The organism is Mongoliitalea sp. (assembly GCF_054166905.1).
The window spans coordinates 1-56,549 of the sequence record NZ_JBSZCK010000033.1 but is presented as its reverse complement, the minus strand read 5'-3'; the positions used below and the strand labels follow the sequence as shown (position 1 = coordinate 56,549).

Here is a 56,549-nt window from a genome sequence, read left to right as displayed (position 1 = left end):
ACACGCAGGTTGGTGCCTTTCTTTGTACGCCTGCCAGAACGGCCTCCTCCAAAGAAAGATTCGAATCCTCCTCCACCAAAAATATCTCCAAATTGTGAGAAGATATCCTCCATGTTCATGCCGCCGCCGCCATAACCACCATTACCACCAAGGCCTTGGTGTCCGAATTGGTCATAACGTGCCTTTTTATCCGGATTGCTCAATACCTCATAGGCTTCAGCTGCTTCTTTAAATTTATCTTCAGCTTCTGGATTGTCCGGATTTTTGTCGGGATGATATTGGATCGCAAGCTTTCTATAAGCTTTCTTGATTTCATCAGCACTAGCGCTTTTGCTTACGCCCAATACTTCATAATAATCTCTTTTTGCCATGATTTCTTAAGCTCCTATTACAACTTTGGCATATCTTACTACCTTGTCTCCAAGGGTATATCCTTTTTCTACAACATCAATTACCTTGCCTTTCAGGTCCTCGGTAGGAGCAGGTATTTGAGTGATTGCCTCTTGAGTATCAGCATCGAACGGTTTTCCGATGATATCAGTCATAGCCTGTAAACCTTTACCTTCCAGTACCTTCACCAGCTTATTGAAAACCAATAAATTTCCCTCTCTTACGTTTGAAGCATTATCTTCTGACTCACTTGCCTTGAATGCTCTCTCAAAATCATCTACTACAGGGATAATTTCTTTTAAAACATCTTCTGAGGCAGTTTTGATTAAGTCAAGTTTTTCCTTGGCTGTTCTTCTTCGGAAGTTTTCAAACTCAGAATAAAGACGGATGTATTTGTCTTTAGCGTCGGCAACTTCTACTTGAAGTTTTTCTATTTCTGAAACGTTTGTGTTTTCTTCTGCTGTATTGGAAGAATCACTGGAAGAAACGTTTTCAGTTGTAACATTCTCTTGTTCGTTCATTTCTTTGGTAGCTGAATTTACGTGCTCTTCGTTCATGATATCTTTTTCCATCGTATTGCTATTTTTACTCAATTTCCTTTCTCAATTCATTTGCCATCCCTTACAATCTGACAAAGTGGCATTCAATCATTAGTAATTGCCTGCCATAGAAGATCTTTTAGTTTGTCTAAGTTGAACTGACTGACAGAAGAAATGAATATGGATGGGATATCTTTTGGGATATCTTTTTTCATTTCATTCATCAACTCTTCATCTAACATATCAGCTTTGGTGATGGCAAGAATCCGCTTTTTATCCAATAATTCAGGATTGTACTGCTCTAATTCACTCAATAAAATTTCGTATTGATGCTGAATATTGTCAGCATCAGCTGGAATCATGAATAATAGAATAGAGTTGCGCTCAATATGTCTTAAGAAGCGTAAACCCAATCCTCTACCTTCAGCAGCCCCTTCGATAATCCCTGGGATATCTGCCATAACAAAGGACTTATCATCCCGGTACGATATCACCCCTAAATTGGGGACTAGTGTAGTAAAAGGATAGTCTCCTATTTCAGGTTTTGCAGCTGAAATAGAAGCTAAAAGTGTTGATTTTCCCGCATTAGGAAATCCTACTAATCCAACATCTGCTAAGAGCTTTAATTCTAGGACTATCCACTCTTCTATGCCAGGTTCTCCGGGTTGGGCGTAGTGAGGGGCTTGATTGGTGGCAGTTTTAAAGTGATCATTACCTAGACCACCTCTTCCGCCAGGGGTTAAAATTACTTCTTGACCATCTTCTGTGATTTCGAAGAGGACCTCCATAGTTTCTGCATCCTTTGCCACAGTTCCCAATGGTACATCTAAAATTATATCTTTTCCATCTCTTCCTTTTCTTCGGCCACCTTCTCCATTTTTCCCTTCTTCGGCAATGACGTGCTTTTTATATTTTAGGTGTAAAAGTGTCCAATGTTGAGCATTTCCGCGAAGAATGATATGACCACCTCTTCCCCCGTCACCCCCATCAGGCCCACCTTTGGGCACATGTTTTTCTCTTCTAAAATGGACAGAGCCTGCCCCTCCTGCTCCCGAACGGGAACAGAATTTTACATAATCTATAAAGTTTGAATCTGCCACGGTTATAGGTTTAAATGAAAATGGCTAAGCGTATGAGCTTAGCCAATTTTCTCTGCAAAGATACAAATTATTTAAAGATTAATAACTTTCAAGAACTTTACTGATGTTTTGAAAGATTTCATCGATTTCTCCTACACCATTAATTTTGGTGAGTTTCCCTTGTTTCTCATAGTAAGAGGCCACTGGTAGTGTTTCATCCAAATATACATTAATCCTTGTCTGAATTTTCTCCTCATCCTGGTCGTCGGCTCTTCCAGAGGTTTTTCCACGTTCTCTTATTCTATTTTTTAGAATCTCTTCATCAACTTCCAGAGCTATCATTCCTGAAATCTGAGAACCAATTTTCTCCATCAATTGATCAAGGGCATCAGCTTGTGCAACCGTGCGAGGGAAACCATCAAAGATAAATCCATTAGTTTCTTTCGTAGTGGTCAATTTATCTTCCACCATGCTAATCACCACCTCATCTGGAACCAGATGGCCCTTATCCATATAGGTACGTGCCAACTTTCCAAGGTCTGTGCCTTCGCCAAGATGTTTTCTGAACAAATCACCTGTAGATAAGTGAGTTAAATGAAACTTTTCAATGATTTTTTCACTTTGGGTCCCTTTGCCAGCTCCTGGAGGGCCAAATAATACAAGATTGATCATGCCTATTTATTTTTCTGCTGCTACTTATTTTAATTGATATATTTCAGGAAGATTTCTCCCTAAGCCATCATAATCTAAGCCATACCCAACTACAAATTTGTTGGGGATTTCAAATCCTACATACTTACAGTCTATTGGATATTTTAATGCTTCTGGTTTTAGCAAAAGGGTAACCACTGAAATAGACTCAGGATGCATGGACTCCAATTCTTCCAAAATTTTCTTCATACTTAAGCCTGTATCCACAATGTCTTCCACGATGATCACGTGCCTTCCCTTTATATCAGTGTTCAAACCCATTATTGATTTCACTTCCCCCGTAGATGCTGTACCATGATAGGATGCTACCCTAATGAATGAAACCTCGATCGGGCAGGAAATGTATTTCACAAGATCGGATAAAAACATAAATGAACCATTCAATATACCTATTAATAAAGGTGTCTTGTCTAGGTAATCTTTGGTGATATCAGTGCCAAGTGTGAACAAGCGCTCTTGAATGTTATCAGCGTTTATAAATGGTTGGAATTCTTTATCTTTAATTGTGATCATACATTAAATAAAAAAGCCCTTAACCAAAGGGCTTTACAAATATAAAAAAAAATGAAGCCCTTCGTTACTTTTATCTGCTAATAACTTATAGATGTTTTACAAGGTATTGATACATTGCTATCATCGATTTCAAATCTTTTAAGGAAACTTTTTCATGAGGACTATGTACATGGTCCTCTGGAGCTCCAATAAAGCACCAATCAACAGCAAAGGGAGAGAATTGAATTTCCTTACCATCAGAACTTCCGTTTGCTTCCACTTCTAATTGAAAGGGTATGCCGCTTTTTTTGGCGAGGGCAATAATTTTATCCATGAATTTCTTCCTTGGGATATATCTATCACGAATCGAAATCACCACTCCTTCATGATGCTGAATTCCATCCGTCACCCAAGTGATATCTGAAATCAATGCTTGCTTGATGGGTGCTGTCTTTTGAATAAACTGAAGCAAAAATGGGACGCTGCCACCGCTATGTTCTTCGTACGTAGAAAATACAATCCAGCCATCTTCCATTGTTTCACATAGTTTCAATGCATTATATATACCCAACTTATTGTCTAAATAAGGTCCAGAAATAAATTCTTCATCAATTGTCCATGGATTTGAGAATGACAATCTGGTTCCTCTAGCGATAGCTCTGGGGAAGTCATGAAACAATGCTCCATCATATTCAATAAGTTTGCATTGGATAGGTCCCATCTCATCTTCACCTTCCAAGATATAGCCAGATTCTGCCTCTGGTCCACCCACAGGGATTAATTGGTTTTCATATCGAACCATGAAACCAATAGTATCTATGTGTGCAAAAACAGCAGTTCGTGGATTCCCAAATTTTAAAAGGAGACAATCATGAAAATTTTCACCAAAATATACAGTTGGCAAAACTTTAAAGCTTGACATGCGTTTATGGATATAGTTAATTAAAAAATCACTCATAGATGATTCGTCCCCTGAGGTAGTTTTAATTTTCGCTAATTCATGCAAAAGTTGATCAGTTGGCATAGTTTATGTTAAAGTTTGTGAAACTTAAATTATATTCGAAAATCGAAAAGATTTTTGATAAAGTTTAAATTATTAAATTATTCCTATACATTTGTATCTAGTTTAAAGCTTGTAAATCTGAAATCAAATCAATTAAACACTCAAAATCTGAAAAAAAATTTTTTATTATGAAAAAAATCATACTATCAACATTAATCGCAAGTACGCTTGCAATTGGTGCGAATGCACAGGACGACTTTAATAAGTGGTCCATCGAAGTAAATGGAGGATTTAATAAACCAATGGCACCTTTGACTGCTGGTTTCCTTTCTCCTACTTTAAACATTGGACATGCTGACCTTGGTGTTAGATACATGTTCAATGAGAAATTCGGAGCCAAAGTGGACTACGGATTCGGTTCTTTTTCTGAAGCAAGCGGCAATAGCCCTTCCTTCTCAACCAACTACTTTAGAGCTAACCTTTCTGGTGTTGCTAATTTAGGTAGAATTATGGGTTGGGAAAGCTTCACAAGAAGATTTAGCTTACTAGGTCACCTTGGTGGTGGATTTGGTAATGTAAGACCACAAGAAAACCAGTTTAATGACTTTACTGACAGAGTATACAACATTATGTTGGGATTCACTGGTCAAGTAAAATTATCTGAGAGAGTTGCTCTGACAGGTGATATTACAACTATCTCTAATGGTAGACAAACAGTTACCTTTGACGGAAATTCTGCAATTGTACCTTCTACAATGACTGGCGGTAACAACAATGGTTTCTTTGGTCCAGCAGCTTCATGGTGGACAGGTACTTTAGGTTTGACGTTCTATCTAGGCAGCAAAGACACACATGCTGATTGGTACATTGCTGCTGATAAGTATGCTACTAAAGAAGAACTTGCTCAGCAAATCGGCGAAATTAAGGACATGTTGAAAGATTCTGACGGAGATGGTATTCCTGATTACTTAGACAAAGAACCTAATACTCCTGCTGGTGCTAGAGTTGATTCATTTGGTAGAACATTGGATTCTGACGGTGACGGTATTCCTGATCACTTAGACAAGTGTCCATTCGCTCCAGGTCCGGCATCTAACAATGGTTGTCCTGTTGAGGAAGTAAAAGAAGTTGATTACTTCAAGAAAGCAATCAACGAAGGCTATGTAAACGTTTACTTCGCATTCGATAGTGCTAAGCCACTAGGTTATTCTTCTTCTTCTGTTAACTATGTAGCTAATTTCTTGAAGAGAAATCCAGGTGTAAATGTTGAAATCAAAGGTTTTGCTGATGAGTTAGGACCAGAGGATTACAATATGAAGTTATCTGAAAGAAGAGCTAAATCAGTTTACGACTTGTTGATTGCAGCAGGTATCGATGCAGGTAGACTTTCTTACAAAGGTTACGGTGAAGATACAAGCGTAGATAAGCGTTCTGCTGATGCGAGACAGCTTGCAAGAAGAACAAGCTTCGAAGTGAAATAATAAGATTTCAAATATCAAGAAAAAACCCGAACTTAGTTTCGGGTTTTTTTATGCCCTTATAGCCATGTTTATATTATCAGCCATACCCACGATAGCCAATAAGCTTATAGCCGAGCTCCGAGATAGTCAAGTTCAAAAGGATAGCATGCGTTTTAGACATAATCTGAAAAGGTTAGGGTTCATGTTGGCATATGAGATTTCGAAAGACTTAGATTATGAACCTCAGGAAATAGCAACACCTTTAGCTAAGACAACAATACCACTACCTGAAAATGTAGTGTTAATTTCTGTTCTGAGAGCGGCAATGCCTTTTTTTAATGGCTTTTTAGAAGTTTTTGATCATGCCGAAAGTGGTTTTGTAGGTGCATATAGAGTAGAATCCAAAAATTCTGATGATGCTGTGGAGATTGATTACTTGTATCAAGCCTGCCCAAATTTGGAAGGGAAAATAGTGATCATTATAGATCCTATGTTGGCAACAGGTAAGTCTTTTGTCAAAACATTTCAAAACTTGCTCAAAAACGGAAGTCCTAAAACTGTTCATATTGCTGCTGTAATCGCAGCACCGGAAGGAGTGGATTATATTCAGAAACACCTCCAAGGCTATTCCGTTAAAATTTGGACTTGTGCCTTGGATAGTCATTTGAATGAACAATCATATATAGTTCCAGGGCTTGGTGATGCTGGAGATTTAGCTTTTGGTGAAAAATTATAAGTTGTTGCTGTGGTTTATTTATTCTTGGTGATTGGCTTAGGTATTTTGCTCTATGGAGGGCATCTGCTTGTTGAAGGAGCTTCGGGTATTGCTTCCAAGTTTGGATTGAGTGCTGGCCTTATTGGGTTGACTGTTGTTGCTTTTGGGACGTCTGCACCTGAATTACTAGTGAGTATCAATGCTGCCCTAAAAGGAACCAGTGATATTGCTATTGGTAATGTAGTTGGTTCTAATATTGCTAATATTTCCCTTGTGTTAGGTCTAAGCGCAATCTTATATCCCATTACCATTCAAAAATCAGTCATCAAATTGGATTATCTTGCGATGCTGATTTCCTCTGTCTTGTTGATAGTATTAAGTTGGAATGGACTTATTTCTAGAGGTGAAGGAATTTTCTTTATCATTTGTTTGGTAGGGCTCAACTGGTATTTTTTTAGAAAATTAAGTGGAGTGCTTGATGAGGATGAAGTGTTGCCTGCTAATCTTGTTAAATCACTGATTTTTCTAGTATTAGGTATAGGTGGGCTTTATTTAGGTTCAGATTTATTTGTTGATAATGCAGTAAAAATAGCTCAGACTTTTGGAGTCACCGAGCGGGTTATAGGGATTACGGTGATTGCTATAGGAACAAGTCTTCCAGAGTTGGTTACTTCCATCATAGCTGGTCTAAACAAAAAGACTGACATTGCTATTGGGAATGTGATTGGCAGCAATATAATGAATGTGTTGGCTATTCTTGGTATTACCAGTATTGTACAACCTATTCCTGTTTCTGATACATTTTTGACTCAAGATTATATGTGGATGCTGGGTATTACATTATTATTGTTTCCTATTATTTTAACTGGTAGATTGATCAAGCGGTGGGAAGGCGGCTTACTCCTTTGCGTATATTTCGTTTATATTTTCCTGCTACTATGATTGAATATGTGCTCAAAGTCTTTGTGATCTACATTGCTACTCTTTTTAAATTCATAGCAGGGCCTGTACTTGGCTTGGCCGCAGGATTGAGTGCTTTAGAAATGTTGGTTGTTACTGTCGGAGGTATGATGACCACGGTTTTTTCTATTACCTTGCTAGGAGATTGGTTTCGTGCCAATTGGCAGCTTGGGGTGTCTAAAAAGAAAAAAGTTTTTAGCCCTAAAACCCGAAAAATTGTAACTGTTTGGAGAAAATATGGAGTATTAGGAGTGGCGACTTTGACTCCTCTATTACTCACACCTATAGGTGGCACTGTTATCATGAATGCCTTTAATGTTAAAAAAGAGAAGATTTTCCTTTATATGTTTCTGAGCGCCATGTTTTGGGGAGTGATCTTCTCTTTTTCCATTCAATATATTTTGGAGATACCGTTTATAGGAGATTTACTGCGGTAATTCTTCATCAGGTAAAATCTCAATATCTTGAATTAATACTCTTTTAGCAATTTCTTGTCCTGTAAGGGTAGCAGCCAATCCCCCTAAAGCAGTTTCTTTGTAGCGGGTTTCCATACTGGCTCCAATTTCTCCCATAGCTTCGATACACTCATCTACAGGGATAACCGCACTTACATCAGCAAGGGCTATTTGTGCTGAGCTATTGGCAATTGCTGCTGCGCTGGCATTCCTTACAACGCAAGGGATTTCTACTAAACCCGCAACAGGATCACAAACCAGTCCTAACATACATTGAATTGTAATGGCTACTGCATTGAATACTTGATCGATACTACCTCCCAAACAATAAACCATTGCCCCAGAAGCCATGGCTGCTGCTGAACCAGTCTCTGCTTGGCAGCCACCTACTGCACCAGCTAAACTTGCTTTTTCTTCAATGATTAAAGCAATACCAGCTCCCACTAACAGACCTTCTAATATTTTTTTATCGTCTAGCTGATGGATTTCCTGTAAGGTGTACAATGTGCCTGGAAGAATACCTGAGGCGCCTGCTGTAGGGGCTGCTACTACTCGGCCCATACATGAATTGACTTCTTTAGCTGCAAGCGCTCTTGATATTAACCGTTGAAATTCTGGGGACAGTACGCTCAGGGGATGTCTATATACTTTCTTTGCTCCATTATTAATCATCCCTGACCGAGAACTCATATCTTCTTCAAGACCAGTGTCAACTGCCTCTTTCATGACTTGATAGGCTTTGCCTAAGCCAATCCATATATCTTCTTCTTTTTTGTTTTTTTGAGTCATCTCATACTCAATGACTGTATCATACAAGGTCATGTCTTTATCAAGACAATACTGTTTCCAGCCTTTGAAGCTATCGAATAAAAAGCTCATCTTATTTGGGTTTATTCTTTGGTAAAATTCACCAATTCCATTGGTATTTACAACAAAGAAAAAAGCCCTCATTTGGTTCATCAAATGAGGGCTTTTTGTTAGTTAATTGAAATTATTCGTGCTTTGAATAATAAAGGTTCGAATGGCCTTGCCAACTCTGGTATTAATCCTCTACTAAAAAGATCTTGTCTAATAGCAAAGGGAAACACTTGTGTAGTCGCTCCAAATCCAAGTCTTGATGGAAGAATTACCTCTATTTCCTCTCCCACTTTAGTGCCCAACAAGGATAAATTCAAGAAAGCCTGGTTTTCTTGATTATTTATCCTGATTTGAAAAGAATTTGCATTGTTTGGAAGATTGGCAAAAGGATTAGAAACATCCATTTGAGCAATGGAATATTCGAAACGGACTAAATTTCCGCTTTCAGCGACACGGTCTCCACTACCTTCGGTGACTGTTCTGATATAAAGACCCGCTCCAGTTAGTCTGAAGTCCTCAAACTCCTGTTCCTCAATAAAGTCTTCAATCATTCCTACCTCCATTTCATTGATTTGGGCTTGGGTAAAAATATTGGAGAATTTAATTCGAACCACCAAATTAGTATTTGGTTGAATGAGTTGCTGAAAGCTGTAGCCTCCATAAGCAAGGTGAGAAGGTATAAATAGCTCTAACGTTTCACCTTCTCTTGCAATACCACTAGAGAAATTTATTCCTCTGGGTACTAAGCCTGATTCCGTATGAGCGTAGATTCTTGGTGGTTTATTTTCATCCAAATAGGATTCAATCAATTGACCATCGATTGTTCGAATTTCGTAATACACTCCTAGAATATCATTGTTAACAATTTGTTGACCTGTTTGATTAGTTTCAACTTTTCTATAAAAGTATCCTAATTGACTTTCAATCGCATCTATATTATTTCTCTGTAAGAAATCCCGGATCAGTTGCATATCCCTTTGAATTGCTACCTCTAGCTCACTTTCTGAGCTGACACAAGCACCCATCCATGACATTACTATCAATGCCACTATACTAGTCCACACTTTGTTCATATATACTTTACTTTTTAAACTGGAAATTCATTCTAAGGTTAATACCTCCTATAGAAAATTGTTGTTCCGCGAAGGTTTGGTTGCCCACAGACATTTTGTAAAATGGCTCAATGTACAGAAATGTTCCATTAGAAAGATTTTGCTCAAATCCCACTGCTACATTCACCAATTGGCCAATATTGACATCAGAGCTGCTAGCATCCGGAACTGATCTCTGAGAAAAGCTTTGGATTCCGGTTCCGATACTGCCAGCGGCATTTAAGTTCGCAAAGTTCAACGTACTAATGCGCTCTTGGTTTAGGTAAAACATATTTGAAATACCTGATACAAAATAAATATCTGCCTTGTTACGCTCCAATAGTTTGTATTTCAAATTAATGGGGATTTCTAATTGTCCAAACCGTAACTCTTCTGTTGCACTGATTAGATTTCCTGCAAAAAATTGGTTTCCAGCAATGGCCTGTTCTCGAAACTGTTGTCCAGAATAGCTTCGCAAGGCATCGGAAGTAGAAGCATTCAGCATCCCACCATTTGTGTTGGGATTTAAGTTTTGCTGAGCATAAGCGATGCCCATATCTATTTTCAGTTTCTTGGAAACGGCAAATTCTGACATGATACCTGCGGACAAACCAATAGTTTGGTTAGCATTACTGACGGCTTGCGGAGCAATTAACAGGCCAATTTTAAAAGGCTCTTTAGTAGTTTGCTTGATTAGTTCATGATCCTCTGCTAATAAATTTTTGATATAGTTTTCAGCAGAATTAGTATCTAGCTTTTTTTCTGTTAGGGGATTGAAGGGGATATCAGTAGTTTCCTGAACATTCAATTCGGTAGTAATTTCAGGGACACTTCCCTCTGCGATTAAAGGATTATCAGCTGGGATTGGAATAATTACCGCTTGTTTTAAAGATGGATTGGAGGGGGTTATCTTGGCTATGGGAGTGCTTGCATTTTTAGTAACAATTGATTCCAATTCCTCCTTTGATGACATATCTTTCATTACCTCAATGCTACCCAAGTCTTCCAATTCATAAGATTTACTTTCTTTAGCTAAGGTATCTGCAAAAGATAATAATTCATTAGACTCCTCTTTAGTTTCTGGAGTTCTCCCTAACCAAACTGCCAACGCGATGGAAGCCGTGATTCCAGAAATCCACCAAGGCCAAATAGGATATTTTTTCTTTATTGGTTTATTAAAATATGCAGCAGAAAACCGTTCCCATTCTTTTTGAGGGGCAATTTCCTCATGAGATTGGAATAATGTTTTGATTTTGTCTGCTAATTTTTTATCGAATGGCTCCTTCATCACTTTGCTTGTTTAGGAGTGTGATTTTTTCTCTTAACTTTTCTTTGGCCCTTGCCAGATAGGTTCTAGATGTACTGGAAGGGATGGTGAGTTTTTCTGCAATTTCATTGTGCGAATAGCCTTCGATTTCGTAAAGATTAAAGACTATTCTGAGCATATCCGGAAGATTTCTCAAAAGGGTTAAAATATCTTCTTTGGACAGTTCATCAATCACCGAGGGGTCTAACTCGCTAACATGGGCATGCTCAATGTCGAGCACCGCCTTGTATTTGTTGTTTTTTCGATAATAGTCAATGGAAGTATTGACAATAATTCTACGAAACCAACCCTTGAAAGAATTTTGCTGATCATAAGAGGCAAGCTTATCAAAAACTTTCATAAAACTATCATTGACGATTTCGCAAGCTTCCTCTTTATTGTAAGAATACCGTAAAGCAATACCCATAGCGAAGCCATAGAAATGCTTGTACAACATTTCCACAGCTTTCGGGTCACCTTTTTTTGCTTTTTGGATTATAAATTCTTCCAAAGACGCTTATTATTTCTTTCTACAAACAAGACGTAAGAGAAGTGTGATACGCTACAGGGGAATAAAAAAATATCAAAAATTAAAATTTATGGTTTGTTTCAATTCTGGATCCAAACTCAAAGCCACTGGACAGGTTTTTGCTGCATTTTTCAGTTTTTGTAACATGGCAGAATCATTCACTGGATTTTCCCAATGAAAATCAATGACTATTTCACTGATTTTTCTCGGTTGTGGATTCATGATTTTGGTGATTTCCCAACTTAGTCCTTCCAAAGAAACTCCATCTCTTTCTGCTACGATTCCCATGATAGTGACCATGCAGCTTCCAAGGGCAGCAGCGACAAGGTCTGTGGGCGAGAATGCTTCACCTTTACCATTATTATCGACAGGGGCATCTGTGATTACTTCCAACCCAGATTGTAGATGTCTCATATTTGTTCGGAGATTTCCTTGATAGACACTTTTAATAGTAGGCATAAACTCTTACTTTTATTTTTGGTTAGATAACTTAGTGGGCAAGTTAACGTTAATATTGCATCCGTGAAATGATGAACTATCGAATTTATATATTTTCAATACTCTTTTTGGGTCTCTCATCGACTTTGCATGCACAAAGAGAGGATGCGGGTAATTATGAATATGACCGAGAAGTCCTTTTTGGTATCAATAAAAATACCAATGGAGGCCTGATTGGAGGGTTTTCATTTAAAATGGCTCAGCGCATAGATGATTCCCAATTCCAATTTTTTGGTTTGGATCTGGCTAATGTAAAGAATCCAAAGGAGGTGCGTTACAATACTATTTTGGGTAATTCATTTATTTTCGGAAAGTCTAATTATTTATATTCTGTCAGACCATATTATGGTCGTGAATTAATCGTATTTAAAAAGGCTCCACAACAAGGTGTACAGGTTTCTGTTTTGGGAGCTGTAGGTCCAACTGTAGGAATTGTTGCTCCTTATATCATTGAATATGCAGTTAATCGTTTGGAAACGGTACGCGAACAATATAATCCAGAAGTACATCAAAGTCGATTCAATGTATTGGGACCTGGGAGAATATTTGAGGGCATCGGACAGTCGGAATTTGCATTTGGGGGAAATGCCAAAGCAGCTTTGTTTTTTGAGTTTGGTGTATTCCGAACAAATGTAACAGGATTGGAACTTGGTTACCAATTAGAGGGTTTTACCAGAGAAATTCCTTTGATGCCTACCGTTGAAAACAGACAGTTGTTCCAGTCGGTTTACTTCACATTTTTCTACGGGTTTAGGAAATAAGGAAACCATTGGGTTAATACATGCTTAGCCCTTACCTTTGTCATATTATCTAATTCAGAAGCAATGATAGAATTACCAGTAATTTCTGAAGAAACTACCAAAAGAAAGAAACCAGATTGGTTGCGCGTGAAACTTCCTGTGGGGAAGGAGTATGCCAAAGTAAGAAAGCTAGTCGACGAACATAAATTACATACAATCTGTGAAAGCGGTAATTGTCCTAATATGGGTGAGTGCTGGGGAGCTGGTACAGCTACTTTTATGATTTTAGGTAACGTATGTACGCGCTCTTGTTCATTTTGCGCAGTAGCTACCGGTAGACCACCAGAGTATGATACTGACGAGCCAAGAAGGGTAGCGGAGGCTATCAAATTGATGGGTGTGAAACATGCTGTGATTACTTCAGTCAATAGAGATGAACGTAAAGACAGAGGAGCTGAGATTTGGTACCAAACTGTTGTGTTGACTAAAGAGCTTTCTCCTGACACGACTATTGAGACCTTGATACCCGATGTAAAATCTAATTGGGATGCTCTTTATCGTATGATCAGCGGTGGTCAAGAAGTAGTTTCTCACAACATGGAGACAGTGGAACGTCTTTACAGAAGAGTTCGTCCTCAAGCGAAATACGAACGCTCGTTGGAACAAATCAAGTTGACCAAAGAGTATGGTAAGCGGACCAAAACTGGCATTATGCTAGGTTTGGGTGAAACCAAAGAAGAAGTCTATAAGGCAATGGATGATTTGGCCGCACATGGTTGCGATATCCTAACGCTTGGTCAGTATTTGCAGCCGACTAAAATGCATATTGAGGTTGCTGAGTTTATCCATCCAGATATGTTTGCTCATTATAGAGAAGAAGGATTGAAGAGAGGGTTGAAATATGTGGAGTCTGGACCATTGGTTCGTTCTTCTTATCACGCAGAAAGACACGTGAATGTGTAAGTAAACTCGATGAGCTTTTACTCTAGGTAATAAAAAGGGCTTTTGAAATTTTCAAAAGCCCTTTTTGATTTTTACCGCTCACCTCTATTATTAGAGCCATCTACCGGATTTCGTTGATCCCTGTTTACCAAGTCCCAAGATAAATGGAATATTAATCTTGCTCTTGTGGTCATTAATGGAAACTCAATTTTATCCACTGTATCAGCTGGCGTATGATAATCATTGTGTAGGCCAGAGAAGAAGAATATGGATGGGATATTGTACTTCGCAAAATTATAATGGTCAGATCTGAAATAGAATCTGTTTGGATCTGCTGGGTCATCATAGCGATAATCCAAATTCAATCCAGTATAGGTGATATTGTTGTAATCTAAAATAATTTTCAAATGGCTGGACAACATGGCAGAACCAATTGCATAAAGGTAATTAGTATCCTCAGCATCTTTATAAATGTTGTCAATTCTTCCTAACATATCAATGTTAAGGTTATTAACGGTATTCTCCAATGGGAAAATTGGGTTTTCTACGTAGTACTGAGATCCCAGCAAGCCTTTTTCTTCAGCAGTCAAAGCAATGAATAGGACGCTTCTTCTTGGACTGATTCCATCTTTTGCTGCCATAGCGAATGCCTCAGCAATCTCCATTAACGCAACCGTTCCAGAGCCATTATCGTCCGCGCCATAATTGATGCTTCCATCAGCATTTGGAGCTACGTGGTCATAGTGTGCGGAAATAACCAATACTTCTTCTTTTTTATCCGTTCCTTCCAAGTAACCTAATACATTTTCTGTAGATACTATTTTGGTTTGTTTCTTTACCTGAAACGTTGCTTGGGCAGGAGCTACAGAGGCAGGGTTACCCATGGCGGATTTTACTTGGTCTACTGTAACACCAAATATAGAAGCCATTTGAGTAGCGCTCACCATGAAGGCAGGTTCTTGAACAGTTGGTCTTGCGAAACCTAATCTGCCACCTCCCATGCTTGCATATCTACTAGCCAATCTATCAAAGGCTGCTTGATCTTCCATAGTAGTGACAATTACCCCTACTGCTCCTGCATCAATAGCATCTCTTACAATATTTTGAGTGCGGGCCCCGATAGCCCAAACTGCGGCTAGCTTTCCTTTGACATCAACTTTAGCAAGGCTTTCTTTTGAACCATCACCAACGAATACAATCGGTGCTTTTTGGCTTCTTCTCATATCTGCGTCACCAACAAAGATAAAATCCTTGTTCAGTTGCATTTTATTTTTCCCTACCTGTAAGGTTACATCTGGGTAGCTGTTTGATACGAGTTCAAATACTTGATAATAGCTACCATTCACAGGACCTGAAAGGCCTAATTTTTCAAAATGATCCTTGATGTAGCTAGCAGCTTTCTTTTGTCCTTCGGCTCCTGTGTCTCTTCCTTGAAGTTCTTCAGAGGCGATGTATCTTAGATGCTTTTCAAGATCTTCTGCTGTAATAGAAGATGCGTATTTTACTGCGGTAGCATCCTGTGCATGGACGGTAAACGAAAGCATGTATGCCAACGCACCTACCAACCAAAATCGTTTTTTCATAGCGTTACTTAGTTTTCATTATTTTGAAGAGCTAAACATAAAAAATATTCCCATCACATTAAAACCGTTTATCAAGAAGCTGGTTATGTTAGAGATTTCTTGGACGATAAAAATCCTTTTGCGTTCAATAATTTATACCTTTGCACTACGAAAAATAAAAGCGGATATAACCCAAATAAATCCTCACATTTCAACCGATTATGAAAATTAATCTCCATCCAAGTACGACCTTCGAAAACAGGCATAATGCTCCTTCTGCAGAGGAAATCAATGCTATGTTAAATGCCATTGGTGCATCTTCTCTTACGGAGTTGATTGACCAAACGATCCCAAAATCCATTCAGCTAACCAAGCAAATGGATCTTCCTGCTGCCCAATCGGAGGCGGAGTTTTTAAAGGACTTTAAAAAGTTGGCGACTAAAAATAAAATTTTTAAGTCGTTTATCGGTCTTGGGTATTATGATACCATTGTGCCAGGAGTGATTTTGCGAAATATTTTAGAAAATCCAGGATGGTATACAGCTTATACACCTTATCAAGCAGAAATTGCACAAGGCCGCTTGGAAGCGTTGATCAACTTCCAGACAGTTGTGATGGAATTGACAGGCATGGAGATGGCCAATGCATCTTTATTGGATGAAGCTACTGCGGCAGCTGAAGCTATGACCATGTTGCATGCATCCAAACCTAGAGAAAAGAAAAATGCCAATAAATTTTTTGTGGATGAGAAAATTTTCCCTCAGACCAAGGATTTATTGATTACAAGAGCTGAACCTATCGGCATTGAATTGCACATAGCGCCATTATCCGCATTGGACTTGACAGATGCCGACTTATTTGGGGTGCTTTTACAGTATCCAAATATGGATGGTGAGGTAATTGACTACACGGATCTTGTAGCTTCTGCAAAAGAAAATCATGTATTTACTGCATTTGCATCTGATTTGCTTGCTTTGACATTATTGAAGTCTCCAGGAGAGATGGGGGCAGATGTAGTAGTCGGAACTAGTCAGCGATTTGGTGTGCCAATGGGTTACGGCGGTCCGCATGCGGCTTTCTTTGCGACTAAGGATGCTTTCAAAAGACAAGTTCCTGGTAGAATCATCGGAGTCTCCGTAGATAAAAATGGCAACAAAGCCTACAGAATGGCTTTGCAGACCAGAGAGCAGCACATTAAAAGAGAAAAAGCAACTTCCAATATTTGTACCGCACAAGTATTATTGGCCGTAATGGCTGGAATGTATGCAGTATACCATGGCCCAAAAGGTTTGAAAGAAATAGCTTTGAAAGCACATGGCTTGGCAAAATTGACCCTGCAAGCGCTGAAGCAGATGGGTTTTGAACCAACTTCTGAAACTTTCTTCGATACTATTGGAGTGAAGGTAGACGAAGTGCAACAGTCAAAAATCAACGCATTTGCGTTGTCAGCTGAAATGAATTTCAGGTACGAGAATGGAGCTATCTTCTTGTCTTTTGACGAGGCAAAAACATTGGAAGATGTGAAGGCTGTTGTGGAAGTTTTTGCAAAATCCACCAATCAAAAAGTAACCGTTGATTTCGAGGCATTAGTAGATGGATTGACCTTAGAATTGCCAGCCTCTTTAGCTCGGACTTCTGAGTACCTGACACATCCCGTGTTCAATCAGTACCATGCGGAGCACGAGATGTTGCGATACATCAAGCGTTTGGAAGCGAAAGATCTTTCGTTGGTACACTCCATGATTTCATTGGGTTCTTGTACCATGAAATTGAATGCAACCTCTGAGATGATTCCAGTAACTTGGCCGGAATTTGGTCAATTGCATCCATTTGCTCCTCAAGACCAAGCAGCTGGTTATTATGAATTGTTCCAAAATTTAAGAAACTGGTTGACTGAAATTACCGGTTTTGCAGATACTTCCTTGCAGCCAAACTCAGGCGCTCAAGGCGAATATGCTGGTTTAATGGTTATCCGTGCTTATCACATGAACAGAGGTGATCACCATAGAAATATTGCCTTGATACCAACTTCTGCACACGGTACCAATCCTGCATCTGCTGTGATGGCGGGTATGAAGGTTGTATTGGTGAAATGTGATGAAAGAGGAAATATTGATGTTGCTGATTTGAAGGAAAAAGCAGAGATGCATTCCAACGAGCTTGCAGCTTTGATGGTAACTTATCCATCTACCCACGGAGTATTTGAGGAGGCTATCCAAGAGATTTGCCAAATTATCCATGATAATGGAGGGCAAGTATACATGGATGGTGCTAATATGAATGCCCAAGTTGGATTGACTAGCCCAGGTATGATTGGTGCAGACGTATGTCACTTAAACTTGCACAAAACATTCTGTATTCCTCACGGTGGTGGTGGTCCTGGCATGGGACCAATCTGTGTAGCTAGTCATTTGGCTCCTTTTCTTCCAGGTAATCCTTTGATTAAAACCGGAGGAACAGAAGCTATCACTTCTATTTCTGCGGCACCGTTTGGTAGTGCTAGTATCCTTCCAATATCATATGCATATATCGCCATGATGGGTGGGGAAGGCTTGACTAATGCAACAAAGATCGCTATTCTCAATGCCAACTACATGAAAGCTAGATTGGAAGCACATTATCCAATCTTGTACACAGGCGCAAACGGTAGAGCAGCTCATGAAATGATTTTGGATTGCAGAGCGTTCAAAGATTTTGGTGTGGAGGTTGAAGATATCGCGAAGCGATTGATGGATTATGGATTCCATGCGCCAACGGTTTCTTTCCCAGTAGCAGGAACTTTGATGATTGAGCCTACCGAATCCGAGACCAAGCCAGAATTGGATAGATTCTGTGATGCGATGATCGCTATTCGTGCGGAGATTCAAGAAATTCAAGATGGTGTCGCTGATAAAATGAACAATGTGTTGAAAAATGCGCCGCATACAGCAAACCTTGCGCTTGCAGATGCTTGGGATTTCCCATATAGCAGAGAAAAGGCTGTCTATCCATTGCCTTATGTAAGAAGCAATAAATTCTGGCCTACGGTAAGAAGAATTGATTCCGCATTCGGAGATAGAAATCTAGTGTGTAGCTGTATCCCTGTGGAGGAATATGCTACAGATACTGTGATTGAGAAGTAAAAATTAGAAGGGAGATCTTCCTGAATGAAAAATAAGAAGGCTAGCTGAACATTCGGCTAGCCTTCTGTTTTTGCTAGTATGCTCTCATGGTTCCTAGAAATTCTTTTGGACTCATTATGGAGAGATTACTTTTTCTAAAATCTTTCGTATTTCTTGTAATGATCACTGAAATATCCAAGTGGTTTTCTGCTGAAAAATTTTGTAAAGCATCTTCAAAGTCATTGAATTCAGAATCAATAGCCGCCATGATTGACTTTTTATCAATATGAATTACATCAAATAATATGTTGGTTAAAAGGTTTCTGAAATTATCTAGAATCAGGGTGTTTGAAACTCCAATTTTCCTCAATAAGTAGTAAAGATTGCTTAAGATGACAGGTGTGATATAACCGTGAATTTGTTTTGTTTCACAGAGGGTTAGGATTTGAATGGAATCTTTAGCAAAAGGTTCTCTATTGGATAAAGCGTCTAGAATTACATCAGAGTCAATTAAAACAGCTTTCATTTTTTAAGATATTTTTGAGCAATTGCCTCTTCCAACTCTTTTTTGTACTCAAAATCCTCTGGTAATTTGATTGTGCCAATCAGCTTTTTTACGTTTGCTGAGACTTCCTTTGACTGACTATCATCAGTCAGCGTTTTTAAATAATTTTCAATCACTTGAGAAAGACTTTTTCCTTGATCTTTTGCGTAGGATTTGGCTGATTCAATGACTGATTTATCAATTGTAAGTGTTAATTTGGTACTCATAAATCACACGTGTAGAGTTCTAAACAAATATACGTGTTTTCATGCTTAAAATCCATCGTTCATTTGACTTTATCAAACGAATCTATGAAAACATACAAAGCCCGCAAAGGAAAGTTTATAACAGTGTTGATGATCCTTACTGCATTAATTGCTTTTATCGGAGCCTTTAATGAAGCGGATAATTTTTCACGGATGATGCTAACATTTGTCATTTGGATTATTCCATTTGCCATCATCAGTTGGATCTACTTTGATACTTCTTATCAAATAGCTAATGGTTTTTTTTCATACCGTTGTGCTTTTATAAAGGGGAAAATTGACATCCAAAAGATTAAAAAAGTTAGCTCGAATACCACTCTTTTTTCAGGCATCAAACCAGCATTGGCTACCAAAGGCATTGTCATTTTTTACAACCGATTTGATGAAATCTATGTGGCGCCCGAAAATAATGAAGAGTTGATCGCAGATTTATTGAAAATTAACCCCGAAATTGAAGTTCACACAAGTAAGTGAGTAGTGAAAGCCGGCATTCAGAATTAATTCTCCCAGAGTACTATGAAAAAATTTACTGCATTTTATATCCTAGTGTTCATTGTATGCAATTATGCTCAAGCACAAATACAAAAGAACTGGACCTGGGGTGGTCCCTTACATCCCTTGCAGGAGCAATTTCAAGTGTTGCATTACAAACTTAATCTAGAGATTTTTCCAGATTCACAAGAAATCAAAGGTTCTAATACCGTTACATTTCATGCAGATGAGCGTTTGGATACCCTGAGGCTAGACTTGATAGAAGAGTATCAGGTAAGTAAGGTCATCATGGATGGGAAGGAAATCCGCTTTGAACATAAGGGCGATGTGTTAGATATTTTTCCGATTGACTGTACCTGCAACGAAGTGGAGATTCATTATGAAGGAAAAACGCCCATTGCTATCCGACCTCCGTGGACGGGAGGCTTTACTTGGGAAATAGATGAGCTAGGGAATCATTGGATGGGACTTTCATCTCAAAATGAGGGGGCCAAAATATTTATGCCTTGCTTAGACCACCCTTCTTCGGAGCCTATTCATGGGGTAGATTTATTTTTCACGGTACCTAAACCTTATTTTGTAGCATCGAATGGGCGATTGGCCGCTCAAGAGGATTTGGGAGAACAGATTCGCTACCACTGGACCACCCAATACCCCATCAATAACTACAATGTCAACTTTACGGTAGGGGTTTTCTATGAGGCAAAGAAAATCTACCAATCTGTAGATGGAAAAGAAATTCCCATGCATACCTATGTATTGCAGCAAAACAAGTCCAAAGCTTACGACCTTTTGCAGGTGTTGGAAACTTCTACGCAAACTTTGGAGAAATATTTAGGACCCTATCCATTTAGTGACGATAAAATTGCGGTGGTGGAGACGCCCTACTTGGGGATGGAACATCAGACGATTAATGGGTATGGGAACAATTTCAAATTTGAGAAAGTAGGGGATGTATGGGCGGATTGGTTGCTTCACCATGAGTTAGGGCATGAGTGGTTTGGGAATAAGGTATCCGTCAAAGATTGGGCTGATTTCTGGATTCATGAAGGCTTGACAGCTTATGCGGATTGGTTGTTTTTTCTAGAGCATGGTGGTGAAGAAGCCTATCATCAAAAAGTAGCTTCCGTCCGAGTCAACATCCGTAATCTTCGACCAGTGGTTTCTCCTAGAAATTCCCATTCAGATTTTGCCTATCATCCCGAAATCTACACCAAGGGCGCATTCATCATTCACTCTCTTCGCTATCATTTGGGAGATGAGGTGTTTTTCCCCATGCTGAAAGCCTTTGCTTCAGATGAACGCTTTACCTACGAAAACCTTGTGGACACAGAAGATTTTACCTCTTTTGTGCAACAATATGCACAACAGGATCTTCAAGGATTTTTTAATTTGTATTTGAAATCGGTGCGTTTGCCTCAAGTGAAAATTTCCAAAAAAGGTAAAAAAGGATATGCCGTAAGCTTACCGAATATTCAGTTTTCCATGCCCGTAGAAATCCAAACGAGTCATGGATTGGAACGACATGTGCTGTCAGCAGCCCCTGTTTTGGTCAAAAGTGAAGGACCTATTGTAGTGGATCCTAAAAATTGGTATTTGTTGGAGAAGAAGTGAGAAGAATATCGTCGTAAAAATATTGTAACAATGAAATTTGAAGTTAACTGATTTGAATGGTTAAGCAATCGCCTTCATAATTGACATTTAAATGAAAAAACTAATTGATATTGAGAATTGGGATAGAAAGGAACATTTTCTTTTCTTTTCAGAGTTTTCAGAACCCTTTTTTGGGGTCACAACTAGGGTAGAGTGTACGAGGGCCTATGAAAGTGCCAAGCAAAAGGGAATTTCTTTTTTTCTTTATTACCTCTACAGGGCACTTAAAGCAGTAAATACCATAGATTATTTTCGTTATAGAATCCTAGATGGTCAGGTTTACGAGTTTGAAACGATTGATGCCTCACCAACGATAAGTCGAACCAATGGAACCTTTGGATTTTCTTACCTTTCCTACTGTGAACAAGAAGAAGAATTTTATCAAAAAGCGGAGCAGGAAATTGAGGTAGTGAAAAAGTCAACTACGCTTTTTCCTGCGGTTTCAGGTGAAAATGTAGTCCATTTTTCAGCGATTCCCTGGGTTGATTTTTCAAGTATTTCTCATGCAAGAAATTTTGCACGTCCAGATAGTTGCCCCAAAATATCTTTTGGTAAACTTACGGAGGTCAATGGCGTTAAATCAATGGCTGTATCCATTCATGTACATCATGCGCTGATGGATGGGTATCATGTCGGGCAGTTTGTAGAGCAATTTCAAGCCTTATTGGAAGAATAATCGGAGGTTTATATTTCAAGACGTAGAGTTCAAAATCAAAAATTAGTAGCTCCTTACCGTGTTCGAAAAGATGAAATTGGAACCTTGAACAGAATAACTGATGTAATATCTATATGCTTTCCAAGTTGCAGACTATCCAATCATTAAACAACTTTAAATGCTTCACCTCTTTTCAAAAGTGTAACTTAAAACCATGAAGATTCTATTCATCTCTATTTTAGTATGTGCCACTTTCATTTCTACAAAGGCTCAATCTTTGCGCAATCTTTTGGAGCAAGAAGAAACAGTCTTGTTTTCTCATCGCGTTGCCTTAGAGCCTGATTGGGTGGAGAATAGCATTTCTTCTCTTAAACGAGCAGCTGCACTAGGATTTAAGATGCATGAAATCGATGTGATGGAAAGTAAGGATGGAGTTTTGTATGTCTTGCATGACCGCACATTGGATAGAACTACCACCGGAACTGGAGCTATCAAAGAGTTGGAAAGCACCTTTTTGAATGGGATAATTCTTGAGGGGACCGAAGAACCTTTGCCAAAATTGGATGATTTTTTAGCCATGGCAAAAGCTGAAGGGCTTTATTTTATGTTGGATGTGAAAACAGCAGCCTTGGATAAAGTGATTGGCATGGTGAAGGAATACGGGTTGCTGGAACAAATCATTGTATTGACCTTTTCAAAGGAACGAGCAGAAGAGGCATTGGCTTTGGGAGAAATTTTTTTGTTGTCTGTATTGATAGAGGATGAGGAAGATTTTGACTACTACCTCTGCAAGTCGGAGCAGCCGTATTATTTGGCTGTATACATTAACAAAACTGGACCTGCATCACTGTTTGAGCAAGCGAGAGACTTGGGCTTGCCTACTGTTACAGATGTGATGGGAGCGATTGATGCCCGTGCGCAAGTGGAAGGAACGGAAGTGTATGCTCAATTTATCCAAGAAAGAAAGCCTAATATCTTGGTTTCGGATTACCCATTGCAAATTCAGGTAGTCGTAGGGAATGAGTGATGGATTCTTGTGATTTGGGAATTATTTTCCCAAATTATGAGCCTTGAACCCATCATCCACTCATAAACCTACTTTATGAACCCAAAATTACTCATCCGTTTGTCCCTGATTTTTAACTACATGGTATTTGCCGTGTTGTTGAATTCAGTTGGGGCAGTCATCCTTCAAGTGCAGCGAACGTTTGATGTGACCAAAGCAGAAGCATCTGTACTGGAAGGTTTTAAGGATTTACCCATTGCGATTTTTTCATTTGTAGTAGCTTCTTTTTTGCCCAAGATCGGCTTAAAAAGAGGGATGCTGATTGCCTTAGGGCTTGTTGCTGTCATGTGTTTCATTATGCCTGTGATGGCCAATGAATTTTGGTATTTCAAAATGCTTTTTGCTGCGGTGGGGATCTCTTTTGCAGTGATCAAAGTATCTGTATTTGCGATGATTGGACTGGTGACGGATGATACCAAGGAACATAGCAGCTTGATGAGCACGATAGAAGGCTTCTTTATGATAGGCGTGCTCTTGGGAAATGTGTTTTTTAGCCTTTTTGTCAATGATGCAGACCCTCGCTCTACCGCTTGGCTGAGTATTTATTGGTATTTGGGGGCCTTGAGTGTAGTTGCCGCTTTATTTCTCTTGCTAGCTGAAGTGAATGAATCTGCTTCCAAACGAGAAAACAGCAAGGCTTGGGATGATTTTGTGGAGATGATCAAATTAGTCGCCAAACCCTTAGTGTTGGTATTTGCAGCTTCTGCTTTCTTGTTTGTTTTGATTGAGCAAAGCTTCATGACTTGGACTCCTACCTTTTATCAGGATGTATTGAAAGTGCCCGCGAGTATGGGTATACAGGCAGGGGCAGTTTTGGCAGGTGCTTTGGCTGTTGGTCGGCTTCTGGCAGGGATTATCCTCAAGCGAGTTCATTGGTTGACATTTACCTTAACGAGTACTGCATTGGTAGGAGCTTGTGTTTTGCTCACGTTACCGCTCACCCAAAACTTACCGGATGTCACTGATACAGTCACTTGGTTCAATGCTCCTTTTGTAGTCTATCTATTTCCATTGCTTGGGGTCTTTTTGGCACCGATTTATCCTACCATCAATTCTGTAGTATTGAGTGCTTTACCAAAATACATGCAAAGCTCCATGTCAGGACTCATCGTGGTCTTTTCTGCCCTAGGAGGTACCACAGGGTCGATTATTACAGGGAATATTTTTGAGCGCTATGGAGGAACTAATGCGTTTTATTTTTCCTTAATTCCCATTGTGGCTCTTTGTCTCATTCTTTTTCTCTTACATCAGCAAGTAAAAAAACAGCAACATGCATAGACCTGAGGAACTCTTTGGAGAATTGTTTGAAGCAATTCAACTACAAAGGGTATTTCAAGACTCCAAGACTTTTGTGGATATGATTCCGAAGTTTCCAGTGGAGGAAGTTTTATCCAGATACGAAAAAGAAAGGCATGCCCCAAACTTTGATTTACGGGTTTTTGTAGACCAACATTTTGAGCTACCTATCATAGCTCAGCTTTCTAGAATAGAAGAAACTCCAGATCTAGAAGCCAGACTTTCTAAGCAGTGGTCTGTCTTGACAAGGGAAGCGGATGCGCCTGTAGCAGGGTCTTCCTTGATACCGTTACCCTATTCCTATGTAGTGCCTGGAGGGCGATTTGGAGAAATCTATTACTGGGACAGCTACTTTACTATGCTTGGGTTAAAGGCATCGGGACGAGTGGATTTGATAGAAGATATGGTGAATAACTTCGCTCACCTCATCGATGTGGTTGGACATATTCCCAATGGTAATCGCTCGTATTTTATTAGCCGTTCCCAGCCTCCTTTTTTTGTAAAAATGGTAGAGCTTTTGGCAGAGGTAAAAAGAGATGAGCAGATACTCATTGGCTTTTTGCCTCAACTTCTGAAGGAATATGAGTTTTGGATGAATGGAACCAATGAACTTGAAGTGGGTCAAGCCAAAGCTAGAGTGGTCAAACTGGATGATAAGACCATACTCAATCGATATTGGGATGATTTGGATACGCCTAGAGCAGAGTCTTATCGGGAGGATGTGGAATTATTGCACGAAACTAAGGGGGATGCTAGCAGTATGCGACATATCAGAGCTGCTTGCGAATCTGGTTGGGATTTTAGTTCTCGCTGGTTGATGGACGAACTGGATTTAAGCACTATAGAAGCGGCGCATATCATCCCACTAGACTTAAATGTTTTATTGTTTGAGCTAGAGCGGGTATTGCATTATGTTTTTTCACTACAAGAAGATGCTTCTCAAGCTAACCATTATCAGCAATTGATGGATAGCCGATTGAAGGGAATCGAGCACTATCTTTGGTCTTCAGCGCATGAGGTTTATTTGGATTATCATTTCGTCCAAAAAAAGTCCATGCATCGACCATCGTTGGCAATGTTATTTCCGCTTTGGTCGGGTTTTGCATCCGAAAAGCAAGCCAATGCAATTTTGAATTACATAGAAAAGAAGTTTTTGAAACCCGGAGGTTTGGTTACGAGTAATAGTTATTCAGGTCAGCAGTGGGACGCACCCAATGGTTGGGCACCATTGCAGTGGATAGGATTGGTGGCCTGTGTGAATTACGGATCGGTCGATTTAGCCAAGTTAATTGCTCTTCGATGGACACAATTAAACGAAAAGGTATTTGCCCGAACGGGGAAAATGATGGAAAAATACAATGTGGAAGATTTGTCCTTAGAAGCTGGAGGAGGGGAATATCCTGTTCAGGATGGATTTGGGTGGACCAATGGAATTTATTTGGCCATGAAAGAGTTTCTAAGAAAATAACCCTTACATACTTATGCGCTTTTACAAATACGTTAGTTTTGCGTTACTCTTGCTTGTTTTCAGTTGGTCAGCTATTGCCCAAACGCATCAAGCTACCCATGCATTTTATCTTACTTGGACGGATGACCCCACCAGTAGCATCAGTATAGATTGGCACTCGGATGCGACATCCAGTACCACACTCAAATTTCGAAGAAAAGGCACGGATGTTTGGAGAGATTTTGAAAGTACTGTGCTTCCTTATCCTTTTTCAGAGCGAAAAGTCCATAGAGTCGGAATTGGAGGCCTATCTCCTGCGACTACCTATGAATTGATGTTTCCAGGGTTAGAATCAGTTTATCATTTCCATACCATGCCAGCGGATTTGAATTCTGCCAGTATCAAAATAGCCATCGGTGGTGACACCATGCATAGAAAAGAATGGTTTGAAAAAACCAATGGGATTGTCACTTCTTACGAGCCTGATTTTGTAATTATCGGTGGAGATATGGCCTATGAAAATGGCGTAGCTGAAAATCTTCAACGAATCTATGATTGGTTTGATGCTTATACTACCACCTTGGTGACAGCCGATAACAGAATATTACCTTGCATCGTCGCCGCAGGTAATCATGAAGTAGTAGGGGGGTATTATTCCCGTAATCCAGGATATGAACAGACCAATTCATTTAGAAATCGTATTGCGCCTTATTTCTATTCCTTATTTCCATTCCCAGGTCAGCCAGGATACAATGTATTGGACTTTGGGAAGTACTTGAGTTTGGTCATTTTGGACACAGAGCATAGTAATCCTGTAGCCGGAGTTCAAACCGAATGGCTCAAGGAGACCTTAGAGGCACGCAAAGATTTCTTGCATGTACTACCAATTTATCATGTGCCTGCATTTCCATCTGTAAGAGATTACACTGGTACAACGCAGACCATCGTTCGAGATACTTGGGTGCCGATTTTTGAGCAGTATCCTATTCGATTGGCCTTCGAAAATCACGATCATGCGTATAAGCGCACTTTTCCTATCCGAAATGGGAAAGTGGACCAAACAGGCATTACCTATGTGGGAGATGGTTCTTGGGGTACCGAACCGAGACCCATTCATTCCGTGGAAGATACATGGTACCTCAAGGTGGCCCAAAGTGTTAATGCATTTACCTTGTTGACCATTGAAGGGAGTCAATATTCGCTCATTTCGTTGGACTGGGAAGGAAATGTGATCGATAGTTACCCGCAAAATCCATTGGTTGGTAAATAATGTCCAAAAATGTTGATTAATTTCCTTGCAGCCTTTATCTTAGCGCTAGTAAGGTTTAATATTCAAGAGATTTGGCAGTTCTTGACTGACACTTCTTTAAATGGGGCTTCATAGAAGCCTTTTTTGCTTTCTAAGCTTTTCTGTAGTTTTGTATGTTATTCAAAATTCTACTCCCTATACATGTCATTATCCATTCATCAGCTGAGTAAGTTTTATGGAAGCCAAAAGGCTTTGAATCAAATTTCTTTTACAGCAGAAAAAGGACAGGTAGTGGGTTTCCTTGGTCCCAACGGCGCTGGGAAGTCCACAACGATGAAGATTGCTACCGGCTATATCCGACCGGATGAAGGGGAGGTTTTGGTGAATGGTATTTCTGTTTCTGAGCATCCCAAGCAAGTCAGCAAATTGATTGGATATCTGCCAGAGCATAATCCTTTGTACTTGGACATGTATGTGCGTGAATTTTTATCCTTTACAGGCGGGCTTTATGGCATGTCAGGCAAAAGCCTTAAAAACCGTGTGGAAGAATTGATTGGGCTATGCGGATTGGACCGGGAGGCACACAAACAGATACAGCAACTATCCAAAGGGTACCGCCAACGGGTAGGCTTGGCCAAAGCCTTAATTCATGACCCGGAAGTCATCATCTTGGATGAACCAACCACTGGATTGGACCCTAATCAACTGGTGGAAATCCGTAAGTTGATCAAAAATATCAGCCAAAATAAAACCTTAATCTTGAGCACCCATATCATGCAAGAGGTAGAAGCGATTTGTGACAAAGTCGTGATCATCAATCGTGGGGAAATCGTTGCGGAAGACTTGTTGGTAAATTTAACCAAGGGATCTGATGAAGTCAGTTTGGTGTTGGAGACAGAAGAAAACCTAAGCCCTACATGGTTTGAGGCAATTGGCAAGGTTGCAACAAGCGAACGTTCGAATTTGATAAAAATCCACGTGCAAGATGCAGGGGCTGCAAGAAAAGCTATTCTTCAGATCATTGGAGAACAGCAATTGAACTTGGTCAGCCTCAGGCAAGAGACCAAAAATCTGGAATCTATTTTTCAACAAATTACCCAATCTTGAGTATGTGGGCACTGTATAGGAAAGAAATCAATGCTTTTTTTGGCAACTTAAGCGGCTACCTCATCTTAAGTTTATTTCTGGTGTCTTTGGGTTTGATTGTATGGGTATTTCCAGACACCTCCGTCTTAGAATATGGCTTTGCTGATTTGGAGGCACTCTTTGTCTATGCACCCTATGTTTTCACTTTTTTGATCCCGGCCATGACCATGAAAATGATAGCGGAGGAACGCAAAACAGGTACTTGGGAATTGCTGATGACCTCACCTTTATCCATACCAAAAATTATCACTTCGAAGTATTTGGCAACCTTAACGATGATCTTGATTGCCGTATTGCCCACCTTGGTTTACTATTGGAGCATTGTGCAACTAGGGCAACCGGAAGGGAATATTGACCATGCAGGTTTTTTTGGATCTTTTATTGGGTTACTTCTGATGGGGGCAGTATTTGCAGCGATTGGCTTGTTGGGTTCAGCTTTGACCACCCATCAGGTGGTAGCTTTTGTATGGGGAGTATTTCTCTGTTTTTTCCTGTATTTCGGTTTGACTGCCTTGGTGGAGTTGAACGTGTATCATCCTTTTGCCTTGTTTTTGGAAGAAATGAGTTTGAGTTTCCACTACCGAAGCATGAGTAGGGGAGTCATTGCAAGTAGTAATTTGTCCTATTTCATATTCATCATTGGTCTTATGCTATTGCTGACAGGTCTAATCATCAAAAGGAGGTAATATGAAGAAAAATTCTAGTATAACTCTGTTGATCGGTGCAGGCATATTGGCTGCACTTGTGGTCTTGTTGACATACGTGTTTCCATTCAGAATTGATTTGACGGAAGAAAAACGATACAGCCTCAATCCAGCTACTATTGATTTTTTAAAGCAATTGGATGAGCCTGTTGAAATTGAAATCTTGCTGACAGGAAAGCTTCCTGGAGGCATGCGGAGATTGCAGCGGTCCACGGAGGAAATGATTCGAACATTTGATGCCTATTCTTCTAAAAAAATATCGTTCTATTACCAAGATCCTTTGGTGCTTTCTAAAGATATTCAAGAGGATTACATCGTAGGTCTGGCAGAATATGGGATCAATCCAACCAATCTTTTTGTGACGGATGATGCAGGTCAGCAATCCATTTTGATTTGGCCCGGGATTGTGGCAAGGACTGAAGAGTTTGAGACAGGAGCTTTGCTTTTGAAAGGCGAACGGATGGCCTCCAATGAAGAAATCCTCAATCAGTCTATTGAAAATCTAGAGTTTGAGTTGGTCAATGCCATCAGAAAGTTAGTGGGGGAGAAGCAATATTCCATTGGTTTAATGATGGGGCATGGGGAATTAAGTGAAGATGATGGCTTTGGATTAGTGGAGGCTCTTGTAGATGACTATGAGGTCTTTAAAATCCCAGTGGAGCAGGCGAAAAAAGTGGAGGATTTAGATCCATTTGCGGTGTTGATTGTGTCTGGACCACGTGAAAGCTACGATGAACGGGCGATTTACCTCATTGATCAGTACCTAATGAATGGGGGTAATGTCATTTTCTTGGTAGATGCCTTGGTGTATGACATGAAAGAGGCTGGTGGAGATGGATCGGTTGCCATGCCTTTTGAACATGGTTTGGACAATATACTGTTCCGCTATGGGATACGGGTCAATAAAGATTTTATTCAAGATATCAATTTTGGTTATTACCCGGTGATGGCTGGTAATTTTGGTAATCAGGAGCAACTAGCCCCACTCCCTTGGCCCTTTTTTATAAAAGCTAGTTTGATGGCAAAGCATCCGATTACCAAGGGATTGGATCAGGTTTTATTTCGGTTCAACAGCTCATTGGACACGGTTAAAGCCGAGGGAGTCCGCAAAACCCCTTTAATTTTCACCTCAGAATTTAGCCGCAGGCTCTCTGCTCCTGTAAGAATAGCATTTGAGGACATGGCTAGTGAGCCTGATTTAGAAGAGTTTAATCAAGCGTTTTTGCCTTTGGTTTATTTGTTAGAGGGAGAGTTTACATCTGTGTTCAAAAATCGCTTTCTACCGGAAGGAATGGATAAAACTACTTTTCAGGAACAAGGAAGTGGAGGAAAAGTGCTGGTAGTCGGAAGTAGTTCCGTATTTACAAGTCAACTTGAACTAGGTTCTGGCAATCCTCTTCCCTTGGGAGAGGACCCGTTTAATGCAGTGACCTTTGCCAATCGGCAGTTGTTACAAAATACAATTGCTTATCTCACCGAACCGGAGGGTTTGATTGCTTCCAGAAGTAAGCAGTTTAAAATCAGACCACTCAACAAGGCCAAAGTAAGGCAAGAAAAAAGCTTTTGGCAGTGGTTTAATGTAGGAGCTCCTTTGGCATTCTTAGCGCTTGTGGGAGGGATGTGGTTTTTTGTGCGAAAAATGAAGTACAAAAATGGGTGAATCCCTTAAATTTTGGAGAGAATTCTACAAATTTGCGAATTCTGTCGAGTTGACGCCTCGAAATTAGATTTTATTTATAAATTTACTCTGTTCAATCATTAGGAAAAAATTAGCAATAACGATATGAAATTCATTGTTTCCTCCTCTGCCCTATTAAAGCAGCTTTCTGCTATCAATGGCGTAGTGACTACCAACCCAGTTGTACCCATTTTGGAAAATTTCCTTTTTGAAATCAAAGAAGGTAAATTGACCATTACTGCATCCGATTTACAGACATCTATGATGACTGAAATAGATGTAGAGTCTAAGGAGGATGGCAATATTGCAGTTCCTGCAAAGATATTGATTGAGACCTTGAAAAACTTGCCTGAACAGCCGGTTACATTCAGCATCGATCATGATACCTACAGCATAGAAATCAGTTCTGACAACGGACGTTACAAGTTGTCCGGTGAAAATGCTACTGACTTCCCAAAAATCCCTACGGTGACCAATGCCACGGCAGTAGATATGTCTACTGAGGTATTGAGTTCGGCGATCAGCAACACCATCTTCGCTACCAGCAATGATGAATTGAGACCTGCCATGACGGGTGTGTATATCAACTTGAGCAGTACCAACGCTACGTTTGTGGCGACTGATGGCCACCGTTTAGTTCGTTACAGAAGAGTGGATATTGCCTCTGCAGATGCAGCGAGTTTGATTATCCCTCGTAAAGCATTGAACTTGTTGAAATCTACCTTACCATCTGAAAATGTTCCGGTAACTGTAGAATTCAACTCTTCTAATGCCTACTTTAAGTTTGGCAGCATTAAGATGATTTGCCGCTTGATTGATGAGCGCTTCCCAGATTATGAAAACGTAATTCCAGTTGACAATCCTAACCATATGACCATTGATCGGATGGATTTCTTGAGTTCCTTGAGAAGGATTGCGATTTATGCTAATAAAACTACGCATCAGGTGCGCTTGAAATTGACAGGTTCTGAATTACAGATCTCTGCTGAGGACTTGGATTTCTCCAACGAAGCAAACGAGCGTCTATCTTGTGAGCATGACGGTGAAGACATTGAAATCGGCTTCAACGCAAAGTTCTTGGTAGAAATGTTGAATAACCTTTCTTCGAGAGAAGTTACGCTTCAGTTCTCTGCACCAAACAGAGCTGGTTTGATCGTACCATCTGATAAGTCTGATAATGAGGACATCTTGATGTTGGTGATGCCGGTGATGTTGAATAATTATGTGTAGGAGAGATATTAGAAGCGAGAAGCGAGCTTGTCTACCGTTAGGTAGGAGACTAGAAACTAGACTCAAGAGCCAAGAAATAAGGAACAAGAAACAAGAGCCAAGAAGCAAGAAAGCATCCCTTTGAGATTGTTGATAAAACAAAAAAGACCTTAAGGAATTAGGGTCTTTTTTGGTTTTATAAAAGTGTATCTTCAAAGGTACAAAAATGACTATTTTTTGAACCATTAAAGATACACATCATTACCGTCTACGACTATTTAGAAGAATCGAACTCCTACAGTAGGAATTAAGGTCTTCACATCATCAGTAAGGACAGCTCCAATTTTTAGCTGAATGTTGCTTTTGACGAAGTAGCGATAGTTGACTTGGAATGTTTGACCTTGGAATACGGGTCCAGATGGATTTGTAAGGTAACCTATTTGGATTCCACGTATTGCTCTTCTATAGGGCCGAAATTCAAATTCTGCATTGATGAACGGATTGTGGTGGACATTTACCCCACCTTCATTTCGGTCAGTAAAGAACACTGTATTGGTAAGAGATGCTCCCAGGCTGAATCTTTTTAAATCTGCCATTATTCGAAATCCAGCATCAACTGTAAACCTGCCTCCTGTATAGTCTAGTCCAATGGGAATACCCAAGGTGTAACTGGTGCGGTGACTAGTGTACCTTCTGCTGATATCTTGAGCGACATAATCTAATTGGGACTCCCAAAAATTTGGTTCAAGATAGTAGTGCCGTTGCTCCTCTGCAGGGAAGTTTGTGGCTTTTTGTAGGATAGGTGCTAGCTTTTCTTCGATTTCTTGTGCAGTGTAGTCTCTTGAAGTGTAATAGGTCCAGACAACTCCATTATTTGGGAGCTTAAAACTCAAGGTGTCTGTAAAGTAGTCTGGATTTTGCTCCAGAAAAGCTTTAAAAGACACGATGTATTTAGGTGTGTTTGCCGGGATTTGGGCATAGGCTGCATATCCGATCAGGCTGATCAGAAGGGTTAGGAATTGTTTTTTCATGGGATTTGTCGGTTGTTCCTCTGATATCGGGAGGAGGTTTATGAATACAGCTGCTATTTTTCTGGTGTTCTGGCTACTAGTTCAGGAAGTTTAAGTAGTCCCTTTTTGGATTGATTGGACTCCTGTAAGCTTTGCCATTCTTCCTCGGTAAGTCTTACCATAAATCCATCTAATCGAACTCGCCTCATGGGAATGTCCCATTGAATTCGAACCTCCCTTTTGGAAGAAGTCATGAGTTTTCGTTCTTGAAGGATATCTTGGTCATCCCAGACGATTGTTTTTTTTGGAAAAGGCACTACTGGTTTTTGAAAACTTAAATTCAGATGATCTTTTTTAGCATCTTTTTCTGACAGGGCTAAGTTTTCTAATGGAGTGATTGAGTTATTGGTGTTGTCGATGGTCCCTGAAGCAACTTCCATTTCCAACCCCCCTTCCCTCTCGGTCGATTTTAGCGGGCTTGATGGAATATATTCCTCATTGCTTTGTTTTTCTAGGGTAGAGATCTGATTTTTCTCAAGTGTTGAACTTCTAGATGAAAGTAGAAAAAGGACTGTAACGCCTAGGAGAAGGATAATACTTGCAGCTATTCCCCCGTACCAAATCAAGGCAGGCTTTTTTCGATTCAAATCCCCCTGAATGTTGGCCCAAAGCTCGTCTTTAGGTAGATGTATAGGGAGCTCATTGACCAATGCGCGAACCTGTGCATCCAATGATTTTTGTTCCATCATCTTATCCCACGCATTAGCTTTGGGTTCAAACTCAGGTAGCCTATCCTTTAGTGTCTTTCGTTTATCAGCGCTCATTTTTCTTGGTAATGTTTTGAGAGACGTTCTTGTAGGATTTTCTTCGCATAATGAAGCTGGGACTTGGAAGTGCCCAAGCTTATGTGGAGGTTATCTGCAATTTCCTGATGAGAATAACCTTCTACCTCATACATGACAAATACGGTCCTAGATGCTACCGGTAAACTGCGAATTGCCTGATCTAAGATCTCTGCCTGAATCCACTGTTCTAAGGGATACGTCTGGTCTTCTAGATTCTCGATAATCTCTTCGAAGATCATTTTTTTGCTTACTGACTTGAGAGCTTTTCGCAGCATGATGGATTTTATCCAGGCACCTAGTGTAGATTTCTGTTCAAACTTTCTTAAATTTCTGAATACATCTATAAAGCCTTCCTGCAAAATATCATTTGCTTGATCGTAGTCATTGCAGATTCTATAGACCAGATTAAACATGGCTACCTTATACCGCTCAAATAACTCAAATTGCGCATCCTGTTTTTGTAGGAGGCAATCTTTGAGTAAATCTTCTTCTTTGCGGTACAAATGTTTCATAATCGGACTAAAGAGTCTTGAAATTACCAAAAGGTTGGAAAGCTTCAGAAAAAAGTAGATAAAAATATATGAAAACAGTTGACGATATCTTAAAACTAGGTGACCCACGTTTGTATGAGGTGTGCGAGCCTGTCTTGGAATCTGAGCTTTCGAGGGTGCATGCTTGGGTACAAGACCTACACGAGGCCATGGAGGATATTCGAAAGATATATGGTTTTGGGAGAGGGATTGCAGCACCGCAGTTGGGTATTATGAAGCGACTATTTTACCTCAATCTGGATCGGCAATACATCATCATCAATCCTGAAATTGTCCAAGCAAGTTCGGAGATGTTTGAGCTATGGGATGATTGTATGAGTTTCCCTAATCTTTTTGTAAAAGTGGAGCGTCATCAGTCACTTACGCTGGAATATTTGGATGAAAACTGGGAGAAACAACAGTGGACAGTGGAAGGCGCCATTTCGGAATTGATCCAACATGAAAACGATCATCTCAATGGAGTGCTCTGTACGATGCGGGCGATGGATGAGAAGAGTTTTCGATGGAGGTAGGTTTGAGAGATTAGATGCGAGACTTGCCTGCTGCAAGCAGGAGACGAGAAGCGAGAGTTGGGAGTCAAGAATCAAGAAACAAGAACCAAGACGTGATTGCCCTGCAACCATGACTGAGAGAAGGAGCATTTACTAGAGATTTTGTGGTTTAGAGAGTGATATATGCTTGCTTCGACAGGCTCAGCACAAGTGCGCGAAATAAATGGATATATGCCTAGCGACGATAAATCAGGAGTATGCGAATGAGAAGATTATTCTTAAAAAAGTGTTAAGTAATTTTAGGAAGAGGCAAAAGACAATGAATAAGAGCCAAGAAAAAAACACCACCCATTACAATAGGCCTGTCCGTGAATATCTTTAAACATACAGTTCATGTTGTGGGAAAATAAAAGTGAAACCAAAAACAAAAGTAAAAATGTTATCTTTGGAAAAAGGCAGTTTTATGGATTTACAAGCAGAGAAATTACGGTTGATAGAATGGCTTGCTGGGCTGAATGATGCCACAACACTCCATGAGTTCATTAATTTGAAGAAAAGGAAAGAAGTGGACTGGTGGGATGGGATCAGCGTGGAAGAGCAATCCGAGATAGAAAATGGGCTTGATCAGGCAGACAGAGGGGAAGTAGTCCCTCATGCGGAAGTAATGGCAAAGTATAAGAAATGGCTTTAGAAATCGTCTGGACCAAACGGGCCGAAGAGGGTTATGCAAAAATCATTGAGTACCTAGAAGCCAATTTTAATGAAAAGGAAGTCCGAAAGTTTATTGGTCAGTCTTATCACTTTTTCGAGTTGCTCAGCCAATATCCCGAAATGTTAGAGAGCAGTAAAAAGCAAAAGTATCTACGTCGTGGACCGATCAATAAGTACACCGTGTTAACGTACCGAATCAAGCCACGAAAGAAGCTTATCGAACTGATTAATATCCGTTCTTCTAGGCAAAAGCCATTAAAGTGACCCAATGCTCAACTCCATCAAACACCTATTTTCTTTTTAGTAAGTATTGGATATGCCCATTTTGATAACCTAAAATCAACGTGTCTCCTGAAAAGTTATAACGAATTTTCTGGGAGCCTTGACTTGTTATTATTTCTAGTATTTGGTTTTCATAGGTTTTCCATGAAAAAGCAGGGATTAATGAATAATCCAATGGCTCGTTAATTCCATTTCGCTTCATGTCATCTCTTAAAAAATTTGGATCAATTAAATATTGTCCATTTTTTTGAAATGTATCGATGTACTTTTTCCCATAAAACTCGTCTTTGATGATTTTTCCATCTTGGTCTTTCGAATAAAGATTCATCCATCTTCCCACCAACCTCTGATCTAAATCTTTCTTTTGAGAGAAAATTAGGGTAGCAGGGATAATTATCAATAATATGCTAATAAACAATTTCATAGTTGCCATTTGGATTATAAAAGGTTGATGAGATTGTATTTCATTTGGTTGTAAATTTATTGAAAAATACAAGTTTAATTTAGGACTGGTGAAATAACCTTTCACTGGATCAACTTTTCTCGATAAAAACTTAACTTTTTTCATTTCTTCAGTAACATATACCCCGACCTCGAAGAGGTCACATGTTTATAGATAAAAAATTGAATAGTAGCCATATTCGACCCCTCTAGGGGTCGCACCTTGTCCTTTCCTGACTTTGTGCTATAAATATATGATCCCGTTGGGATCTTTTCTGTCTTGAATAATCGTATTCTCTTGAGCTTTCGAATGAAAGATAAAAAAGTTACATTTGTGTAACACAAATGAATACACCAAAAAGAAAAACAACATCACTGCGGCTTAGTGATCCTGTGAGGGAAAAGCTTGAATACCTTGCTAAGAGGCAAAATCGTAGCTTAAATAATCTTGTAGATACTCTTCTCGCTCAAGTTCTTGGATTGAGAGACACAGATGAGGAAAATGAACTTCCAGATGATTTTTATCGAGGGATAACAAAAAATGAATTGATGAAAGGTATAGAGGAGGATTTAAAAAGGCTCTACCAAAAATGACAGTGCTTTTCCTTCCTGAAATTAGAACGTACTCTATAAAGTTGGTCCCTTAATTTCTGTTCTGTAGAATCTAGTGGCTAAAGCAGCATATGCCAACAGCACTATCAGCGCACACATGCCTATAAAGCTAGCATTTGAAAAGTGTATAAATTCCAACCAAACGGCTACTTGAGTTGCAAATAGCAATAATCCAGCTAATCGTAAGGGTTTAGCTACCTTAGATTTTTTTTCAAATCGTTCTAACAAACTGATTTGAGCAATGTTTGCCTGTTCACTGGGGGTAGCCTTAAGGTATTTGTAGAGAGCGTAATTAACTCCCGTTGCCATAAACAGAACAGCCAGCATAGGGATAACTTTTAATTCAGTGGGGCTGAAATAAACAAAGGCCACAAGTGCTAAGGTCCAAATAGGAATAATTATTTTTAGATACTTAATATTCATAATGCTATCAAATGAATAGTTGAGGCAAATCGATAAACCTCTATTTTTTGGAAGCCCTGTACTTGATTGTAGCATAAGCTAAGTAGCTAGCCCCACCTATGATCATCAAAGTAGAAATCAGTGAGGATAGGCTTTCCATGTCGAAAAACGCTAGTAAATTGTCCATAACTAAATTCAAAAACACAAACAGTACACTTTTTAGATTATCTGTTTACTTTTTTATAACCTGTATTTTCATTACCCACCTGACAACTTTAAATCCAAGGTAAAGCAAACCTGCAATTAAAGCGATATTGAATAGCTGCCATCCTAATAGGGTCCAATCAGTGATTTCTACATCCATTTGTTGATACGATTATAAGTTAATTTTGCAGATAATCAGTTGATTATCGGTAGTTGAATTACTTACGAAAATAGTTTTTACGGATGAGTTTTCCAAATGCAGCATGAATCGACACTTTTAACGCTATTTTTTACATTCCATCGGGCTACTTAAAATTATTTGTCTAATTTTACGCCAATTTAGCCATCAGTATTTAACCTTACTCTAAACCTCCTTTGTAATGCCTAAAGACTCCAGCATTAAACACGTCTTACTCATCGGTTCAGGTCCCATCGTTATTGGTCAAGCATGCGAATTTGATTACTCTGGCTCTCAAGCCTCCCGATCCTTGAGGGAAGAGGGAATCAAAGTTACACTGATCAATTCCAATCCGGCCACGATCATGACAGATCCAGTGACGGCGGACAACGTGTATTTGCTTCCCTTGGAAAAGAAATCCATTGTAAAAATTCTTCAAGAACATCCAGATATCGATGCTGTATTGCCTACTATGGGTGGTCAGACGGCATTGAATCTAGCAATCGACTGCGAAAAAGGGGGCGTTTGGAAAAAATTTGGCGTTCGCATGATCGGTGTAGATATCGACGCTATCGATACTGCCGAAAACCGTGAGAAATTCAAAGCACTGATGGAAAAAATTGGTGTGGGTGTGTGTAAAGGAGATACGGCAACATCCTTTTTACAAGGAAAAGAAATTGCACAAGAGATTGGTTTTCCTTTGATTATCCGCGCTTCTTATACCTTAGGCGGAGCAGGTGGTGCGTTTGTAGAGAAAGCAGAGGATTTTGAAAGATTGCTTTCCGCAGGGCTTCAGGCTTCTCCTGTGCACGAGGTATTGATCGAGCAAAGCATCTTGGGTTGGAAGGAGTACGAGTTGGAGGTGATGCGGGATAATATCGGGAACATGATTGTGATCTGTTCCATTGAAAACTTTGACCCGATGGGTGTGCATACAGGTGACTCTATCACCGTAGCACCGGCGATGACTCTTCCAGATACAGTGTATCAGCGCATGCGAAATTATGCGATTACCATGATGAACAGCATCGGTAATTTTGCAGGGGGATGTAATGTGCAGTTTGCCGTAAGTCCGGATAATTCGGAAATCATCGGTATTGAAATCAATCCACGTGTTTCCCGTTCTTCTGCCTTGGCATCCAAAGCTACGGGTTATCCGATTGCTAAAGTGGCTGCTAAGTTGGCCATTGGCTATAACCTTGATGAGCTGACCAATTCTATTACGGGGACAACTTCGGCATTTTTTGAGCCGGCTATTGACTATGTGATTGTAAAGATCCCTCGTTGGAATTTTGATAAATTCAAAGGCTCGGATCGTCGATTGGGATTATCCATGAAGGCGGTTGGTGAAGTGATGGGCATAGGCCGTAACTTCCAGGAAGCCTTGCAAAAAGCCTGTCAGTCTTTGGAAATCAAGCGTAATGGCTTGGGGGCAGATGGGAAAGAGTTAAGAAATCAGGAAGAGTTACTTTACAGTTTGGCAAATCCAAGTTGGAATAGGTTATTCCACGTGTATGACGCGTTCAAACTGGGAATTTCCTTCCGTACCATTCAAGACCTAACCAAGATCGATAAGTGGTTTTTGAAGCAAATCGAAGAGTTGATACAGCTGGAGCATGAAATCGAAAAGTACAAAATCGATACCATTCCAGTTGAGTTGATGGATAAGGCCAAGAAAAGAGGCTATGCGGACCGTCAGATTGCTCATTTATTAGATTGCTTGGAGTCTGATGTATTCAATAAGCGTTACCACGAGATGGGCATTAAGCGTGTCTATAAATTGGTGGATACCTGTTCGGCTGAGTTTGAGGCGCAGACGCCATACTATTACTCCACTTTTGGAGAAGAAAATGAGTCTGTAAGCTCCAACAAAAAGAAGGTGGTTGTCTTGGGTTCAGGCCCTAACCGTGTAGGGCAGGGGATTGAATTTGACTACTCTTGCGTACATGGGGTATTGGCAGCCAAGGAATGTGGCTATGAGACCATCATGATCAATTGTAATCCTGAGACTGTTTCCACGGACCCTGATATTTCTGATAAATTATATTTTGAGCCAGTTTTCTGGGAACATATTTACGAGATCATCTTGCAAGAAAAGCCTGAAGGAGTCATCGTACAGTTGGGTGGACAGACTGCCTTGAAGTTGGCGGAGAAGTTGGATAAGTACGGCATCAAGATCATCGGTACAAGCTATGAGGCGCTCGATTTGGCGGAAGACAGAGGAAGATTTTCTACTTTATTGAAAGAAAACGAAGTTCCTTACCCAGAATTCGGTACCATTCATAATACAGACGAGGCCTTAGAGCTTTGCAAGACTATAGGGTTCCCGCTATTGGTAAGACCATCCTACGTGTTGGGAGGTCAGGGGATGAAAATTGTAATCAATGAGAAAGAATTGGAAGAGCATGTGGTGAATGTACTCCGTGATATTCCGAATAATGAGATTCTCTTGGATCATTTCTTGGAGGGTGCCATCGAAGCCGAGGCAGATGCCATCTGTGATGGTGTAAACGTGCATATCATTGGTATCATGCAGCATATAGAGCCTGCTGGCATTCACTCAGGTGATTCTTATGCCGTATTACCTCCATACAACTTGGGGGATTATGTGATGCGTCAGATTGAGACCTATACGAAGAAAATTGCTTTAGCATTGAGGACTGTTGGCTTGATCAACATACAGTTTGCCATCAAAAATGATAAGGTATATGTGATCGAAGCGAACCCAAGAGCATCGAGAACCGTTCCATTTATCTGTAAAGCGTATCAGGAGCCTTATGTGAATTATGCGACTAAGGTGATGTTGGGAGAGAAAAAAGTGACAGATTTCGAATTTAATCCTGTGAAAAAGGGTTATGCTATCAAGGAACCTGTATTCTCCTTCCATAAATTCCCGAATGTCAACAAGGAATTAGGTCCTGAAATGAAGTCAACAGGAGAAGCTATCTACTTCATAGAAGATCTCATGGACGATTACTTCCTAAAAATCTACGCCGAACGAAACTTATATCTAAGCCGTTAACTAAGTAAGCTGAATAACTTAGCTAACATAAAAAGTGAGAGACAAGACTGGTATTACAAAGTCTAGTCTCTCGCTTCTCGCTTCTAATGATCTTACCATGGGTTTTCTCTTAAAATTTATTCTTATTTCGATTGCCTTGTCTTGGATATTCTCCAAGCTTTTGAAATTCTTCGTGCGTACCAAAATCAAACAGTTTGCTTCACATGCAGATGAGTTAAGAAGAGAGGAGGAGCGTAGAAGAAGGCCAGAGCAAGGAGGAGTAAAAGTAGATCATATACCACCTACCTATCAGGAAAAAAGAAATCGTGATTTGAAGGGTGGGGATTATATTGATTACGAAGAGGTGAAGGATTGATTGACTAGTTTAGCTATCCACAGTTTAAAGTTTGATCCTTCTTTAGCCCCAATCAAAAAGTAATCACCCCCATCTTTGAGCTTAAATTTCTTTTTCAGTTCTTCTGCACCCATGCTGTAGTTTCTAGTGAGTACGTTGATTTTACCGCTAGGAACAAGTTCTTTCAATTGCTTTTTGGGATTGTTTAATTCGTGTAGTATTTCAAAAACTCTTCCGGGGATTTGATGAGGAATGCTGGTACTTGTGTACAGATGGGTGTTGCCTCCCAGTTTTTTAAGGGCATAACGAAGGGCAAATAACTGAAAGCCTCCTGCTTTAAGAATCGAACTTTGAGGTTCGATCAGGTACTTTTCAGCCGGCCCTACAGTTGCGAAGGATTCATGCTCTTCCTCAAAAGTAAAGTCAAACTTTCTCTGTCCATTTTCAAAACTGGGATGTAAACTCACACAAGAAATTTGAATGGAGTGTTGATCCGAGTTTTTTTCTCCAATCAATAAAATTTCCTTCACCTCATTTCTTACATCCACTACAATGACTTGTCGAATGTAAGGGAGCTCTTTAATTGCCTGCTTGATATCCAACATCGGCGAAGCTTTGATCATGACCTGCCTGCCTTTTTCAAACAAAAGTTCCCCATGATCCACAACATTAGGTTCACAGTCGGATAGTTTATAGAGCTTTTGATTGGCATTTCCCCTTCTAGCTGGGTCTACAAAAATCCAGTCAAAAGAGTTTGATTGAGATTGAAGCCAGTCCATACTATCGTCATTGATGCAATCAAAATGAGTAGGAGATAACTTCTCTAGGTTATGTTGGGTAATCTCAAAAAGCTCCTCATTTCGCTCACAATAGGTAGCTTTTAAAAAGTTTTTTCCAATGAAGTAAGAGTCAATCCCTAAGCCTCCTGTCAGGTCCACGAAGGTCTTTCCTTTGATCAAGGATGCTTTGAAATTGGCTGTTTCTTCGGAGGATGCCTGCTCCATCGAAAGGCTCACCGGAAAGAGCAAAGACTTATTGGTATACCAAGAAGGAATTTTGGATTTGGCCTTTTGTCGGGCTTGGATTTGTTGTACGGCAAATTTCAGATCAAAGTCAACCTTTCCCGAATAGCTTAAAAGCAAGTGTGCAGGATCCTCCATCAGGTGGTCCTGCACAAATGCTTGTATGTTGGCTATATGTTCTTGGCTGAAATCCAATTAAGCCATGCTATGGTCTACCAAGTATTTAGCAATCTGAACAGCGTTTGTGGCAGCACCTTTTCTCAAGTTGTCCGCTACAATCCACATATTGAGTGTATTTGGTTGCGATTCATCTCTTCTTAATCGACCTACAAACACTTCATCTTTCTTATGTGCCGTCAAAGGCATAGGGTAGACGTTGTTTGCAGGATCATCTTGTAGGATGACACCTGGAGTTTTTTTGAGGATTTCCTTTACCTCTTCCAGATCAAAGTCTTGGTGAAACTCAACATTCACAGATTCTGAGTGACCTCCCATGGTTGGGATACGTACAGTGGTAGCAGTCACTTGGATGCTGTCATCACCAAATATTTTTTTGGTTTCGTTGATCATTTTCATCTCCTCTTTAGTATATCCATTTGGCTGGAATACATCGATATGAGGCAATACATTGAGGTCAATCTTATGAGGGTACACCATTTCAGCAGGCTCACCTGCGCGCTCTGCCATCATTTGATCAACGGCAGCTTTGCCAGTTCCTGTGACGGACTGATAGGTAGATACTACGATTCTCTTCAGACCATAGCGCTCTTTCAAGAGGTTCAAAGCTACCACCATTTGGATAGTCGAACAATTAGGGTTGGCGATGATTCTGTCGTCTATCCGTAAGTCTTTAGCGTTGATTTCAGGGACAACCAATTTTTTGGAAGGGTCCATTCTCCAAGCTGAAGAATTATCGATTACAATAGTACCTGCGGCAGCAAATAGTGGTGCCCACTCCAGAGAAGTAGATCCGCCAGCTGAGAAAATGGCTATATCAGGCTTCTCAGAAACAGCCTGTTTGAGCCCCATGATCGTGTACTCTTTACCCTTGTAACTCATCTTTTTTCCGGCAGATCGCTCGGAAGCTACTAAGAGTAATTCATCAAATGGGAAGTTGTGCTCGTCCAGCACTTCGAGGATTTCTGAGCCTACCAATCCGGTAGCTCCTACAACGGCTAGTTTCATGATTTGAACTGATTTTTTTAATGAACCGCAAAGGTACGGGAAGAATTCCCAAAAAAAATATAGCCTTGGCTTTTAATTACATAAACGTAAAAATTACGGGATGATTTTTGAGATTTTTACAATTTTATCCGATTAAACGTTTATCAACCGTTTGTCAAGAATGGATTTTTTAGATTTCATTATGAAGCAAGTAGTATCTATGGTATGTCTGATTTTTTTGTGGCGACTCATTTTTGCCAACCCAGCTTCTTTTGCTGCACAATTTCAAGATTTTGAGAATGCCTTTCGGATCGTTTCAGCGCCGGAAGAGTTTTTGCCGCATTGGTCAGCCAATGAGGTTAGGGGCACAGCTGCACGCGTTTTTCAAGCCAATGGGCAGGGACGAAATGGCTCCCGTGCATTGGCTGTACAGCCGATTTCTGGATTTAATGGTCAGATTTTCATACGACTGGATTTAGCTACGTATGAGCTGCCTAAATTGGCATTCTTTGCCAGAACAGGAGTCAATGGCTCTGGCAATAGACCGGTGGAGGTCTTTATAGCTTTTTCCTTGGATGGGGGAGATTCTTTTGAGAATCGATTTCAGATTGGTACACCCCATACCTTTCCTAATGCACAAACATCTTTTCGTTTATTTGAGGTAGCTATTCCAGAAAAGTACCATGGAGAAGCAGAGGTGTTTGTACGGATAGAAGTAAATTTTGGAGTGGGAACAGGTTCGGCCGCTCGCTTTTTCATGGATGATTTTGGCGTTTATGAAATGGATGAAGAGGTCAATCCCCTTCAAGTCACTGGAGCTAGATTGTTAAATCCTTATCAACTTTTATTGGAGTTTGATCGATCCTTTATTCTTCCCGGGAGTAATCAAGTGAGACCGCAAGGTTGGTCTGTAATGGAGATGGTTCAACAGCGAGAGCGGTTTCTATTGTTGGAAATAGGGCAAGGTTTGGGGTTGGACAGGTATGCGCTTGAACTCGTTGATATGGAAGATACCGATGGATTGACCACTGGATTGACTCAAGTTGTGGTGGATAATAGTCAGACCTTTTTGGGTGATGTTTGGATTTTAAACGCTATGAGCCTTCGTTTGCTTTTTTCTAAGGCATTGGATCCCTCCTCTATTGTTCAAAGCAGTATTTTTTCCATCGCAGGTCAACAACCCATAGCTATAGATTTCTTGGAAAGTGGGCATGAGATTGACATTACCTTGTCCAACCCACTTTCAATAGGTGAATTGATTCCTATTCAAGTGGGCCCGTTTAGAGATGCGACGGGAACGGAGACAGCCTCTTCCCAGCTTTCGGTGTTATATCAACCAAGTATTGTGGATCTGCTGGTGATAGATGATACGACTGTAGAACTCTATTCCAATGAAGCACTCGCAAGCTTTGCGCAAGATTTTTCTTTTCGGGAATATGAGACGCTCATCAAGCATTCCATTTCATCGGATGGAAAAACAGTTCGCTTGGAGTTGGATACTTCCATGGAAGAATTTTTGGTATATGAGCTTCAGGTGCCTTTTGCATTTACAAAGGAATCCGTGCCTATTCCTGGATTTTCTATGGATGTGATTTTTGATCGAACAGCACCTGAGGTAGCTTCTGTATTGGCGCTTTCGAGTAACCGGCTGTTGGTGATTTTTTCGGAGCCAATCGATCGGGCGTTTGCTATGGGTTTGGAACAGTTTCAGGTGAATATGCGCCTTCCTTCACGTATAGAATTTACCAATCAGCCCAACGAATTGATTTTGGAATATGCTACAGCGTTCCAAGTTGATGAATCCTATTCCTTGCGGTACATCGGAATTATAGATCTTTTTGGAAATGTACAAGAAGAAGGAGTTTTTGATTTCGTTTTTCGGGAGCAAAAGGCCTTGGCATTTAAAGATATCATCATCAACGAGCTCATGCCGGCTCCACGAGCAGGAAATGTCCTTCCGAATGTAGAATATGTAGAATTGTATAATCGAACGGATGAGTTGTTGGCCTTGGAAGGGCTACAGTGGGCCAATTCCAGAAGGGTGACACAAATACCTGCATTTGTACTTCCTCCTAAATCATACATCTTATTGACACCTCGGAATCAGGTACATCAGTTTGAATCATTCGGTTCTGTCGTAGGTTTGACGGGTTGGCCTGCCCTGCTCAACTCAGCAGATCAAGTACGGCTGATGGATGCCCATGGAAGGGTATTAGATAGTCTCTCGTACACCACTGCCAACTTTGGGGGGAGTGCCTTTGCTTCTGGTGGGTACAGTTTGGAAATAGCCAATCCTGATATTTTGTGTGACTTACCCAGCAATCTCCGGTCTTCTTCATCTCCCAATCGCGGGACTCCAGGAAAAATCAACGCTATCTTTAATCCTAATCCAGACCGTACACCTTTTACATTGGATCGCGCCACTGTGCTGGATTCAACACGGATTCTCTTATCATTTTCAAAAATCTTAGGGGATCTCAGCCAAATGAAGCTTCAATTTTCACCTGCATTGGAAATAGCTGAGATTTCATTTGGAGAAAATCGAACGCTTGTAATGCTCCGATTGAGTCAGCCCATTGAACGAGGCAAGCGTTACAAGCTTTCTGTTGATCGTTTATGGGATTGTACAGGAAGGGAGCTTGATGAAAGCAGGAATGCGACCTTTGTAATTTGGCCATTTGATCCTGGCATAGATGAAATTGTCATTAATGAGCTGCTTGCCAATCCTCGTACTGGAACCCCTAGGTTTGTTGAGATTTATAATTCCAGCGATAAATACCTGAATCTGCAGGATTGGAAGCTTGCGAATGTAAATTCATCAGGAGAAGTAGCCAATCGAAGGATTCTCTTCACGGAGCCTTATGTAATTGAGCCCTATGGATTTTTGGTGTTTACGACAGACGCACTTCAATTAAAACAAGAATACCCAAAAGGGGAGGAGGTAAGATTTGTGGAAGTTTCCTCTCTACCAAGCTATCCGATTGCTGGAGGAACGGTTGTATTATTGAATGGTGATGAATCTATTTCAGAGTTTTTTACCTACCATGACCGTATGCATCATCGCTTGTTGAGGGATTCAAGAGGGGTGTCCCTTGAGCGATTGACTGCAGAAGTTTCGAGCCAAGATCCTGCTAATTGGACATCTGCTTCTAGTTCTATGGGATTTGCGACACCGGGGTTTAGGAATTCACAGAGTTTCGTCTTTGGAAACGATGCTGCCAGTATTCGGATTTATCCCGAAATTTTTGTTCCTGAAGCCCCGGGAGAACAAGGGTTTTGCACGATCAGCTATCAATTGGAGCAATCAGGAATGGTTGGCAGTATTCAAATCTATGGAACTGATGGGCGAAGAGTAAAAGAAATTTGCCAAAATGCTATCTGGGGGCACCAAGGTTTCTATGTGTGGGAAGGTGTGGATGATGCTGGGAGAAAAGTTAGACCCGGTTATTACATTGTGTTTGTTGAAATCTTTGATTTGAATGGTACTATCAAACACATAAAAAAAACTGTAGCTGTTGGTACAAGATTTTGATTTTGTGTATCTTAAATTGAATTTCTTCGTATATTTATTGCAATGTCTCCCACAAAACCTCATAACCATGAAAAAAGACCTCATCAGCCAAGTCCTTAAGAAATATTTCATTGAGAAAGGTAAGAATCTCGCGACCATTCACAGATATTTGAGAATCAAGTATCGCTTGTATGTGGATGAGAAATTGCTTGAGAAACGATTGAACAACCTTTCATTAAATTAAAAAAGACCGCACTATGCGGTTTTTTATTTTTTAATTCAATAGCTCCTCTTATTTTAGGGGAATTTTCCGATAAGGGAGGAATTATTGACCACATTAAACTAATCAAGCGTATGAGTCAGGAATCAAAAACAGCGTATTCTCCAGAAGAATTGAAAGAGTTTGAAGAAATTATTTTGAATAAATTGGCCATTGCCAAGGAAGAACTCACCAATTTGAAAGAAACGTTAAGTAAGAAAAACGATAGTGGTACTGACTTTACTGCTTCCACATCCAAGCTGTTGGAAGATGGTGCGGATACCTTAGAGCGTGAAAGTTTAAATCAGCTTGCAGCAAGACAGCAGAAATTTATTATCAACTTAGAAAATGCCTTGATTCGTATTAAAAACGGTACCTACGGCGTATGTATCGATACGGGTAAATTGATTGCCAAGGAGCGATTGAAAGCTGTCCCTCATACCATGCATTCCATAGAAGCTAAATTGGCCAAAAAGTAATTGGACTTTTTGCACAAACATATTGAAGCTTTGATTTTTTGCTCGCCATCTCCGTTAGGTAAGGAGGAAATCCAACGTTGCCTGACGGAGATGTTTGAGTCTGATGTGCCTTTGGAGCATGTTACCGAAGCCATCGACCAATTAAAGGAAAAGTATGTGTCGGATGATTTTTCCTTTTCTCTTGAAAATATTGCGGGGGGATTTCAGTTTTTGACCAAACCAGCTTATCAGACAAGCATCAGTATACTGCTCAAGCAGCAATCACAAAAAAGGCTATCCACAGCACAGCTGGAGACGTTGTCCATTATCGCTTACAAGCAGCCTGTGACCAAAACAGAGGTGGAACAAATACGAGGAGTGAACTGTGATTATTCCATTCAAAAGCTACTAGAGAAGGAATTGATTGCCATCAAAGGAAAAGCTGATAGTATTGGTAAGCCGCTGTTGTATGGAACGAGTGAAAAATTTAAAGAATACTTTGGTATCAATTCTATTCAAGACCTTCCACAACCGAAGGATTTTTCAGAGGAGGAAAATCAAATTGGAAACCAAAAAGAGTAAGCAACCAAGTTTTTTATTCCATAGGCAAAACCTCTGCTCTACCAGAAATTAAATACCTTGACCCACTTGGGACTTCTTCGCAGAGCACTCTAGTTCTCAAGGTTTCCTTTTTCACAAAGGTTCGTTGCTGAAGGATGAATTGTTCTCCAACCTTCAAATCCATCAAAAAAATCAAGGATTCATCTCGGTTGCTGTCAAAAGCCCTGACCGCCTTCATCAATTGATGGTCTGAACCTGTGCTGGCTTTGGGGTTTCGCATGTATTTTCCTAAGGGTAGGAGGATGTCTATTGGGAACACCTCACTTGTGAATACCGGAAACATTAAATCACGAAACTTTGCTTTCCATTCAGCCCCATGTGGTTTTACATCGGCTCCATAGGTTTCATAGGTATGAAGATGGGCTACCTCATGAAGGAAGGTTATTAAAAATTGATAGGGGTTCAGATTATGATTAATCGTGATGGTCTGTATGCTTCGATTTCTGTAATAACGGAAATCCCCAAGTTTGGTAGCCCTCTCCTTGGTGATCTTGAAGGTGAAGGGTTTTTCTTTCCATAAATTAAAGCAATGATCAACTGCCTTCTCGGGAAGGTACTTTTGAAAAGCGGTCCGGAATTTATCGTCTGTACTCACAAAACAAAAATAAAAAAAGTCCGACAATATTTGCCGGACTTTCATTTGAAGTTCAGTTAAAATTAACCTTCAACTTCTTCAGTAGCTTCTTCGATAGTTTCTTCAACTTCTTCAGTAATCTCTTCGATAACTTCTTCAGTCTCTTCGATGATCACTTCGATCTCTTCAGAAGCTTCTTCAGTTTTGTTTCCGCAAGCAGCAGTGAATAACATTCCAGCTACAGCGAACATTGCAAATACCTTTTTCATGATGTTTGGTTTGTTTCTATTTTGAGCACGCAAAGGTACGACCATTCATGTAAAAGTCAATAGCAAGTGGAATATTTTTTACTTTTTCTTATAAGTAATTTTTATAGGAACTCCCTCAAAATCAAAGTTTTCACGAAGTCTGTTCTCCAAAAACCGTGTGTATGGGTCTTTGATATACTGCGGAAGGTTGCAAAAGAACGCAAAAACAGGGTTTTTGGTTGGCAATTGGGTGATATATTTTATTTTGATGTATTTTCCCTTGAGTGCTGGTGGAGGATACTTTTCGATTTCCGGAAGTAACAAATCATTGAGCTTGGAGGTGGAAATTCTTCGTGTTTTGTTATCGAAGACTTTTACTGCCAATTCAATTGCTTGGAAAATTCGCTGCTTTTCTTCCACGGAAGTGAAAATGATAGGAATCCATCGGTTTTCTCCAAGCTTCTCCATCATCTCTTTTTTGATTTTTTCCATGGTCTTGTGGTCTTTTTCAATTAAATCCCACTTATTTACCATGATCATCACTCCCTTATTGTTTTTGATTCCCAAGCTGATCAGGTTGATATCCTGAGCTTCCAAGCCTCTTGAAGCATCTACCATTACAATGATTACATCAGAATCCTCCAATGTGCGCAAAGAACGCATCACTGAGTAAAACTCGATGTCTTCTTTTACTTTGGCTTTTTTACGGATACCTGCTGTATCGGTAATGATGAAATCCTTGCCGAATAATTTGTAGCGGGTATGGATTGCGTCCCGGGTTGTACCAGCCTCATCGGTTACAATGGAGCGCTCTTTTCCTAAAAGTGCATTCAGGAAAGATGATTTTCCAACATTTGGTCTACCTAGAATAGCGATTTTAGGAATGCCTTCATCTGGATTTTCATCACCTTGATCAGGGAAATGTGTAATCACCTCGTCTAACAAATCACCTGTTCCGCTTCCGCTTACTGCGGCAATTGGGAAGATTTCATGATCTGTCAACCCTAAGGAATAAAACTCAGCCGCCATCAGCGCTTTTTCAGCAGAATCGGCTTTATTAGCAACAATGTAAATTGGCTTGTTGCTTGTGCGTAATACATTGGCAAATTCTTTGTCTAGGTCAGTCAATCCGTCATGACAATCCACCACGAAAAGGATTACATTTGCCTCTTCAAGGGCTAGCTTAACTTGTTTACGTATTTCTGCTTCGAATACATCATCGGAACCAGTGACATATCCACCGGTGTCGATGACGGAGAAGAATTTTCCTCCCCATTGCGCATGTCCGTAATGTCTATCGCGGGTGACACCGCTGACATTGTCTTCAATTGCTTTGCGCTCTTCTACTAATCTATTGAAAAAGGTAGATTTTCCCACATTGGGTCTACCGACGATTGCTACTATATTAGCCATGTGATGCTGTATTTTTTATTGGTCGTAACCAAATCTTCTTAATTTGTTTTTGTCTTTTCTCCAGTTTTCGGCCACTTTGACGAAGGTCTCCAAGAAAATTTTCTTTCCAAAGAATTTCTCCATGTCTTCGCGTGCTTGTGTGCCGACCTTTTTGAGTGCCTTGCCGCCTTCTCCGATGATGATTCCTTTTTGGCTATTTCTCTCGATGTAAATGACGGCCCTGATACGGATGATGTTTTCCTCTTCGTAGAAATCTTCTATCGCTACCTCTGTAGAATAGGGGATTTCTTTTTTGTAGTTGAGGAAGATTTTTTCACGGACAATTTCTGAGGCAAAAAAGCGCTCTGGTTTGTCTGTCAATTCATCTTTGTCATAAAAGGGTGGATGAACAGGCATTCTGTCCAAAATCTCTTGAAGGATGCGTTCGGTATTGAAACTTTCGGAGGCAGAAATGGGGATAACTGTTTCTGCTTTGATTCTTTGCGTCCAATAGGCGGTTACCTCTTCCAGTTGATTTTCTTTAGACAAATCAATTTTATTGATTACGAGAAGTACAGGAACACCTGAATGGTTGATCTTTTCAATTACGTCTTCTATTTCTTCGTCTGTTTCGAATAGATCGGTTACGAAAAGAATCACATCTGCATCTTCCAGGGACATGTTGACAAAACTCATCATATTTTTGTGCAGCTCGTATTTTGGTTTGAGCATGCCCGGTGTATCGGAAAATACAATTTGATAGTTGTCGTCATTCATGATGCCCATTATCCGGTGACGGGTGGTTTGGGCCTTGGAAGAGATGATCGAAAGTCTTTCACCTACCAGCACGTTCATGAGCGTAGATTTGCCAACATTGGGTTTACCCACGATGTTTACAAATCCGGCTTTGTGTGTGTGTTCGGTCATGACTACAGTTTTTTGTACAAAGGTAGCTGAAATTTTTCGTCAGGACATCCTTATTTTGAAATAAACCAAAGAAAGTTTGGATGTTAACGTTTGATAGCCTGATTGATGTGGGTCTTTCCAGGGGGGTAATGGTTTTTAAAATAGATTTTCAAGGTGGAATGCTTGAGGGATATTTTTCTACCAAAAAATCTCCTGGTCAAGTTTATAAGTCTAATTTTTCGCATTTTCCTTCTTGAAGAGTGCGAAATCATTCAATAACCTTCAAAGTAAAGTGGAAAAAACAGACAAAATAGGGGGACAAAATCATTTGAATTTATTTGATTCAAATTAAGTCCAAATTATTCTAAATCGCTGAAAAAAAACTCCGAACAATTTTGAAATTGTCCGGAGTAACCAAGTAGATTGAAAAGGGCTCGAACCTGTGTCCGCCGAGGCGGTTATGAGCCCGAGGATCTATATAGTGTTGAGTAAATTTTTTAAAAACTGTCTTCCTTTTCCAGATTTCAGTTCTTATTCTCTAATCATTGCTTGGGTTTTGGTTTCAAATTTTTCAGTATGAAATAAAAGCCAAGGCCTGTACTTGATCGTCCACCCTTTCTTTCCTAGTTCATTATGAGAAAGTAGTCTTTGCTCTAGATTAGAGGTGAACCCAACGTAAATCTTATTAAAATTTGGGCTGAAAAGTGCATAAACTGTAAACATTGGGTTAAGAGTTAGTTTTCAAAAAAAGATACCATTTCCAGTATTCTTCGTATAAATGTGAACAAACCTTGAAATTGTGTCCGCCTTAGCTGAGAATAGTCCGACGGGCTGGATACTTGAAACAAAAAAACCGGTCAAAATTGACCGGTCTTCGTAGTAGCGGGAACAGGGCTAAATACCTCATTTTTAAACCTAATTTCAATTAATTTAAATGTATTGTAATTCAAGTATTTAAGATATTTACTAATTAAATAAGGATAGAATAGGTAAGATTGAATTAAATAAAAAAGCCTACTGTATAGCCTACTGATTTTTATTTACCTATCTTTAGGTATCCAATTAAAAGTAGTAACAATGGCAAAATTTAACTTTTATCTAAAAGATAAATCTGCAGAAAAAGAAACCCCTATCCATTTATACATTAGGTATGAGGGCAAAAGACTTGTTTATTCAACTGGAAAATTAATCCACCCCAAATTCTGGAATGAAGAAACCCAGCAAGCAAGACAGGTTAAAGACTTTCCAACTGCAAAGATTTTCAACAGTAACTTGAAATTTATTCAGGATACAGCTTTTAAAACTTATGAGGACTTGACCTTTCGATTAGAAAGAAAGCCTTCGCCAAAAGAGATAAAAGCAGAACTTGACAGGGAATTAAAAGACATCCAAAAAAATAATTCCACAGATAGCGAAAATAAGCCCACATTCATGGGTTTATTCAAAAGGTTTATCCAAGATTCCGAACAAGGAATAAGGCTAACAGCAAGCGGGAAAAGGTTTGATAAAAGGTCTATCCAAAAATACAATACAGTTTTTGACAAGTTGGAACAGTTTGAGAAAAGGTATCATTTGGCATTTGAAACCATTGACCAAAATTTTTACACCAAGTTTGTTAATTACCTGAATAAGGAAAAGTATTCCCTAAACAATGTTGGAAAGTATATACAGGTAATCAAAACCTTTTTGACTTATGCCACAGAAAATGGATACAATACTAACATGTTCTTTCAGTCAAAGCAGTTCAAAGCCCACAAAGTAGCGGGATTTTCCATTTATCTGAATGAAAATGAAGTGAATGACCTTTACGAAAAGGATTTAAGCAGTACACCCCATTTGGAGCGGGTTAGAGACCTTTTTATAGTAGGATGCTGGACAGGATTAAGATTTTCGGATTTTACCAATATACAGCCCAAAAACATTGAAGGGGATTTTTTGAAAATCACCACCTACAAAACAGGTGAAAAGGTAATTATCCCCATCCACAGGACTGTTAAGGAAATAATGGACAAATACAAAGGTAAGTATCCAAACAGTTTGCCCCCTGCCATAGCAAACCAAAAAATGAACGCCTATTTAAAGGACATTGCTAAAGAGGTGGACAGCTTAAAAACAGGGGTGGAGGTTGAAGGAATAAAGGGAGGATTGAAAGTGAATACCATAAAGCAGAAATGGGAACTTGTCACCACCCATACCGCCCGCCGTTCCTTTGCCACCAACGTTTATAAAAGCGGTTTTCCCGCAATCAGTTTGATGAAAATCACAGGCCATAAGACTGAAAAGGCATTTTTACTGTACATCAAAGTTACCCCTGAGGAAAATGCCCAAAAGCTTTTGGAACACTGGAATAAATCAGTTTTAAAAGTAAGTTGATATGGAAAAACAAAGGTCTAAAAAATATGTGGTCATAAAAAGGAATCCAGATATTGTCGAAGGAATAGAAGCCTTTGCTGAAAGGATAACAGAATTAATAAATTCGCAACATCAGAAGGAGTTTAAAAAGACTGTCAAGTCTTTAAAACATATTTTTGAAAGTAAAAAATTGGTGGTGCCTAATGACTGGAAAGAAGTTTTTTCTAAGTGGTTTGCTGAAAATTATGAGCAAGAATATTCTAATCTCTCATGGCATGAACTGCAAGAAAAAATAGCTGACAGAAAAATAATTTTAGAATGGGCAGAAGTTTACACAAAAGAATTAATTCTTTCCGTTTCACAAAAAGCTTTTTCTGAAAAAATAAATGAAATGCCAGCAGCCATTCGCTTTGAATTAATAACATTACTTTTTACTGAAAATAGTGAATTTGTAGCGCTTCATGAAAACCAAAAAGAAAGACTTTTAGGATATATTTTAGGGGTTAATCCAAGAACTGCAAAAGGAATAAAGAATGGAGAGCCAAAGTATTATAAGGCTGAACATCAAAAACGAGCTAAAGAATTGTTAGATAAAATAAAAAAGGGGGATATTCTTTAATCCCCTATGGTTATCCCCCTACCACCTTTGAATCAAATCAAATTCAAAGGTTATGCAAAACGTAATTCTAAGTACCTACACCCCTGAAGAACTGACAGGGATGATTAACAATGCAATCAAGGAGGCAGTCAAAGACATTAAGCCCCAAGAATCAGCCCCTACAAGCGAAAAGCTTCTAACCAGGAAAGAAACAGCAGATAAGCTGAAAATATCACTTGTTACGCTGAATGACTGGACAAAAAGAGGCTTGATTCAATCTTACATTATTGGCGGTAGAGTTCTCTACAAAGAAAAGGAAATTGAAGCTTCACTAAACAAAACTCAAACAGTAAAATATTAATCCGATGGTCATAAAAAAACAAAAGGCCTCAATCGGATTAAATCCTATTGAAGCCATTTCCGCTAAAGGTATCCAATCAAAAGCAGTAATCAAATATACTTGCTTTGGGCTTAAAAACATAATTGAAGATAAAGTCAAATCAGAGTTATTTTCAATATTAAAGTCAGAATTTAGAACTTCAAGCTTTGACTATTTTAATCAACATTTCTACATTATTATAAAAGGAGGTAGCCATGATTGATACACTTCATATTTGGTTGCCCTCTGAGAAAATTGGCAAAATTGATATAAACATCTTTAGCCAAAATCTACAAGGGATAGAGGAAATTAGGTCAGAGTTTGGAGAATATAAGTTAAGAGGCAGGCTTAAAAATCTTAATGTTTTACTAACTCAAACAGGTATCAGCATAAAAGGGAGTTTGCCAAAATTTTATCAAGGCAATAATTTGAAAGACCTCACCATAGAGGAAATTAAATTAGCCCTGCAAAAAATCGAAAATGACCTTTCTATTAGCCTATACAAAGCAAAAATAACTAGAATTGACATTGGATTTAACCTAGCTATGAAATATGAACCAAAGTTTTATTTTACTGGATTAGGAGAAAAAAGTCAAATGCATAGAAGTATGATAAATAGCACATCATTGTACTATACTAATACAATTAAGACTTTGAATCTATATGATAAGAATAAAGAGTTCTATAAGACCTCTAGAATTCCCAGTAGTTTTAATCTACAAAAAAACCTACTGAGATATGAGTTAAGGCTTAATAAGAAAATAGGAAGTTTTTTTGGAAGAAAAGAAATTTTAGTTTCTGATCTTACAAAGAAGGAGTTTTATAAAGAACTAGTTTCTATTTGGGCTAAGAACTATTTTCAGATTAAGAAAAATAACTTAGTCGAATTTAAACCTAGTCTAATTTCAGCGATAAAGGACTATGTTGATTACCTTACTTTCATTGGTATTGATGAAATAAGGGGGAAAATTCCAAGAGATATTCAATTACTTAAGTCAATAAATGCATTTAGTAATAAGGAATACTATTCCAGATTATTGGCAAGACTAAAGGAGATTGAATTAAATGAAAAACTATCCCAAGAATCTGAATTTAATAAAGAGTTAGATTCTAAGATTCTAGAGATTTTAAAGAAATGGATAGTTGATTAAGGAAAAAACTCATTGTAACTATTTCCTAGGTTTTAAAAAAACCGAAATTAATAAGCCTAGCCCTGCAATAATATCTACCAAATTCCACATTTGCCGACCAAGGGCAATTTTAAGAAATGGTTGGAAAAGCAGGGCTAGGCCTATGTAAACTATCATTGCTATCTGATTATCTTTTTTGTTTGCATGATAGGCTAGGATTGAAAACCCAAAAAATGCTAAAAACCTTACCAATTGATAGTAACCGTATGGCATTTGGAAAAGGCAAGAGAAAAAAAGTATAGCTAGTGAGATTTTAATAGGGATGATTATTTTTTCCATATCAGGCTTAAATTTCAAATCTTAATTCTAAGATAGAAAATTAAATTTAGTATGTATTAGTTGTATTTCTTGGAAAAATTCAAAAATCCCATTATTTTAAGTTAGCCTTGGATGCAATTGAGACATTAGCAATTGTTTCAAATCTTCATATTACATATATATCAATTATGGGAAGGATTAAATTAAGACATCTTGAATCAGGGATTAGATTTTTCCTAACCCAATACAATAATGAAATTACATCTGGTGAAAAGGTGGTTTTGATTACAATAATAAGGTTAATTGAAGAAAAAGAAGTAGTGACAAAGAAAGAAATTTGCGAAGCCAATAGAATCAAAGACAATACAACTTATGCTATAATTCGTTCTTTGGAAAGTAAAGGTTATGTCAGTTCCAAAAGAAGCAATAAGCATTATTCAAAATCATTTTTGTCACTATCTTTTAAAGGACAATTTTTTTCAGTCCTACTAAAAGATTTCATAAACTCAAATTGATTAAATTGGACATTCCCAAATCAAGGTTAAAATAGGTTATTTAAAATTACTGTCATCCGACTAAATTAAGATTTTCTTCATAATTGGTCTAGTTTTACAATTTAGGGGGGTGTTTTTGAATTTTGAAAAACACCCCCCTTGCCAATTTCAAACAGGTCAAGTTGTACTATTTCTAGATCCCTG

At 39.4% G+C, this 56,549-nt stretch carries 61 protein-coding genes (1 of these 61 running past the window's edge); 34 read left to right on the top strand and 27 right to left on the bottom strand.

All coding sequences use genetic code 11. From position 1 onward, the window contains the following. The 6 genes from dnaJ to ACXIUD_RS12140 all read right to left on the bottom strand — a co-directional run. Positions 1 to 371, bottom strand: the start of a protein-coding gene (dnaJ, locus tag ACXIUD_RS12165; protein WP_458052918.1) for a molecular chaperone DnaJ. 736 nt of this gene lie to the left of the window's left edge; 371 of the gene's 1,107 nt are visible here — the first part of the coding sequence; its start codon is at positions 369 to 371; the stop codon falls past the left edge of the window. A gap of 6 nt (positions 372 to 377) precedes the next feature. Beyond that, the gene (locus ACXIUD_RS12160; RefSeq protein WP_458052917.1) at positions 378 to 962 is read right to left on the bottom strand and encodes a nucleotide exchange factor GrpE; all 585 of its coding nucleotides are present in this window, start codon (positions 960 to 962) and stop codon (positions 378 to 380) included. 71 nt (positions 963 to 1,033) lie between these two features. Next, complete coding sequence (gene obgE, locus ACXIUD_RS12155) at positions 1,034 to 2,029, bottom strand: GTPase ObgE (protein WP_458052916.1); 996 nt, start codon at positions 2,027 to 2,029, stop codon at positions 1,034 to 1,036. A 78-nt stretch (positions 2,030 to 2,107) separates the two neighbouring features. Then, positions 2,108 to 2,680 carry an adenylate kinase gene (locus tag ACXIUD_RS12150; RefSeq protein ID WP_458052915.1) on the bottom strand — a complete coding sequence of 191 codons (573 nt, stop codon included), beginning with the start codon at positions 2,678 to 2,680 and terminating at the stop codon, positions 2,108 to 2,110. A gap of 24 nt (positions 2,681 to 2,704) precedes the next feature. Beyond that, on the bottom strand, positions 2,705 to 3,232 hold the full coding sequence (hpt, locus tag ACXIUD_RS12145; protein ID WP_458052914.1) for a hypoxanthine phosphoribosyltransferase: 528 nt from the start codon (positions 3,230 to 3,232) through the stop codon (positions 2,705 to 2,707). Positions 3,233 to 3,317: 85 nt separating this feature from the next. Further along, positions 3,318 to 4,169 carry a M20/M25/M40 family metallo-hydrolase gene (locus ACXIUD_RS12140; RefSeq protein ID WP_458052913.1) on the bottom strand — a complete coding sequence of 284 codons (852 nt, stop codon included), beginning with the start codon at positions 4,167 to 4,169 and terminating at the stop codon, positions 3,318 to 3,320. 233 nt (positions 4,170 to 4,402) lie between these two features. Between ACXIUD_RS12140 and ACXIUD_RS12135 the strand changes: the two genes are divergently transcribed. The 4 genes from ACXIUD_RS12135 to ACXIUD_RS12120 all read left to right on the top strand — a co-directional run bounded on the left by ACXIUD_RS12135 (position 4,403) and on the right by ACXIUD_RS12120 (position 7,786). Further along, positions 4,403 to 5,695 carry an OmpA family protein gene (locus ACXIUD_RS12135; protein ID WP_458052912.1) on the top strand — a complete coding sequence of 431 codons (1,293 nt, stop codon included), beginning with the start codon at positions 4,403 to 4,405 and terminating at the stop codon, positions 5,693 to 5,695. Between the two features lie 64 nt (positions 5,696 to 5,759). Further along, positions 5,760 to 6,410, top strand: coding sequence for a uracil phosphoribosyltransferase (gene upp / locus ACXIUD_RS12130; RefSeq protein ID WP_458052911.1), 651 nt, complete (start codon positions 5,760 to 5,762; stop codon positions 6,408 to 6,410). Between the two features lie 9 nt (positions 6,411 to 6,419). Continuing rightward, positions 6,420 to 7,331: a calcium/sodium antiporter gene (locus tag ACXIUD_RS12125; protein ID WP_458052910.1), complete on the top strand. Its 912-nt coding sequence runs from the start codon at positions 6,420 to 6,422 to the stop codon at positions 7,329 to 7,331. Then, complete coding sequence (locus ACXIUD_RS12120; RefSeq protein WP_458052909.1) at positions 7,328 to 7,786, top strand: hypothetical protein; 459 nt, start codon at positions 7,328 to 7,330, stop codon at positions 7,784 to 7,786. Before ACXIUD_RS12125 ends, ACXIUD_RS12120 begins: the two co-directional genes overlap by 4 nt. Here the strand turns inward: ACXIUD_RS12120 and sdaAA are convergent. The 5 genes from sdaAA to ACXIUD_RS12095 all read right to left on the bottom strand — a co-directional run bounded on the left by sdaAA (position 7,775) and on the right by ACXIUD_RS12095 (position 12,047). Then, positions 7,775 to 8,683, bottom strand: coding sequence for an L-serine ammonia-lyase, iron-sulfur-dependent, subunit alpha (gene sdaAA, locus ACXIUD_RS12115; protein ID WP_458052908.1), 909 nt, complete (start codon positions 8,681 to 8,683; stop codon positions 7,775 to 7,777). The two genes, ACXIUD_RS12120 and sdaAA, sit on opposite strands and share 12 nt — an antisense overlap. 98 nt (positions 8,684 to 8,781) lie before the next feature. After that, positions 8,782 to 9,735, bottom strand: coding sequence for an FKBP-type peptidyl-prolyl cis-trans isomerase (locus tag ACXIUD_RS12110; protein ID WP_458052907.1), 954 nt, complete (start codon positions 9,733 to 9,735; stop codon positions 8,782 to 8,784). 7 nt (positions 9,736 to 9,742) lie between these two features. Beyond that, positions 9,743 to 11,041, bottom strand: a complete 1,299-nt coding sequence (locus tag ACXIUD_RS12105) for an outer membrane beta-barrel protein (RefSeq protein WP_458052906.1) — start codon at positions 11,039 to 11,041, stop codon at positions 9,743 to 9,745. After that, a complete protein-coding gene (locus ACXIUD_RS12100) occupies positions 11,022 to 11,570 on the bottom strand; it encodes an RNA polymerase sigma factor (protein ID WP_458052905.1) in 549 nt (182 codons plus the stop codon). The genes ACXIUD_RS12105 and ACXIUD_RS12100 overlap by 20 nt, the downstream gene beginning before the upstream one ends. Positions 11,571 to 11,642: 72 nt before the next feature. Beyond that, the gene (locus ACXIUD_RS12095) at positions 11,643 to 12,047 is read right to left on the bottom strand and encodes an OsmC family protein (protein ID WP_458052904.1); all 405 of its coding nucleotides are present in this window, start codon (positions 12,045 to 12,047) and stop codon (positions 11,643 to 11,645) included. A gap of 71 nt (positions 12,048 to 12,118) precedes the next feature. Between ACXIUD_RS12095 and ACXIUD_RS12090 the strand changes: the two genes are divergently transcribed. Both ACXIUD_RS12090 and lipA read left to right on the top strand, forming a co-directional pair. After that, positions 12,119 to 12,847 carry a hypothetical protein gene (locus ACXIUD_RS12090; RefSeq protein WP_458052982.1) on the top strand — a complete coding sequence of 243 codons (729 nt, stop codon included), beginning with the start codon at positions 12,119 to 12,121 and terminating at the stop codon, positions 12,845 to 12,847. 63 nt (positions 12,848 to 12,910) lie between these two features. After that, positions 12,911 to 13,789, top strand: a complete 879-nt coding sequence (lipA, locus tag ACXIUD_RS12085; protein ID WP_458052903.1) for a lipoyl synthase — start codon at positions 12,911 to 12,913, stop codon at positions 13,787 to 13,789. A 71-nt stretch (positions 13,790 to 13,860) separates the two neighbouring features. Here lipA and ACXIUD_RS12080 read toward each other — a convergent pair whose 3' ends face one another. Then, positions 13,861 to 15,351 (bottom strand): M28 family peptidase, encoded by a 1,491-nt coding sequence (locus ACXIUD_RS12080; protein ID WP_458052902.1) that lies wholly within the window; start codon positions 15,349 to 15,351, stop codon positions 13,861 to 13,863. Between the two features lie 200 nt (positions 15,352 to 15,551). Between ACXIUD_RS12080 and gcvP the strand changes: the two genes are divergently transcribed. Continuing rightward, positions 15,552 to 18,452 carry an aminomethyl-transferring glycine dehydrogenase gene (gcvP, locus tag ACXIUD_RS12075; protein ID WP_458052901.1) on the top strand — a complete coding sequence of 967 codons (2,901 nt, stop codon included), beginning with the start codon at positions 15,552 to 15,554 and terminating at the stop codon, positions 18,450 to 18,452. A 73-nt stretch (positions 18,453 to 18,525) separates the two neighbouring features. On the opposite strand, the gene ACXIUD_RS12070 is transcribed toward gcvP, so the two are convergent. Beyond that, entirely contained in the window at positions 18,526 to 18,957 is a 432-nt protein-coding gene (locus ACXIUD_RS12070; RefSeq protein WP_458052900.1) for a PIN domain-containing protein, read from the bottom strand. Continuing rightward, on the bottom strand, positions 18,954 to 19,202 hold the full coding sequence (locus tag ACXIUD_RS12065; RefSeq protein WP_458052899.1) for a DUF6364 family protein: 249 nt from the start codon (positions 19,200 to 19,202) through the stop codon (positions 18,954 to 18,956). The genes ACXIUD_RS12070 and ACXIUD_RS12065 overlap by 4 nt, the downstream gene beginning before the upstream one ends. An 84-nt stretch (positions 19,203 to 19,286) precedes the next feature. Here ACXIUD_RS12065 and ACXIUD_RS12060 point away from each other — a divergent pair, with 84 nt between their 5' ends. The 11 genes from ACXIUD_RS12060 to dnaN all read left to right on the top strand — a co-directional run bounded on the left by ACXIUD_RS12060 (position 19,287) and on the right by dnaN (position 31,857). Beyond that, entirely contained in the window at positions 19,287 to 19,715 is a 429-nt protein-coding gene (locus ACXIUD_RS12060) for a PH domain-containing protein (RefSeq protein ID WP_458052898.1), read from the top strand. A gap of 42 nt (positions 19,716 to 19,757) precedes the next feature. Beyond that, positions 19,758 to 21,347 carry a M1 family metallopeptidase gene (locus tag ACXIUD_RS12055; RefSeq protein ID WP_458052897.1) on the top strand — a complete coding sequence of 530 codons (1,590 nt, stop codon included), beginning with the start codon at positions 19,758 to 19,760 and terminating at the stop codon, positions 21,345 to 21,347. A gap of 91 nt (positions 21,348 to 21,438) precedes the next feature. Then, on the top strand, positions 21,439 to 22,062 hold the full coding sequence (locus ACXIUD_RS12050; RefSeq protein WP_458052896.1) for a CatA-like O-acetyltransferase: 624 nt from the start codon (positions 21,439 to 21,441) through the stop codon (positions 22,060 to 22,062). A 193-nt stretch (positions 22,063 to 22,255) separates the two neighbouring features. After that, on the top strand, positions 22,256 to 23,068 hold the full coding sequence (locus ACXIUD_RS12045; protein WP_458052895.1) for a glycerophosphodiester phosphodiesterase family protein: 813 nt from the start codon (positions 22,256 to 22,258) through the stop codon (positions 23,066 to 23,068). A gap of 75 nt (positions 23,069 to 23,143) precedes the next feature. Then, positions 23,144 to 24,385 (top strand): MFS transporter, encoded by a 1,242-nt coding sequence (locus ACXIUD_RS12040; RefSeq protein ID WP_458052894.1) that lies wholly within the window; start codon positions 23,144 to 23,146, stop codon positions 24,383 to 24,385. Beyond that, positions 24,378 to 25,871, top strand: a complete 1,494-nt coding sequence (gene treF, locus ACXIUD_RS12035) for an alpha,alpha-trehalase TreF (protein ID WP_458052893.1) — start codon at positions 24,378 to 24,380, stop codon at positions 25,869 to 25,871. The genes ACXIUD_RS12040 and treF overlap by 8 nt, the downstream gene beginning before the upstream one ends. Positions 25,872 to 25,884: 13 nt before the next feature. Continuing rightward, complete coding sequence (locus tag ACXIUD_RS12030; RefSeq protein ID WP_458052892.1) at positions 25,885 to 27,120, top strand: metallophosphoesterase; 1,236 nt, start codon at positions 25,885 to 25,887, stop codon at positions 27,118 to 27,120. 180 nt (positions 27,121 to 27,300) lie between these two features. Continuing rightward, on the top strand, positions 27,301 to 28,206 hold the full coding sequence (gene gldA / locus ACXIUD_RS12025; RefSeq protein WP_458052891.1) for a gliding motility-associated ABC transporter ATP-binding subunit GldA: 906 nt from the start codon (positions 27,301 to 27,303) through the stop codon (positions 28,204 to 28,206). Positions 28,207 to 28,208: 2 nt separating this feature from the next. Then, positions 28,209 to 28,931 carry a gliding motility-associated ABC transporter permease subunit GldF gene (gene gldF / locus ACXIUD_RS12020; protein ID WP_458052890.1) on the top strand — a complete coding sequence of 241 codons (723 nt, stop codon included), beginning with the start codon at positions 28,209 to 28,211 and terminating at the stop codon, positions 28,929 to 28,931. A 1-nt stretch (position 28,932) separates the two neighbouring features. Continuing rightward, positions 28,933 to 30,609: a gliding motility-associated ABC transporter substrate-binding protein GldG gene (gldG, locus tag ACXIUD_RS12015; protein WP_458052889.1), complete on the top strand. Its 1,677-nt coding sequence runs from the start codon at positions 28,933 to 28,935 to the stop codon at positions 30,607 to 30,609. A gap of 123 nt (positions 30,610 to 30,732) precedes the next feature. Continuing rightward, complete coding sequence (gene dnaN / locus ACXIUD_RS12010) at positions 30,733 to 31,857, top strand: DNA polymerase III subunit beta (RefSeq protein WP_458052888.1); 1,125 nt, start codon at positions 30,733 to 30,735, stop codon at positions 31,855 to 31,857. Positions 31,858 to 32,114: 257 nt separating this feature from the next. Here dnaN and ACXIUD_RS12005 read toward each other — a convergent pair whose 3' ends face one another. The 3 genes from ACXIUD_RS12005 to ACXIUD_RS11995 are packed head-to-tail and all read right to left on the bottom strand — an operon-like array spanning position 32,115 to position 34,203. Continuing rightward, positions 32,115 to 32,867, bottom strand: coding sequence for a hypothetical protein (locus tag ACXIUD_RS12005; RefSeq protein ID WP_458052887.1), 753 nt, complete (start codon positions 32,865 to 32,867; stop codon positions 32,115 to 32,117). Between the two features lie 53 nt (positions 32,868 to 32,920). Further along, entirely contained in the window at positions 32,921 to 33,670 is a 750-nt protein-coding gene (locus ACXIUD_RS12000) for a hypothetical protein (protein ID WP_458052886.1), read from the bottom strand. Next, complete coding sequence (locus ACXIUD_RS11995; RefSeq protein WP_458052885.1) at positions 33,667 to 34,203, bottom strand: RNA polymerase sigma factor; 537 nt, start codon at positions 34,201 to 34,203, stop codon at positions 33,667 to 33,669. The genes ACXIUD_RS12000 and ACXIUD_RS11995 overlap by 4 nt, the downstream gene beginning before the upstream one ends. A 68-nt stretch (positions 34,204 to 34,271) precedes the next feature. Between ACXIUD_RS11995 and ACXIUD_RS11990 the strand changes: the two genes are divergently transcribed. The 3 genes from ACXIUD_RS11990 (at position 34,272) to ACXIUD_RS11980 (ending at position 35,708) form a co-directional block, all read left to right on the top strand. After that, positions 34,272 to 34,754: a peptide deformylase gene (locus ACXIUD_RS11990; RefSeq protein WP_458052884.1), complete on the top strand. Its 483-nt coding sequence runs from the start codon at positions 34,272 to 34,274 to the stop codon at positions 34,752 to 34,754. A 415-nt stretch (positions 34,755 to 35,169) separates the two neighbouring features. Continuing rightward, the gene (locus ACXIUD_RS11985) at positions 35,170 to 35,424 is read left to right on the top strand and encodes a hypothetical protein (RefSeq protein ID WP_458052883.1); all 255 of its coding nucleotides are present in this window, start codon (positions 35,170 to 35,172) and stop codon (positions 35,422 to 35,424) included. Then, positions 35,415 to 35,708, top strand: a complete 294-nt coding sequence (locus tag ACXIUD_RS11980; RefSeq protein WP_458052882.1) for a type II toxin-antitoxin system RelE/ParE family toxin — start codon at positions 35,415 to 35,417, stop codon at positions 35,706 to 35,708. Before ACXIUD_RS11985 ends, ACXIUD_RS11980 begins: the two co-directional genes overlap by 10 nt. A gap of 25 nt (positions 35,709 to 35,733) precedes the next feature. Here the strand turns inward: ACXIUD_RS11980 and ACXIUD_RS11975 are convergent, their stop codons facing one another. Then, a complete protein-coding gene (locus tag ACXIUD_RS11975; protein WP_458052881.1) occupies positions 35,734 to 36,294 on the bottom strand; it encodes a hypothetical protein in 561 nt (186 codons plus the stop codon). A 218-nt stretch (positions 36,295 to 36,512) separates the two neighbouring features. Here ACXIUD_RS11975 and ACXIUD_RS11970 point away from each other — a divergent pair, with 218 nt between their 5' ends. After that, positions 36,513 to 36,761: a hypothetical protein gene (locus ACXIUD_RS11970; RefSeq protein WP_458052880.1), complete on the top strand. Its 249-nt coding sequence runs from the start codon at positions 36,513 to 36,515 to the stop codon at positions 36,759 to 36,761. Positions 36,762 to 36,794: 33 nt separating this feature from the next. Here ACXIUD_RS11970 and ACXIUD_RS11965 read toward each other — a convergent pair whose 3' ends face one another. Further along, positions 36,795 to 37,277 carry a hypothetical protein gene (locus tag ACXIUD_RS11965; RefSeq protein WP_458052879.1) on the bottom strand — a complete coding sequence of 161 codons (483 nt, stop codon included), beginning with the start codon at positions 37,275 to 37,277 and terminating at the stop codon, positions 36,795 to 36,797. 488 nt (positions 37,278 to 37,765) lie between these two features. On the opposite strand from ACXIUD_RS11965, the gene carB reads away from it, so the two are divergent. Both carB and ACXIUD_RS11955 read left to right on the top strand, forming a co-directional pair. Beyond that, entirely contained in the window at positions 37,766 to 40,585 is a 2,820-nt protein-coding gene (carB, locus tag ACXIUD_RS11960; protein ID WP_458052878.1) for a carbamoyl-phosphate synthase large subunit, read from the top strand. Positions 40,586 to 40,682: 97 nt separating this feature from the next. Then, complete coding sequence (locus ACXIUD_RS11955) at positions 40,683 to 40,940, top strand: DUF4834 domain-containing protein (protein WP_458052877.1); 258 nt, start codon at positions 40,683 to 40,685, stop codon at positions 40,938 to 40,940. Here the strand turns inward: ACXIUD_RS11955 and ACXIUD_RS11950 are convergent. Next, positions 40,919 to 42,136 (bottom strand): THUMP-like domain-containing protein, encoded by a 1,218-nt coding sequence (locus ACXIUD_RS11950; RefSeq protein ID WP_458052876.1) that lies wholly within the window; start codon positions 42,134 to 42,136, stop codon positions 40,919 to 40,921. The genes ACXIUD_RS11955 and ACXIUD_RS11950 overlap by 22 nt on opposite strands. Further along, a complete protein-coding gene (locus tag ACXIUD_RS11945) occupies positions 42,137 to 43,126 on the bottom strand; it encodes an aspartate-semialdehyde dehydrogenase (protein ID WP_458052875.1) in 990 nt (329 codons plus the stop codon). It abuts the gene before it with no gap. A 160-nt stretch (positions 43,127 to 43,286) separates the two neighbouring features. Here ACXIUD_RS11945 and ACXIUD_RS11940 point away from each other — a divergent pair, with 160 nt between their 5' ends. From ACXIUD_RS11940 to scpB, 4 genes are all read left to right on the top strand, one after another. Then, positions 43,287 to 46,637, top strand: a complete 3,351-nt coding sequence (locus ACXIUD_RS11940; protein ID WP_458052874.1) for a lamin tail domain-containing protein — start codon at positions 43,287 to 43,289, stop codon at positions 46,635 to 46,637. Positions 46,638 to 46,704: 67 nt separating this feature from the next. Next, entirely contained in the window at positions 46,705 to 46,860 is a 156-nt protein-coding gene (locus ACXIUD_RS11935; RefSeq protein WP_458052873.1) for a hypothetical protein, read from the top strand. Between the two features lie 110 nt (positions 46,861 to 46,970). Then, on the top strand, positions 46,971 to 47,354 hold the full coding sequence (locus tag ACXIUD_RS11930) for a TraR/DksA family transcriptional regulator (protein ID WP_458052872.1): 384 nt from the start codon (positions 46,971 to 46,973) through the stop codon (positions 47,352 to 47,354). Further along, positions 47,355 to 47,915, top strand: coding sequence for an SMC-Scp complex subunit ScpB (gene scpB / locus ACXIUD_RS11925; protein ID WP_458052871.1), 561 nt, complete (start codon positions 47,355 to 47,357; stop codon positions 47,913 to 47,915). A gap of 13 nt (positions 47,916 to 47,928) precedes the next feature. Here the strand turns inward: scpB and ACXIUD_RS11920 are convergent, their stop codons facing one another. From ACXIUD_RS11920 to ACXIUD_RS11900, 5 genes are all read right to left on the bottom strand, one after another. Further along, the gene (locus tag ACXIUD_RS11920) at positions 47,929 to 48,594 is read right to left on the bottom strand and encodes a SprT-like domain-containing protein (protein WP_458052870.1); all 666 of its coding nucleotides are present in this window, start codon (positions 48,592 to 48,594) and stop codon (positions 47,929 to 47,931) included. 17 nt (positions 48,595 to 48,611) lie between these two features. Further along, on the bottom strand, positions 48,612 to 48,797 hold the full coding sequence (locus tag ACXIUD_RS11915) for a hypothetical protein (RefSeq protein ID WP_458052869.1): 186 nt from the start codon (positions 48,795 to 48,797) through the stop codon (positions 48,612 to 48,614). Between the two features lie 78 nt (positions 48,798 to 48,875). Then, the gene (gene der, locus ACXIUD_RS11910; protein WP_458052868.1) at positions 48,876 to 50,189 is read right to left on the bottom strand and encodes a ribosome biogenesis GTPase Der; all 1,314 of its coding nucleotides are present in this window, start codon (positions 50,187 to 50,189) and stop codon (positions 48,876 to 48,878) included. A 15-nt stretch (positions 50,190 to 50,204) separates the two neighbouring features. After that, positions 50,205 to 51,095 (bottom strand): GTPase Era, encoded by an 891-nt coding sequence (gene era / locus ACXIUD_RS11905; RefSeq protein ID WP_458052867.1) that lies wholly within the window; start codon positions 51,093 to 51,095, stop codon positions 50,205 to 50,207. A 510-nt stretch (positions 51,096 to 51,605) separates the two neighbouring features. Then, positions 51,606 to 51,797 (bottom strand): GIY-YIG nuclease family protein, encoded by a 192-nt coding sequence (locus ACXIUD_RS11900; protein ID WP_458052866.1) that lies wholly within the window; start codon positions 51,795 to 51,797, stop codon positions 51,606 to 51,608. Between the two features lie 354 nt (positions 51,798 to 52,151). Between ACXIUD_RS11900 and ACXIUD_RS11895 the strand changes: the two genes are divergently transcribed. The 5 genes from ACXIUD_RS11895 to ACXIUD_RS11875 are packed head-to-tail and all read left to right on the top strand — an operon-like array spanning position 52,152 to position 55,554. Continuing rightward, on the top strand, positions 52,152 to 53,447 hold the full coding sequence (locus ACXIUD_RS11895) for a phage integrase SAM-like domain-containing protein (RefSeq protein WP_458052865.1): 1,296 nt from the start codon (positions 52,152 to 52,154) through the stop codon (positions 53,445 to 53,447). A gap of 1 nt (position 53,448) precedes the next feature. Then, positions 53,449 to 54,045, top strand: coding sequence for a hypothetical protein (locus tag ACXIUD_RS11890; protein ID WP_458052864.1), 597 nt, complete (start codon positions 53,449 to 53,451; stop codon positions 54,043 to 54,045). 52 nt (positions 54,046 to 54,097) lie between these two features. Continuing rightward, on the top strand, positions 54,098 to 54,385 hold the full coding sequence (locus ACXIUD_RS11885) for a helix-turn-helix domain-containing protein (protein WP_458052863.1): 288 nt from the start codon (positions 54,098 to 54,100) through the stop codon (positions 54,383 to 54,385). A gap of 4 nt (positions 54,386 to 54,389) precedes the next feature. Beyond that, positions 54,390 to 54,626, top strand: a complete 237-nt coding sequence (locus ACXIUD_RS11880) for a hypothetical protein (RefSeq protein ID WP_458052862.1) — start codon at positions 54,390 to 54,392, stop codon at positions 54,624 to 54,626. Next, complete coding sequence (locus tag ACXIUD_RS11875; protein WP_458052861.1) at positions 54,619 to 55,554, top strand: phage/plasmid replication domain-containing protein; 936 nt, start codon at positions 54,619 to 54,621, stop codon at positions 55,552 to 55,554. Before ACXIUD_RS11880 ends, ACXIUD_RS11875 begins: the two co-directional genes overlap by 8 nt. An 18-nt stretch (positions 55,555 to 55,572) precedes the next feature. On the opposite strand, the gene ACXIUD_RS11870 is transcribed toward ACXIUD_RS11875, so the two are convergent. Then, complete coding sequence (locus ACXIUD_RS11870) at positions 55,573 to 55,872, bottom strand: DUF6804 family protein (RefSeq protein ID WP_458052860.1); 300 nt, start codon at positions 55,870 to 55,872, stop codon at positions 55,573 to 55,575. A 107-nt stretch (positions 55,873 to 55,979) separates the two neighbouring features. Here ACXIUD_RS11870 and ACXIUD_RS11865 point away from each other — a divergent pair, with 107 nt between their 5' ends. Then, complete coding sequence (locus ACXIUD_RS11865; RefSeq protein ID WP_458052859.1) at positions 55,980 to 56,366, top strand: MarR family transcriptional regulator; 387 nt, start codon at positions 55,980 to 55,982, stop codon at positions 56,364 to 56,366. The last annotated feature ends 183 nt before the right edge of the window (positions 56,367 to 56,549 follow it).

Coding starts and splice junctions, on each gene's coding strand:
- ACXIUD_RS11985 (WP_458052883.1), top strand. CDS start 35,170: ATGTTATCTTTGGAAAAAGGCAGTTTTATGGATTTACAAGCAGAGAAA.
- gcvP (WP_458052901.1), top strand. CDS start 15,552: ATGAAAATTAATCTCCATCCAAGTACGACCTTCGAAAACAGGCATAAT.
- ACXIUD_RS11990 (WP_458052884.1), top strand. CDS start 34,272: ATGAAAACAGTTGACGATATCTTAAAACTAGGTGACCCACGTTTGTAT.
- gldG (WP_458052889.1), top strand. CDS start 28,933: ATGAAGAAAAATTCTAGTATAACTCTGTTGATCGGTGCAGGCATATTG.
- ACXIUD_RS12090 (WP_458052982.1), top strand. CDS start 12,119: ATGAACTATCGAATTTATATATTTTCAATACTCTTTTTGGGTCTCTCA.
- carB (WP_458052878.1), top strand. CDS start 37,766: ATGCCTAAAGACTCCAGCATTAAACACGTCTTACTCATCGGTTCAGGT.
- lipA (WP_458052903.1), top strand. CDS start 12,911: ATGATAGAATTACCAGTAATTTCTGAAGAAACTACCAAAAGAAAGAAA.
- der (WP_458052868.1), bottom strand. CDS start 50,189: ATGGCTAATATAGTAGCAATCGTCGGTAGACCCAATGTGGGAAAATCT.
- ACXIUD_RS11870 (WP_458052860.1), bottom strand. CDS start 55,872: ATGGAAAAAATAATCATCCCTATTAAAATCTCACTAGCTATACTTTTT.
- ACXIUD_RS11980 (WP_458052882.1), top strand. CDS start 35,415: ATGGCTTTAGAAATCGTCTGGACCAAACGGGCCGAAGAGGGTTATGCA.
- ACXIUD_RS12140 (WP_458052913.1), bottom strand. CDS start 4,169: ATGAGTGATTTTTTAATTAACTATATCCATAAACGCATGTCAAGCTTT.
- ACXIUD_RS12105 (WP_458052906.1), bottom strand. CDS start 11,041: ATGAAGGAGCCATTCGATAAAAAATTAGCAGACAAAATCAAAACATTA.
- hpt (WP_458052914.1), bottom strand. CDS start 3,232: ATGATCACAATTAAAGATAAAGAATTCCAACCATTTATAAACGCTGAT.
- ACXIUD_RS11920 (WP_458052870.1), bottom strand. CDS start 48,594: ATGAAAGTCCGGCAAATATTGTCGGACTTTTTTTATTTTTGTTTTGTG.
- ACXIUD_RS11970 (WP_458052880.1), top strand. CDS start 36,513: ATGAATACACCAAAAAGAAAAACAACATCACTGCGGCTTAGTGATCCT.
- ACXIUD_RS12065 (WP_458052899.1), bottom strand. CDS start 19,202: ATGAGTACCAAATTAACACTTACAATTGATAAATCAGTCATTGAATCA.
- ACXIUD_RS11965 (WP_458052879.1), bottom strand. CDS start 37,277: ATGCTACAATCAAGTACAGGGCTTCCAAAAAATAGAGGTTTATCGATT.
- ACXIUD_RS12050 (WP_458052896.1), top strand. CDS start 21,439: ATGAAAAAACTAATTGATATTGAGAATTGGGATAGAAAGGAACATTTT.
- ACXIUD_RS12030 (WP_458052892.1), top strand. CDS start 25,885: ATGCGCTTTTACAAATACGTTAGTTTTGCGTTACTCTTGCTTGTTTTC.
- ACXIUD_RS12040 (WP_458052894.1), top strand. CDS start 23,144: ATGAACCCAAAATTACTCATCCGTTTGTCCCTGATTTTTAACTACATG.
- ACXIUD_RS12110 (WP_458052907.1), bottom strand. CDS start 9,735: ATGAACAAAGTGTGGACTAGTATAGTGGCATTGATAGTAATGTCATGG.
- ACXIUD_RS11945 (WP_458052875.1), bottom strand. CDS start 43,126: ATGAAACTAGCCGTTGTAGGAGCTACCGGATTGGTAGGCTCAGAAATC.
- ACXIUD_RS12000 (WP_458052886.1), bottom strand. CDS start 33,670: ATGAGCGCTGATAAACGAAAGACACTAAAGGATAGGCTACCTGAGTTT.
- ACXIUD_RS12150 (WP_458052915.1), bottom strand. CDS start 2,680: ATGATCAATCTTGTATTATTTGGCCCTCCAGGAGCTGGCAAAGGGACC.
- ACXIUD_RS11885 (WP_458052863.1), top strand. CDS start 54,098: ATGCAAAACGTAATTCTAAGTACCTACACCCCTGAAGAACTGACAGGG.
- sdaAA (WP_458052908.1), bottom strand. CDS start 8,683: ATGAGCTTTTTATTCGATAGCTTCAAAGGCTGGAAACAGTATTGTCTT.
- ACXIUD_RS11890 (WP_458052864.1), top strand. CDS start 53,449: ATGGAAAAACAAAGGTCTAAAAAATATGTGGTCATAAAAAGGAATCCA.
- ACXIUD_RS12095 (WP_458052904.1), bottom strand. CDS start 12,047: ATGCCTACTATTAAAAGTGTCTATCAAGGAAATCTCCGAACAAATATG.
- ACXIUD_RS12120 (WP_458052909.1), top strand. CDS start 7,328: ATGATTGAATATGTGCTCAAAGTCTTTGTGATCTACATTGCTACTCTT.
- ACXIUD_RS12080 (WP_458052902.1), bottom strand. CDS start 15,351: ATGAAAAAACGATTTTGGTTGGTAGGTGCGTTGGCATACATGCTTTCG.
- ACXIUD_RS11995 (WP_458052885.1), bottom strand. CDS start 34,203: ATGAAACATTTGTACCGCAAAGAAGAAGATTTACTCAAAGATTGCCTC.
- upp (WP_458052911.1), top strand. CDS start 5,760: ATGTTTATATTATCAGCCATACCCACGATAGCCAATAAGCTTATAGCC.
- ACXIUD_RS12060 (WP_458052898.1), top strand. CDS start 19,287: ATGAAAACATACAAAGCCCGCAAAGGAAAGTTTATAACAGTGTTGATG.
- ACXIUD_RS12160 (WP_458052917.1), bottom strand. CDS start 962: ATGGAAAAAGATATCATGAACGAAGAGCACGTAAATTCAGCTACCAAA.
- ACXIUD_RS11875 (WP_458052861.1), top strand. CDS start 54,619: ATGATTGATACACTTCATATTTGGTTGCCCTCTGAGAAAATTGGCAAA.
- treF (WP_458052893.1), top strand. CDS start 24,378: ATGCATAGACCTGAGGAACTCTTTGGAGAATTGTTTGAAGCAATTCAA.
- ACXIUD_RS12005 (WP_458052887.1), bottom strand. CDS start 32,867: ATGAAAAAACAATTCCTAACCCTTCTGATCAGCCTGATCGGATATGCA.
- ACXIUD_RS11880 (WP_458052862.1), top strand. CDS start 54,390: ATGGTCATAAAAAAACAAAAGGCCTCAATCGGATTAAATCCTATTGAA.
- ACXIUD_RS11930 (WP_458052872.1), top strand. CDS start 46,971: ATGAGTCAGGAATCAAAAACAGCGTATTCTCCAGAAGAATTGAAAGAG.
- ACXIUD_RS12055 (WP_458052897.1), top strand. CDS start 19,758: ATGAAAAAATTTACTGCATTTTATATCCTAGTGTTCATTGTATGCAAT.
- ACXIUD_RS11895 (WP_458052865.1), top strand. CDS start 52,152: ATGGCAAAATTTAACTTTTATCTAAAAGATAAATCTGCAGAAAAAGAA.
- dnaN (WP_458052888.1), top strand. CDS start 30,733: ATGAAATTCATTGTTTCCTCCTCTGCCCTATTAAAGCAGCTTTCTGCT.
- gldA (WP_458052891.1), top strand. CDS start 27,301: ATGTCATTATCCATTCATCAGCTGAGTAAGTTTTATGGAAGCCAAAAG.
- ACXIUD_RS11900 (WP_458052866.1), bottom strand. CDS start 51,797: ATGTTTACAGTTTATGCACTTTTCAGCCCAAATTTTAATAAGATTTAC.
- ACXIUD_RS12070 (WP_458052900.1), bottom strand. CDS start 18,957: ATGAAAGCTGTTTTAATTGACTCTGATGTAATTCTAGACGCTTTATCC.
- ACXIUD_RS12135 (WP_458052912.1), top strand. CDS start 4,403: ATGAAAAAAATCATACTATCAACATTAATCGCAAGTACGCTTGCAATT.
- ACXIUD_RS11935 (WP_458052873.1), top strand. CDS start 46,705: ATGAAAAAAGACCTCATCAGCCAAGTCCTTAAGAAATATTTCATTGAG.
- ACXIUD_RS11975 (WP_458052881.1), bottom strand. CDS start 36,294: ATGAAAAAAGTTAAGTTTTTATCGAGAAAAGTTGATCCAGTGAAAGGT.
- ACXIUD_RS11915 (WP_458052869.1), bottom strand. CDS start 48,797: ATGAAAAAGGTATTTGCAATGTTCGCTGTAGCTGGAATGTTATTCACT.
- era (WP_458052867.1), bottom strand. CDS start 51,095: ATGACCGAACACACACACAAAGCCGGATTTGTAAACATCGTGGGTAAA.
- ACXIUD_RS12045 (WP_458052895.1), top strand. CDS start 22,256: ATGAAGATTCTATTCATCTCTATTTTAGTATGTGCCACTTTCATTTCT.
- gldF (WP_458052890.1), top strand. CDS start 28,209: ATGTGGGCACTGTATAGGAAAGAAATCAATGCTTTTTTTGGCAACTTA.
- ACXIUD_RS11940 (WP_458052874.1), top strand. CDS start 43,287: ATGGATTTTTTAGATTTCATTATGAAGCAAGTAGTATCTATGGTATGT.
- ACXIUD_RS11955 (WP_458052877.1), top strand. CDS start 40,683: ATGGGTTTTCTCTTAAAATTTATTCTTATTTCGATTGCCTTGTCTTGG.